Source organism: Blautia sp. OM07-19 (assembly GCF_003481595.1).
Taxonomy (GTDB): domain Bacteria; phylum Bacillota; class Clostridia; order Lachnospirales; family Lachnospiraceae; genus Blautia_A; species Blautia_A intestinihominis.
In genome coordinates this window covers 371-58041 of the sequence record NZ_QULA01000019.1, presented here as the reverse complement: position 1 = coordinate 58041, position 57671 = coordinate 371, and the positions used below count along the sequence as shown (strand labels likewise).

General features: G+C 43.4%; 50 protein-coding genes (1 of these 50 cut by a window edge). 39 read left to right on the top strand and 11 right to left on the bottom strand.

Going from position 1 to position 57671, the window contains the following annotated elements:
- Positions 1 to 522, top strand: partial view of an L-rhamnose mutarotase gene (locus DXC01_RS13000; RefSeq protein ID WP_118699063.1) — the 3' portion only. Its footprint begins 126 nt before the window's first position; the window shows 522 of its 648 coding nt (coding positions 127–648); its start codon lies off the left edge, out of view; its stop codon occupies positions 520 to 522.
- Positions 523 to 614: 92 nt separating this feature from the next.
- Here DXC01_RS13000 and DXC01_RS12995 read toward each other — a convergent pair whose 3' ends face one another.
- A complete protein-coding gene (locus tag DXC01_RS12995; RefSeq protein ID WP_022213755.1) occupies positions 615 to 1202 on the bottom strand; it encodes a TetR-like C-terminal domain-containing protein in 588 nt (195 codons plus the stop codon).
- A gap of 312 nt (positions 1203 to 1514) precedes the next feature.
- On the opposite strand from DXC01_RS12995, the gene DXC01_RS12990 reads away from it, so the two are divergent.
- The 4 genes from DXC01_RS12990 (at position 1515) to DXC01_RS12975 (ending at position 8108) form a co-directional block, all read left to right on the top strand.
- Positions 1515 to 4751 carry a YhgE/Pip domain-containing protein gene (locus tag DXC01_RS12990; RefSeq protein ID WP_118699062.1) on the top strand — a complete coding sequence of 1079 codons (3237 nt, stop codon included), beginning with the start codon at positions 1515 to 1517 and terminating at the stop codon, positions 4749 to 4751.
- A 45-nt stretch (positions 4752 to 4796) separates the two neighbouring features.
- Positions 4797 to 5282 (top strand): GGDEF domain-containing protein, encoded by a 486-nt coding sequence (locus DXC01_RS12985; protein WP_118699061.1) that lies wholly within the window; start codon positions 4797 to 4799, stop codon positions 5280 to 5282.
- Between the two features lie 192 nt (positions 5283 to 5474).
- Positions 5475 to 6980, top strand: a complete 1506-nt coding sequence (locus DXC01_RS12980) for a S1C family serine protease (RefSeq protein ID WP_118699060.1) — start codon at positions 5475 to 5477, stop codon at positions 6978 to 6980.
- A gap of 168 nt (positions 6981 to 7148) precedes the next feature.
- On the top strand, positions 7149 to 8108 hold the full coding sequence (locus tag DXC01_RS12975; protein WP_022213751.1) for a 3'-5' exonuclease: 960 nt from the start codon (positions 7149 to 7151) through the stop codon (positions 8106 to 8108).
- Here DXC01_RS12975 and DXC01_RS12970 read toward each other — a convergent pair.
- Positions 8091 to 9371 (bottom strand): D-alanyl-D-alanine carboxypeptidase family protein, encoded by a 1281-nt coding sequence (locus DXC01_RS12970; RefSeq protein WP_022213750.1) that lies wholly within the window; start codon positions 9369 to 9371, stop codon positions 8091 to 8093. The two genes, DXC01_RS12975 and DXC01_RS12970, sit on opposite strands and share 18 nt — an antisense overlap.
- Before the next feature lie 521 nt (positions 9372 to 9892).
- Here DXC01_RS12970 and ileS point away from each other — a divergent pair.
- Positions 9893 to 13045, top strand: coding sequence for an isoleucine--tRNA ligase (gene ileS / locus DXC01_RS12965; RefSeq protein WP_118699074.1), 3153 nt, complete (start codon positions 9893 to 9895; stop codon positions 13043 to 13045).
- Between the two features lie 96 nt (positions 13046 to 13141).
- Positions 13142 to 15598: a glycogen/starch/alpha-glucan phosphorylase gene (locus DXC01_RS12960; protein ID WP_118252583.1), complete on the top strand. Its 2457-nt coding sequence runs from the start codon at positions 13142 to 13144 to the stop codon at positions 15596 to 15598.
- A gap of 209 nt (positions 15599 to 15807) precedes the next feature.
- Here DXC01_RS12960 and DXC01_RS12955 read toward each other — a convergent pair whose 3' ends face one another.
- Both DXC01_RS12955 and DXC01_RS12950 read right to left on the bottom strand, forming a co-directional pair.
- Complete coding sequence (locus tag DXC01_RS12955; RefSeq protein ID WP_118252582.1) at positions 15808 to 16587, bottom strand: HD domain-containing protein; 780 nt, start codon at positions 16585 to 16587, stop codon at positions 15808 to 15810.
- Positions 16584 to 17483: a helix-turn-helix transcriptional regulator gene (locus tag DXC01_RS12950; protein WP_022215670.1), complete on the bottom strand. Its 900-nt coding sequence runs from the start codon at positions 17481 to 17483 to the stop codon at positions 16584 to 16586. Before DXC01_RS12950 ends, DXC01_RS12955 begins: the two co-directional genes overlap by 4 nt.
- Positions 17484 to 17747: 264 nt before the next feature.
- On the opposite strand from DXC01_RS12950, the gene DXC01_RS12945 reads away from it, so the two are divergent.
- Positions 17748 to 18983 carry a galactokinase gene (locus DXC01_RS12945; protein WP_022215671.1) on the top strand — a complete coding sequence of 412 codons (1236 nt, stop codon included), beginning with the start codon at positions 17748 to 17750 and terminating at the stop codon, positions 18981 to 18983.
- A 53-nt stretch (positions 18984 to 19036) separates the two neighbouring features.
- On the opposite strand, the gene DXC01_RS12940 is transcribed toward DXC01_RS12945, so the two are convergent.
- A complete protein-coding gene (locus DXC01_RS12940) occupies positions 19037 to 19777 on the bottom strand; it encodes a lysophospholipid acyltransferase family protein (RefSeq protein ID WP_022215672.1) in 741 nt (246 codons plus the stop codon).
- 150 nt (positions 19778 to 19927) lie between these two features.
- On the opposite strand from DXC01_RS12940, the gene DXC01_RS12935 reads away from it, so the two are divergent.
- The 9 genes from DXC01_RS12935 to DXC01_RS12895 all read left to right on the top strand — a co-directional run bounded on the left by DXC01_RS12935 (position 19928) and on the right by DXC01_RS12895 (position 28626).
- The gene (locus DXC01_RS12935) at positions 19928 to 20377 is read left to right on the top strand and encodes a protease complex subunit PrcB family protein (RefSeq protein ID WP_227222566.1); all 450 of its coding nucleotides are present in this window, start codon (positions 19928 to 19930) and stop codon (positions 20375 to 20377) included.
- A gap of 20 nt (positions 20378 to 20397) precedes the next feature.
- Complete coding sequence (locus DXC01_RS12930) at positions 20398 to 21954, top strand: DUF3794 and LysM peptidoglycan-binding domain-containing protein (protein ID WP_022215674.1); 1557 nt, start codon at positions 20398 to 20400, stop codon at positions 21952 to 21954.
- Between the two features lie 109 nt (positions 21955 to 22063).
- Positions 22064 to 22927: a 4-(cytidine 5'-diphospho)-2-C-methyl-D-erythritol kinase gene (gene ispE, locus DXC01_RS12925; RefSeq protein WP_118252581.1), complete on the top strand. Its 864-nt coding sequence runs from the start codon at positions 22064 to 22066 to the stop codon at positions 22925 to 22927.
- Between the two features lie 28 nt (positions 22928 to 22955).
- Positions 22956 to 23636, top strand: coding sequence for a GntR family transcriptional regulator (locus tag DXC01_RS12920; protein ID WP_118699059.1), 681 nt, complete (start codon positions 22956 to 22958; stop codon positions 23634 to 23636).
- Between the two features lie 97 nt (positions 23637 to 23733).
- Complete coding sequence (locus tag DXC01_RS12915) at positions 23734 to 25287, top strand: spore germination protein (protein ID WP_118252580.1); 1554 nt, start codon at positions 23734 to 23736, stop codon at positions 25285 to 25287.
- A complete protein-coding gene (locus DXC01_RS12910; protein WP_118699058.1) occupies positions 25284 to 26945 on the top strand; it encodes a GerAB/ArcD/ProY family transporter in 1662 nt (553 codons plus the stop codon). The genes DXC01_RS12915 and DXC01_RS12910 overlap by 4 nt, the downstream gene beginning before the upstream one ends.
- A 68-nt stretch (positions 26946 to 27013) precedes the next feature.
- Positions 27014 to 27259 (top strand): hypothetical protein, encoded by a 246-nt coding sequence (locus tag DXC01_RS12905; protein WP_118252578.1) that lies wholly within the window; start codon positions 27014 to 27016, stop codon positions 27257 to 27259.
- Positions 27260 to 27343: 84 nt separating this feature from the next.
- A complete protein-coding gene (murI, locus tag DXC01_RS12900; RefSeq protein WP_022215680.1) occupies positions 27344 to 28165 on the top strand; it encodes a glutamate racemase in 822 nt (273 codons plus the stop codon).
- Between the two features lie 14 nt (positions 28166 to 28179).
- Complete coding sequence (locus tag DXC01_RS12895; RefSeq protein ID WP_022215681.1) at positions 28180 to 28626, top strand: DUF1934 domain-containing protein; 447 nt, start codon at positions 28180 to 28182, stop codon at positions 28624 to 28626.
- A 56-nt stretch (positions 28627 to 28682) separates the two neighbouring features.
- Here the strand turns inward: DXC01_RS12895 and DXC01_RS12890 are convergent, their stop codons facing one another.
- Complete coding sequence (locus DXC01_RS12890) at positions 28683 to 29132, bottom strand: hypothetical protein (RefSeq protein WP_022215682.1); 450 nt, start codon at positions 29130 to 29132, stop codon at positions 28683 to 28685.
- Positions 29133 to 29361: 229 nt separating this feature from the next.
- On the opposite strand from DXC01_RS12890, the gene DXC01_RS12885 reads away from it, so the two are divergent.
- The 11 genes from DXC01_RS12885 to DXC01_RS12835 all read left to right on the top strand — a co-directional run bounded on the left by DXC01_RS12885 (position 29362) and on the right by DXC01_RS12835 (position 45668).
- The gene (locus DXC01_RS12885; RefSeq protein WP_199705005.1) at positions 29362 to 30882 is read left to right on the top strand and encodes a polysaccharide deacetylase family protein; all 1521 of its coding nucleotides are present in this window, start codon (positions 29362 to 29364) and stop codon (positions 30880 to 30882) included.
- 28 nt (positions 30883 to 30910) lie between these two features.
- On the top strand, positions 30911 to 32311 hold the full coding sequence (locus DXC01_RS12880) for a polysaccharide deacetylase family protein (protein WP_118699057.1): 1401 nt from the start codon (positions 30911 to 30913) through the stop codon (positions 32309 to 32311).
- Positions 32312 to 32341: 30 nt separating this feature from the next.
- Positions 32342 to 33655, top strand: coding sequence for a trigger factor (locus tag DXC01_RS12875; protein WP_243111623.1), 1314 nt, complete (start codon positions 32342 to 32344; stop codon positions 33653 to 33655).
- A gap of 122 nt (positions 33656 to 33777) precedes the next feature.
- Positions 33778 to 35277, top strand: a complete 1500-nt coding sequence (locus DXC01_RS12870) for a polysaccharide deacetylase family protein (RefSeq protein ID WP_118252575.1) — start codon at positions 33778 to 33780, stop codon at positions 35275 to 35277.
- A gap of 240 nt (positions 35278 to 35517) precedes the next feature.
- Positions 35518 to 37404, top strand: coding sequence for a 1,4-alpha-glucan branching protein GlgB (glgB, locus tag DXC01_RS12865; RefSeq protein WP_022215687.1), 1887 nt, complete (start codon positions 35518 to 35520; stop codon positions 37402 to 37404).
- Between the two features lie 105 nt (positions 37405 to 37509).
- The gene (locus tag DXC01_RS12860) at positions 37510 to 37743 is read left to right on the top strand and encodes a hypothetical protein (RefSeq protein WP_022215688.1); all 234 of its coding nucleotides are present in this window, start codon (positions 37510 to 37512) and stop codon (positions 37741 to 37743) included.
- Positions 37744 to 37898: 155 nt separating this feature from the next.
- Positions 37899 to 39113 carry a CobW family GTP-binding protein gene (locus tag DXC01_RS12855; RefSeq protein ID WP_022215689.1) on the top strand — a complete coding sequence of 405 codons (1215 nt, stop codon included), beginning with the start codon at positions 37899 to 37901 and terminating at the stop codon, positions 39111 to 39113.
- Positions 39114 to 39134: 21 nt separating this feature from the next.
- The gene (locus DXC01_RS12850; RefSeq protein ID WP_022215690.1) at positions 39135 to 40088 is read left to right on the top strand and encodes a TIGR03943 family putative permease subunit; all 954 of its coding nucleotides are present in this window, start codon (positions 39135 to 39137) and stop codon (positions 40086 to 40088) included.
- 14 nt (positions 40089 to 40102) lie between these two features.
- The gene (gene pth / locus DXC01_RS12845; protein ID WP_022215691.1) at positions 40103 to 40681 is read left to right on the top strand and encodes an aminoacyl-tRNA hydrolase; all 579 of its coding nucleotides are present in this window, start codon (positions 40103 to 40105) and stop codon (positions 40679 to 40681) included.
- Positions 40678 to 43998 carry a transcription-repair coupling factor gene (mfd, locus tag DXC01_RS12840; protein ID WP_118699056.1) on the top strand — a complete coding sequence of 1107 codons (3321 nt, stop codon included), beginning with the start codon at positions 40678 to 40680 and terminating at the stop codon, positions 43996 to 43998. The genes pth and mfd overlap by 4 nt, the downstream gene beginning before the upstream one ends.
- Before the next feature lie 125 nt (positions 43999 to 44123).
- Positions 44124 to 45668 carry an FKBP-type peptidyl-prolyl cis-trans isomerase gene (locus DXC01_RS12835; RefSeq protein WP_118699055.1) on the top strand — a complete coding sequence of 515 codons (1545 nt, stop codon included), beginning with the start codon at positions 44124 to 44126 and terminating at the stop codon, positions 45666 to 45668.
- A gap of 59 nt (positions 45669 to 45727) precedes the next feature.
- On the opposite strand, the gene DXC01_RS12830 is transcribed toward DXC01_RS12835, so the two are convergent.
- From DXC01_RS12830 to DXC01_RS12820, 3 genes are all read right to left on the bottom strand, one after another.
- Positions 45728 to 46879 (bottom strand): DUF4317 domain-containing protein, encoded by a 1152-nt coding sequence (locus tag DXC01_RS12830; RefSeq protein ID WP_118252571.1) that lies wholly within the window; start codon positions 46877 to 46879, stop codon positions 45728 to 45730.
- Between the two features lie 77 nt (positions 46880 to 46956).
- Positions 46957 to 47598 (bottom strand): phosphoribosyltransferase, encoded by a 642-nt coding sequence (locus DXC01_RS12825; RefSeq protein ID WP_118699054.1) that lies wholly within the window; start codon positions 47596 to 47598, stop codon positions 46957 to 46959.
- Between the two features lie 22 nt (positions 47599 to 47620).
- Entirely contained in the window at positions 47621 to 48007 is a 387-nt protein-coding gene (locus tag DXC01_RS12820) for a DUF6483 family protein (protein ID WP_022215696.1), read from the bottom strand.
- 373 nt (positions 48008 to 48380) lie between these two features.
- Here DXC01_RS12820 and DXC01_RS12815 point away from each other — a divergent pair, with 373 nt between their 5' ends.
- The 3 genes from DXC01_RS12815 (at position 48381) to DXC01_RS12805 (ending at position 52153) form a co-directional block, all read left to right on the top strand.
- A complete protein-coding gene (locus DXC01_RS12815; protein ID WP_118699053.1) occupies positions 48381 to 49475 on the top strand; it encodes a D-alanyl-D-alanine carboxypeptidase family protein in 1095 nt (364 codons plus the stop codon).
- A gap of 96 nt (positions 49476 to 49571) precedes the next feature.
- Complete coding sequence (locus DXC01_RS12810; RefSeq protein ID WP_199611815.1) at positions 49572 to 51758, top strand: diguanylate cyclase; 2187 nt, start codon at positions 49572 to 49574, stop codon at positions 51756 to 51758.
- 44 nt (positions 51759 to 51802) lie between these two features.
- On the top strand, positions 51803 to 52153 hold the full coding sequence (locus tag DXC01_RS12805) for an Hpt domain-containing protein (RefSeq protein WP_118252570.1): 351 nt from the start codon (positions 51803 to 51805) through the stop codon (positions 52151 to 52153).
- Positions 52154 to 52225: 72 nt separating this feature from the next.
- Here DXC01_RS12805 and DXC01_RS12800 read toward each other — a convergent pair whose 3' ends face one another.
- A complete protein-coding gene (locus DXC01_RS12800; RefSeq protein ID WP_118252596.1) occupies positions 52226 to 52552 on the bottom strand; it encodes a branched-chain amino acid transporter permease in 327 nt (108 codons plus the stop codon).
- Between the two features lie 2 nt (positions 52553 to 52554).
- Positions 52555 to 53253, bottom strand: coding sequence for an AzlC family ABC transporter permease (locus DXC01_RS12795; protein WP_022215701.1), 699 nt, complete (start codon positions 53251 to 53253; stop codon positions 52555 to 52557).
- Positions 53254 to 53354: 101 nt separating this feature from the next.
- Between DXC01_RS12795 and DXC01_RS12790 the strand changes: the two genes are divergently transcribed.
- The 8 genes from DXC01_RS12790 to DXC01_RS12760 all read left to right on the top strand — a co-directional run bounded on the left by DXC01_RS12790 (position 53355) and on the right by DXC01_RS12760 (position 57559).
- The gene (locus DXC01_RS12790) at positions 53355 to 53672 is read left to right on the top strand and encodes a PadR family transcriptional regulator (RefSeq protein ID WP_118699052.1); all 318 of its coding nucleotides are present in this window, start codon (positions 53355 to 53357) and stop codon (positions 53670 to 53672) included.
- On the top strand, positions 53669 to 54277 hold the full coding sequence (locus DXC01_RS12785) for a DUF1700 domain-containing protein (RefSeq protein WP_022215703.1): 609 nt from the start codon (positions 53669 to 53671) through the stop codon (positions 54275 to 54277). Before DXC01_RS12790 ends, DXC01_RS12785 begins: the two co-directional genes overlap by 4 nt.
- Positions 54261 to 55202 (top strand): DUF4097 family beta strand repeat-containing protein, encoded by a 942-nt coding sequence (locus tag DXC01_RS12780; RefSeq protein WP_118699051.1) that lies wholly within the window; start codon positions 54261 to 54263, stop codon positions 55200 to 55202. Before DXC01_RS12785 ends, DXC01_RS12780 begins: the two co-directional genes overlap by 17 nt.
- Before the next feature lie 72 nt (positions 55203 to 55274).
- A complete protein-coding gene (locus DXC01_RS12775; protein WP_022215705.1) occupies positions 55275 to 55562 on the top strand; it encodes a nucleotidyltransferase family protein in 288 nt (95 codons plus the stop codon).
- A 22-nt stretch (positions 55563 to 55584) separates the two neighbouring features.
- A complete protein-coding gene (locus tag DXC01_RS12770) occupies positions 55585 to 55953 on the top strand; it encodes an HI0074 family nucleotidyltransferase substrate-binding subunit (protein WP_243111622.1) in 369 nt (122 codons plus the stop codon).
- A 98-nt stretch (positions 55954 to 56051) separates the two neighbouring features.
- The gene (gene tnpA / locus DXC01_RS12765; RefSeq protein ID WP_118699070.1) at positions 56052 to 56459 is read left to right on the top strand and encodes an IS200/IS605 family transposase; all 408 of its coding nucleotides are present in this window, start codon (positions 56052 to 56054) and stop codon (positions 56457 to 56459) included.
- Positions 56456 to 56551, top strand: a complete 96-nt coding sequence (locus DXC01_RS20665) for a helix-turn-helix domain-containing protein (protein ID WP_173906997.1) — start codon at positions 56456 to 56458, stop codon at positions 56549 to 56551. Before tnpA ends, DXC01_RS20665 begins: the two co-directional genes overlap by 4 nt.
- Complete coding sequence (locus DXC01_RS12760) at positions 56552 to 57559, top strand: transposase (RefSeq protein ID WP_264466952.1); 1008 nt, start codon at positions 56552 to 56554, stop codon at positions 57557 to 57559.
- The last annotated feature ends 112 nt before the right edge of the window (positions 57560 to 57671 follow it).

Genomic DNA, 57671 nt, shown 5'->3' with positions numbered 1-57671 from the left:
ATCTGGAATGCAGAGGATCTGATCTTTGGTTATTATGAGAACGAGGATGGAGCAGCTTTAAGCGCAGAGGAGAATGCAGCGAAAGATGCCATTACCGCGAAAATCCAGGATACTTTTGACTGGATCTCCACACCGGGAAAAGATATGCGGCTGATGTATCATAACTTTGGTGTTGTAAGAGAAAACAAAGAACTGATCCGTCACAGAATGTTTATGACTAAACTCAAAGATGGCTGTGAAGAAGAATACAAGAGACGCCATGACGGTCTGATCGAACAGAGAGGTGATACTGTTGATCCGGGTCCGGACAGCAACTTCAGCATCTGGAGTGCCGGTGGTTATATTTTTGGTTATGATGAGATCGATACTACCATGGAAGTAGAAGAAACGGTTGAAGAGAGAGAGCAGACTGTTGAATGGGAAATGCGTCAGCTTGGAATCATGGACTGGATCACGAATGATGTAGACTGGATGACAGGTGATGTTCATGCAGATGTAAAACGTCTGGCATGGCATAACTGATCAGAACAGAGAATAAAATAAAGTATAAAAGGAAGCCCTGGTTACTGCATGGATGAATGCGGCAGCCGGGGCTTCTGACATTAGAATAAAAATTATTTTTTGAGCATTTCCAGATATCCCTGGGTAGTGCTTTCGATCATTTTGTAGGTAAGCTCTGCCATGTGCTCCGCAGATTTCTGCTCTGGTTCTGTGAGCCATGTGCGGATCAGGCCGACACATCCGTTCAGGATAAAGGCATAAGCGTATTTGAGATTTGGGTCATCCTCTGGAAATTTTTCAGGAAGCTGGCTTAAGAAAGTTCCTGCGATCAGCTTTTCAATCCGTTCTACGAATGCCATATCTCCATGCGGTCCAAGGAGAGCAAGACAGAGTTCCTTATTGCTGTCCAGAATATTGAAAAACTGCACGATGAAGTAAAAAGCACCTTCTGTATTATTGGAATCGATCGTGTAATTTTGCATTACCTGAGTGATTTCTTCCAGAGCATCTTCCTCGATCTGCTGCAGCATCTGATAAATATCAGTATAATGAAGATAAAAAGTGGAACGGTTGATGTCAACTTCGTCAACAAGTTCTTTTACTGTAATTTCCTTAATACTTTTCTGAAGCATCAGGCGTGCAAGCCCTTCTCTGAGCTGTGCTTTGGTTTTGCGTACTCTCCGGTCAACTTTTCCGGCCATGTTAAATCCCCCTAATCTTTTGGTAAAAAATCGTCATCTTTTAGATAAAATGTCAATTTTTGACATGTGATAGACATTAATTAAAAATATGTCTATTAATATACATGACGATATTTTTTTTGTTGGTTGTATCTGCTTTTCGTGTTTAGTATAATACACCTTGCCAAGAAAAGCAACATAATGTTGATTAATAGAAACTAAAACCATTAATAGAATATTGTCTATTGTTAAGATAATATTTATTTGATGGAGAGAGTTCGTTTAAATCAGCATGTTACAATTATATTTACATTACAGGAAAGGAACATATAAATGATCAAAAACGAGTGGAAAAGTTTATGGAACAACAAGATTTTGATCATCGTAGTCATGGCGATCATTATTATTCCAGTGATCTATGCCGGCTTGTTTCTGAAATCCATGTGGGATCCATATGGAAATCTGGATCAGCTTCCGGTGGCAGTGGTCAATAATGACAAATCCGTAGAATACGATGGCAAAACGCTGAGTGTAGGCTCAGATATGGTGGATGAGCTAAAGGACAATGATGCACTGGATTTTCATTTTGTAGACAGTGAGGAAGCAGAGCAGGGATTAAAGAATGGTACTTATTATATGGTAATCACCATTCCGGAGGATTTCTCCAAAGATGCTTCTACATTGATGGACGACAATCCGAAAAAAATGGAACTGAAGTATGAGACAAATCCGGGAACCAACTATATCGCGTCCAAGATGAGCGAGAGCGCTCTGTCCAAGATCCGTGAGGCAGTTGCTTCCAAGGTGACTGAAACTTATACACAGACGGTTTTTGACCAGATTGCAACGGTTGGAGATGGAATGCAGGAGGCAGCGGATGGTTCTGAGGAATTAAAAGACGGACTCAAAACTGCTTCTGATGGAAATAAGACGATCATCAAAAATCTTAAGAAACTTGCTGACAGCACACTGACGTTCAAGAGTGGTGCAGAAACTCTGACAGAAGGCCTGAAGGAATATATAGATGGCGTTTCTCAGGTTGACAGAGGTGCTTCCCAGCTTGATGAGGGTGTTGGAACTCTGACAGCAAAACTTCCTACACTGACAAGTGGTGTAAACAGTCTTGATGAAGGGGTTAAGAGTTATACAGATGGAGTTGCAAAACTGGATGCGAACTCTGCACAGCTTACTTCTGGAGCAAATAGTCTGAGCAAAGGGGCACAGAGCCTGAAAACAGGACTGAATACTCTGAAAAGTGGTACTACACAGTATGTAAGCGGTGCAAATACACTTGCTGATGGCGTGACACAGTATGTTGCCGGAGCAGAACAGCTTGCAGCCGGAGCGCAGCAGCTTTCTGCACTGGAAAATATCGGACAGGTATCCAGTGGGATTGCACAGCTGAATACAGCCGTTTCTGAGGGAAACAGTTCTCTCAAGAGTGGAACACAGCAGCTTGAAAGTGGGCTGGGACAGTTATCCGAACAGTTACATAGTCTTTCAGACAGTGCAACGGCAGACTCAATGAAAGAACTTGCCGCAGGTCTGAACAAAGCAAAGACAGGAATGGAAACCGCAAGTCAGGGAATGGATTCAGCGGCAGCAGGAATGAATCAGGCCGCAGCGGGCATGAACTCTGCAGCGGATACGATCCGTACTGCCAGCAGTGGAATCTCACAGGCTGCTTCTCAGCTCCAGGGTGTTTCCGCGCCGGTATCAAAGGCTGCAGACAGCATGGCAGGGGTGGTACAGCAGTGTGCCCAGGATGCAAATGCACAGATTGAAGCAGCGAATGGACAGATCAGTGCAGCCAACCAGCAGACAGAAGCAGCAAATGCAGTGATTACAAATGCTTCTGCAGTACTTCAGGCAATCCAGGGACAGGCAGATGAAAATGGAATGATCTCCGCCGAAAGTCTCAGTGCAGTGATCGGTTCCCTTGCCGGAGCAGATGCAGGAGTGAGCGGAGTATCTGGTATTGATGCAGATGCGTATACTGGTCAGGCACAGCAGATCGCAGCTTCTGCAGCAGAACAGATCGCAGGAGCACAGAGTACGTTAAACAGTACAGCATCGCAGCTGGAGCAGGCAGCTTCCGGTTTGAGCAGTGGAGCAGATACACTTGGAAGCAAAGCCGGTGAAATGAGCAGCGGAGCATCACAGATGCAGGCTGGCGCGAACGAAATGGAAGAAGGCATTTCTTCTATGCCGGAAGTTCCTTCTGATTCGATCAATGCAGTATCAGCTGCGGTGGATCAGCTTTGTGCCGGATCACAGAAAGTAAATGCAGGAACAACTTCTGTAGCTTCTGCACTTTCCACTCTGGAAAGCGGAACGAAGGATTTTCCAAAAGCAGCAGCGGGAGTTAAAGCATTAAATGCAGGGTTTGAGACACTGACAGTAAACGACGAGACACTGACATCCGGTGTGGCAAGTCTCAAAGCGGCTGGAAGCAGCGTTACAGGTGGTATCAATCAACTTACAAATGGTGGAAAAACACTTGCAGATGGTGTGAATACGCTGAGTGCGGGACTGAAAACATACACTTCCGGAGTTTCTACTCTGGCAGAAAACAACAGTGCTCTTACAGGTGGAACTTCACAGCTTGCAGAAGGTGCAAAAACTCTTGCAAGTGGAGCCGAACAGCTTGCGAGCGGAACCAAAACACTTCATGATGGAACAAGCAAACTGGTTTCCAATAATAATAAACTGAACAGCGGAGCCGAACAGCTCTCTGATGGCGCAGGCCAGATCCAGGACGGATCCTCACAGCTTTATGATGGTTCCAAAGAACTTGGTGATGGAATGACCAAACTGGAAGATGGTTCTGATACACTGGCAACAAGCCTTGGCGACGGGGCAGCGCAGGTGAAAGAAACAAAGGCAAGTGATGATACGATCAGTATGTTTGCAACACCGATCACAGACGAAGAGACAAAGATCACAACGGTAGAAAACAATGGACATGCAATGGCACCGTATATGATGTCAGTTGGTCTTTGGGTAGGTTGCCTGGCATTCTGTCTGATGTATCCTCTGACAGAATACAAAGGTAAACTGAAATCCGGATTCGCATGGTGGGCAAGCAAGGCCTCTGTCCTTTATCCGGTGGCAATCCTTCAGGGCGTTCTTCTGATCCTTCTGCTTCATGTATTTGATGGATTTACACCAGTGGAAATGACAAAGACGATCCTGTTTGCGGCACTGACGGGAGCATGCTTTACATCGATCATGTATTTCTTCAATATTACATTTGGTAAAGTTGGAAGTTTCCTGATGCTGATCTTCATGGTAGTACAGCTTGCCGGTTCAGCGGGAACGTATCCGGTGGAGATTTCTCCAGATTTTGTGGCAAAGATTCATTATTATCTGCCGTTTACATACACAGTAAATGCTTTCCGAAGCACGATCTGCGGCGGTGAGAGCATCCATCAGTCTGTTGTGGTACTGATCGGACTTACGATTATCTTCTCAATATTGACAATCCTTCAGTTCAATCACATGGCGAGAAGGAAGAAACAGGGCAAAATGCTTCTTCTTGACTGGCTGGAAGAAAAAGGAGTCGCATAAAATAGAAAGTCACATCATTATCAGGAGAATCAGGAAACACAGAAACTGATCCGTCATCAGGCAGAGCATGATGCACTGACAGAACTTCTGAACCGTGGTTCTTATGAAAGAATCCTCAATATCTATGAGACAGGAGAGCGGCCGTTCGCATTGATTCTTATAGATGTTGATACCTTTAAATCTGTAAATGATACCTATGGTCATGCAATGGGAGATACTATTCTTCAGAAAGTAGCTACCCTCCTCAAGAGAACCTTCCGTAGCATCGACTATGTATGCAGAATCGGTGGAGATGAGTTTGCAATCATCATGGTTGAGATGACCAGCGATCTCAAATATACGATCGAGGAAAAGATCGAAGCTGTGAATGAAACACTTTCCAAGGAAGTGGATGGAGTTCCGGCGGTATCCTTAAGTGTCGGTGTTGCATTTTCTGACCGGGATAATGCAGAGGATGATATCTTTAAAGATGCGGATAAAGCTCTTTACTATATTAAAGAACATGGAAGACATGGATGCAAGATCTTCTGATGTAATAGGATTTTTGACAGGAATTCCCTGTACTGCCCTGTAGCGGCAGCAGGGAATTTTTGTTATTCATGGAGAACATTGGGGGAATTAACAGATTCGTCACATTTTTCCCACAAAGTCAACACAAATACCCCCTATACTTCTAACCATAAAAGAAAAGAAGTAAACAGAGATTCCAAGGAGGGGATTTTGATGACAGATATGAATAATAGATCAATGAATGATAACAATGAAAATAGAAATAACGATCCGAAAGAAAGAATGAGAAAGAAAGTAAAGAAAGCAGCAGGTATTGCATTATGCGCAGTTCTGGCAGGCGGACTTGCAGCAGGTTCTTTTGAGGGTGTGAATGCACTGACTGGATGGAACAGCAGCAGTGTAGAAGCTGCTTCTTCTAACAAAGAAAATACAACTCTTCTTCAGACAAAATCAGACAAGAAGGATAAATCCGACAGCAGTGATGAAAGCGATTCCAGCAAGACAAAAGGAAGCCTGGATGTATCTGATATCGCAGCAGAAGGAATGAAATCCGTAGTAGCGATCACAACGAAATCTGTTCAGGATGTTCAGAATTATCTTGGATATTATGGATTCGGTGGAAGCCAGGGATATACAACACAGCAGGAAGTTGAAGGAAGCGGTTCAGGTATCATCATCGGAAAGAATGATGACAGCCTTCTGATCGCAACAAACTATCATGTAGTAGACGGAGCAGATACCGTATCTGTTACCTGCATTGATGGCGAGACTTATGAGGCAACCGTCAATGGTTATGATGAGGACAAAGACCTTGCAGTTGTTTCTGTAGCACTGTCTGATATTTCTGATGATACAATGGATCAGATCCAGGTAGCAACCATGGGAAGTTCTGATGACCTTAAAGTAGGTGAGCAGGTAGTTGCCATTGGTAACGCTCTTGGATATGGACAGTCTGTAACAACAGGTATTGTAAGTGCAAAGAACCGTAAACTGAACTCTGATGGTTCTGAAGAATCAGAAGATTCAGATGCAGTAAACCTGATTCAGACTGATGCAGCAATTAACCCTGGTAACAGTGGTGGTGCACTTCTGAATATGGATGGTGAAGTAGTCGGAATCAACTCTGCGAAACTTGCATCTACAGAGGTTGAAGGTATGGGATATGCAATTTCTATCTCGGATGTTACGGATACTCTGGAGCAGCTGATGAACGAAACACCAAGAGATAAAGTTGATAATCACGGTGTACTTGGAATCACAGGTATGTCTGTAAGCGAGGAAGCTTCACAGTATTATGGAGTTCCGGAAGGTGTTCTTGTTTCTGAAGTTACAGAAGGCGGAGCAGCAGACAAAGCTGGAATCAAGACAAAATCTATCATCACAGAATTCGATGGTAAGAGAGTACGCAGCATTGATGAACTGGTAAGCCGTCTGGAGTACTATGAGCCAGGTGAAAAAGTAGACGTTACCATCGAAGTTGCAAATGGTGATTCCTATAAAGAAAAAACAGTTACCGTAACTCTTGGAGAAAATCCGGATGCTGATAGCCAGGATTCCAAGGATGAGTCCAAAGACGATCAGGATCAGGGAAAACCGGATGATCAGGGTGATGGAAACCAGGATCAGGATGAAGAACAGTTTGGTGACAGTACAGACAGTCTGCTTCAGGATTTCCTCGAAAATGGAACTTCCTATGAACGTTACTACAACGTATGGTAAACCGTAAGTTGACATAAAACAGGCAGTAATAGATTAATTATTATAAATATTATAAGCCACGAAAGGAATCGGTGCAGTTGCATCGGTTCCTTTCTTTTGCTATACTAAATGACAGAGTGCAGAAATACATCAGGTATTTTACGGAAAAGAAAGAAAAGGAAACACGGTATGAACTATATTGTTTTTGATCTGGAATGGAATCAGAGTCCAGGCGGAAAGAAATATTCAAACAGTCGCCTGCCTTTTGAAATCATAGAGATCGGTGCTGTGAAGATGAATGAAAAAAGAGAACCTGTAGATGTTTTTCAGAGGCTGATAAAGCCGCAGGTATATAACTGGATCCATGACAGTATCCATGAGGTGATCCATGTGGATTATAAGGATCTTGCAGACGGACTTCCTTTTCCGGAGGCGGTGAGGGAATTTCTGGACTGGTGTGGAGATGACTTTGCATTTTTTACCTGGGGAAATCAGGATGTCATGGAATTGCAGAGAAATATGAAATATTATGATCTGCTGTTTCTTCTTCCGGGACCGGTGAAGTATTACGATGTGCAAAAAGTTTTTGGTATGTGCTGTAAGGAAGCCGGTGGACGCAGAAGTCTGGAATTCGCGATCGATCAGCTTGATATTCCGAAGGAGCAGACATTCCACAGGGCACTGACAGATGCGCGTTATACGGCGATGGTTCTGAAATGGGTAGATGAGAAGACTCTTTTTACAAACTATTCCATGGACGTATATCAGAACCCGAAAAAAAAGAAAGATGAGCTTTTTTTATCCTATCCGGATCATGACCAATATGTTTCAAGGGAATTCACAGACCGGGACAAGATTATGAGGGACAGGGAAGTGACCAGCACGAAATGCCCGATCTGTCATTTGCCGGCGAAACGTAAGATTCGATGGTTTATGAATAATTCGAAGGCATATGAGAGCATATCACTCTGTCAGAAGCATGGATACGTGAAAGGTAAGATAAGGATCCGTCATACAGAAGAAGACCGTTATTATGTAATTAAGACGCTTAAAAATGTAGGTAATGAAAAAGCGGAAGAAATCCGTGAAAAAAGGGATTTCCTCCGCAAGAAGAGACAGATCAAAAGAAAATCAGAGAAGCAGATCTGAGATTGAATTTTTTGGATAATATCTGGCAGTTCCAACCTGATGACCGTTGAAAGAATAATTGATGGTCAGAAGGGGACGACCTGCCGGATTTTTTTTAATGGTGTAATTCTTTTTGAGGGAATCCGTATCTGTTCCATTTGGAAGTGCTACGGAAGGTGTCCGCATCGAATAAAAAAGAACACAGTGCTGGTAGTCTTTGATCAGATATTTTTCTGCTGGAAGACAGGAAAAAGAGATTTCTTTTTTTTCTTTTACAGCAGCTCTGGAAAAATTGTCAAATCCGTAATCCAGGAGGGATTTGGTATCGGAGTATGCACCATTGATGGACTGCATGACGACGGAGACAAGGTACATATTTCCGCGATGAGCAAAAGTAACGAGTGTATTTCCGGCTGCCTCTGTATAACCTGTTTTGCCGCCAAGAACACCGTCATAAGCATAGGTCTGTCCGGACATCATCTTGTGGTGATTCAGAAGGTAACGGGTTTCACTGAACTTGTTGGTTGCCGGGATTTCGTAATAAACAGTTGTACAGTATTTACGGAACATCGGATTGAACCAGGCTGCACGGGCGATTTTTGCCATATCATTGGCTGTAGTGTAATGTTTCTCATCCGGAAGCCCGTTAGGATTGTTGAAATGCGTATTGGTGCATCCTATCTGACGGGCTTTCTGGTTCATCAGTTCGACAAATTTCTTGACGGAACCGGAAGTCTGTTCAGCTATGGCAAGAGTCATTTCATTGGCTGACTGGAGCATAACTGCCATCAGTGCCTGTTCTACGGTAAATTCTTCCCCGGTATCTGCGTAGATACTGGAACTCTGAGTATCTGTGATTCCATGAGCAGCGGTTTCAGACATGGTAAATTTGTCTGTGGCTTTCAGATTTTCACTGCCGAGAAGGGCAGTCATGATCTTGGTGATGCTGGCTGGATACTGAGCTTTGTCTGCGTTTTTTGAATAAAGGATGCTTCCTGTTATCATATCCATGAGTACAGCGGATTCTCCCTCTATCTGAGGTCCCTGAACCCATCCCTCAATGGAATCTGTATCTGCAGGCTGTGTATAATAGTCTGTATGATAGATTTCTTCAGGAACAGGCGTTGCTGTTACGATCGGATCACCATATTCATCGGTTGCAAGGACAGGAACTGTCTGGCAGACAATGAGAGCTGCACAGAGTACGCTGCCAAGAACGCGCTTTATTGCATTGCATGTCGAGCAGGTGGCAGTAGCACGTCTGCTGATTTTTTTATTTTTCATGTAATTACCTTTCTTTATTGAATATAATTTCTATATTATACCATTCTCAACAATTATACTGTAATCATTTTTTGTATACAAGGGTGTATTTCAGCGGGAGAAAACGTAAAACCTTAAAGCGGTTTGGGTAAAATAGCCGTAAATCCCTGAAAATATCGCAAAAAGACCTTGACATAAACAAAAACAGAACCGTATAATGAAACAGCACATATAATGAAATAAAAACTGTGATGGAGACAGTAGATCGATATGAAAACCGCAGAGAGCCGGGATGAGGTGGGAGCCTGGTGTCAGTAATTTCGATGGAAGATCACTCCGGAGTTTCTTTCCTGAAATCTTAAGTAAGGAGGGACGGTGTTTCCGCCGTTAAAGGGAACATGTATCGGCGTTTGATTACTACCAGCCCGTACAATGTAACAGGTGGTGCGAATGTGGAAATTGCTTTCGTCCTTTTACAGGACGGAAGTTTTTTTATTTTTATGGAAAAATTTTCCCGAGAGAATTTAAAGGAGGAATCTGTTGTGTATCAGAAAGTAGATACGAACCTGAATTTTGTAGACCGTGAAAAACAAGTAGAAAAATTCTGGAAAGAAAACCATATCTTCGAAAAAAGTATGGAGGACCGCAAAGACGATCCTACTTACATGTTCTATGATGGACCGCCGACAGCAAACGGCAAACCGCACATCGGTCATGTACTGACACGTGTTATCAAAGATATGATCCCGAGATACCGTACTATGAAAGGTTACATGGTACCTCGTAAAGCTGGATGGGATACCCACGGACTTCCGGTAGAGCTGGAAGTAGAGAAGAAACTTGGTCTGGACGGCAAAGAACAGATCGAGGAATATGGTATGGAACCATTTATCCAGCAGTGTAAAGAAAGTGTCTGGAAATACAAAGGAATGTGGGAAGACTTTTCCTCAACCGTTGGTTTCTGGGCTGATATGGAGAATCCATATGTTACTTACCATGATGACTATATTGAGTCTGAATGGTGGGCACTGAAAGAAATCTGGAACAAGAAACTCCTGTACAAAGGATTCAAGATCGTTCCTTACTGTCCGCGTTGTGGTACACCACTTTCCGCACAGGAAGTTTCACAGGGTTATAAAACAGTCAAAGAACGTTCTGCGATCGTTCGCTTCAAGGTTGTCGGAGAAGATGCATACTTCCTGGCATGGACCACAACACCGTGGACACTGCCATCCAACGTTGCACTCTGCGTAAACCCGACAGAGACTTACTGCAAAGTAAAAGCAGCAGATGGCTATACTTATTATATGGCAGAAGCACTGCTTGACAAAGTTCTCGGCAAACTTGGTTCCGAAGAGACACCGGCGTACGAAGTTCTTGAGAAATATGTCGGAAAAGATCTGGAATACAAAGAATATGAGCCGCTCTTCGCATGCGCAGGAGAGGCAGCAGCAAAACAGAAAAAGAAAGCTCATTTTGTTACGGCAGATAACTATGTAACGATGAGTGATGGTACCGGTATCGTTCATATCGCACCGGCATTCGGTGAAGACGACAGCCGTGTAGGACGCGACTATGACCTTCCGTTCGTACAGTTTGTAGACGGCAAAGGTGATATGACAGCAGAAACTCCATATGCCGGCGTTTTTGTTAAGAAAGCTGATCCGCTTGTACTTCAGGATCTGGATAAAGAGGGCAAACTCTTTGATGCTCCGAAATTCGAGCATGATTATCCGCACTGCTGGAGATGCGATACACCACTGATCTACTATGCACGTGAGTCCTGGTTCATCAAGATGACAGCAGTTAAGGATGATCTGATCCGTAACAACAATACTATCAACTGGATTCCGGAGAGCATCGGTAAGGGACGTTTCGGCGACTGGCTGGAAAACGTTCAGGACTGGGGTATTTCCAGAAACCGTTATTGGGGAACACCACTGAACATCTGGCAGTGTGAATGCGGACATATGCATTCTATCGGAAGCCGTCAGGAACTGTTTGAGATGAGCGGTGATGAAAGAGCCAAGACAGTAGAACTCCATCGTCCATACATCGATGAGATCACACTGAAATGCCCGGAATGTGGTGGAACCATGCATCGTGTACCGGAGGTTATTGACTGCTGGTTCGATTCAGGAGCAATGCCTTTTGCACAGCATCATTATCCATTTGAAAATAAAGAACTTTTTGAAAAACAGTTCCCGGCAGACTTTATCTCTGAGGCTGTTGACCAGACAAGAGGATGGTTCTATTCTCTGCTTGCTGAGTCCACGATCCTGTTCAACCAGGCTCCATATAAGAATGTTATCGTTCTTGGACACGTACAGGATGAAAATGGCCAGAAAATGAGTAAATCCAAAGGAAATGCAGTTGATCCGTTCGATGCACTTGAGAAATACGGTGCAGATGCGATCCGCTGGTACTTCTATATCAACAGTGCTCCGTGGCTGCCGAACCGCTTCCATGGCAAGGCTGTTCAGGAAGGTCAGCGTAAGTTCATGGGTACTCTGTGGAATACTTATGCATTCTTTGTTCTTTATGCAAATATTGACAATTTCGACCCAACAAAATATACTTTAGATTATGACAATCTTCCTGTTATGGATAAATGGCTGTTAAGCAAGCTGAATTCTGTAGTGAAGACTGTCGATGACTGCCTTGCAAACTACAAGATCCCGGAAAGCGCAAGAGCTCTTCAGGAGTTTGTAGATGAGATGAGTAACTGGTATGTAAGAAGAAGCCGTGAGCGTTTCTGGGCTAAGGGCATGGAGCAGGATAAGATCAATGCTTACATGACTCTGTACACTGCTCTGGTAACAATTTCCAAAGCAGCAGCTCCGATGATCCCGTTCATGACAGAAGAAATCTACCAGAACCTTGTAAGAAGCGTTGACAAAGACGCAATTGAGAGTATTCATCTCTGTGATTTCCCGAAAGTCGAAGAAGCATGGATCAACAAAGAGCTGGAAGACGATATGGAAGAACTTCTCAAGATCGTTGTTCTTGGACGTGCAGCAAGAAATACTGCAAACATCAAGAACCGTCAGCCGATCGGAACAATGTATATCAAAGCTGACAAAGAAATGGGTCAGTTCTACACAGATATCATTGCAGACGAGCTGAATGTCAAAGAAGTGAAGTTCGCAAATGATGTAGAGTCCTTCATCTCCTACAGTTTCAAACCGCAGCTCCGTACAGTAGGACCGAAATACGGTAAACTTCTGAACGGCATCCGTACAGCACTTGCTGAGATCAACGGAACAGAAGCGATGAACGAGCTGAGATCCACAGGTCTTCTGACACTGGATATCAATGGAAACAAGGTAGAACTTTCTGAGGAAGACTTATTGATCGAGACCGCACAGACAGAAGGTTATGTAACAGAAGCAGACGGTGATATTTCTGTAGTTCTTGATACAAATCTGACACCAGAGCTGATCGAAGAAGGATTCATCCGTGAGATTGTCAGCAAAGTACAGACAATGAGAAAAGAAGCCGGATTTGAAGTTATGGACAAGATCCATATCTATGCAAAAGATAATGACAGAATTCTTGAACTCATGAAGAACCACAAAGAAGAAATCATGTCTGAAGTACTGGCAGAGGATATGACTCTGGGCACAACCGACGGCTATGTAAAAGAATGGAATATTAACAAAGAGCCAGTTGTCCTTGGTGTTGCAAAGATGTAATTAACTCATGCCCGGTAAATATACCGGGCATGATTCGTAAAAATTGGGGTAATCAAAGCTGCACAGCTGTTGCTGTGCGATTAAGGAGGAAACGCGATGATCGACAAGCAGTTCAAAAAAGAAGCTTTCAAAGAGAGCGTAAAGGAAAACGTTAAATTCCTTTATCGTAAAAAACTCGAAGAAGCTACACAGGAGCAGATTTTCCAGGCTGTATGCTACACTGTAAAAGACGTTATCATTGATAACTGGCTTGAGACACAGAACGCATACAAAGAGCAGGATCCGAAAACTGTTTACTATATGTCAATGGAATTCCTGATGGGTCGTGCACTTGGAAATAACCTGATCAACCTGACTGCATACAAAGAAGTCAAAGAAGCTCTGGATGAGCTCGGACTTGATATCAACGCAATTGAGGATCAGGAGCCGGACCCGGCCCTTGGAAACGGTGGTCTGGGACGTCTGGCAGCATGCTTCCTGGATTCTCTTGCAACTCTTAACTACAGCGCATATGGATGTGGTATCCGCTATCGTTATGGTATGTTCAAACAGCAGATCAAAGACGGATATCAGGTAGAAGTACCGGATAACTGGCTCAAAGACGGATATCCGTTCGAACTTCGCCGTCCGGAATATGCAAAAGAAGTTCACTTCGGTGGATATGTTGATGTTGAATATGATCCGGCAACAGGATCCAACAAATTCGTACACAAGGGATATCAGGCAGTAAAAGCTGTTCCGTTTGATATGCCGATCGTAGGATATAACAACAAGATCGTAAACACTTTAAGAATCTGGGATGCAGAGCCAATCGTAGACTTTGAGCTTGATTCCTTTGACAAAGGTGATTACAAAAAAGCAGTTGAGCAGGAAAACCTTGCCCGCAATATCGTAGAAGTTCTTTATCCGAATGATAACCATATGGCAGGTAAAGAGCTGCGTCTGAAACAGCAGTACTTCTTCGTATCTGCAAGTCTCCAGGCTGCTATCGACAAATATAAGAAGAACCACAAAGATATCATGAAACTGCACGAAAAAGTTACTTTCCAGATGAACGATACTCATCCGACAGTAGCAGTAGCAGAACTTATGCGTATCCTTATGGATGAAGAAGGTCTTGGATGGGATGATGCATGGTCTGTAACAACCAAAGCTGTTGCTTATACAAACCATACAATCATGGCAGAGGCTCTTGAGAAATGGCCGGTTGAACTGTTCTCCAGACTGCTTCCACGTGTATACCAGATCATCGAAGAGATCAACCGTCGTTTTGTTCTTGAGATTCAGGAAAAATATCCTGGAAACTATGACAAGATCAAGAAGATGGCAATCCTCTATGATGGACAGGTAAAAATGGCTCATCTTGCAATCGTTGCAGGCTACTCTGTAAACGGTGTTGCAAAACTTCATACAGAGATCCTTAAGAAACAGGAACTGAAAGATTTCTACGAAATGATGCCGGAGAAATTCAACAACAAGACAAACGGTATTACTCAGAGACGTTTCCTGCTTCACGGAAACCAGCTTCTTGCAGACTGGGTAACAGATCATATCGGACCGGAATGGATCACAGACCTGTCTCAGATCAGCAAACTGAAAGTTTATGTTGATGATGAAAAAGCACAGCAGGAATTCATGAACATCAAATACCAGAACAAAGTTCGTCTGGCAAAATACATCCTGGAGCACAACGGAGTAGAGGTAAATCCACGTTCTATCTTCGATGTACAGGTTAAGAGACTTCATGAGTACAAACGTCAGCTTCTGAACATTCTGCATGTAATCTATCTGTATGATCAGATCAAGAAACATCCGGAAATGGATTTCTATCCAAGAACATTCATCTTCGGTGCAAAAGCATCTGCAGGTTATGCACGTGCCAAGAAGATCATCAAACTGATCAACTCTGTAGCAGATGTTGTAAACAATGATGCCTCTATCGAAGGCAAACTGAAAGTTGTATTCATCGAGAACTATCGTGTATCCAACGCTGAGATGATCTTTGCAGCAGCAGATGTTTCTGAGCAGATTTCTACTGCAAGTAAAGAGGCTTCCGGTACAGGTAACATGAAGTTCATGCTGAACGGTGCACCGACTCTGGGAACCATGGATGGTGCTAACGTTGAGATCGTTGATGAAGTTGGCAAAGAAAACGCATTTATCTTCGGTCTGAGTGCAGATGAAGTTATTAATTACGAAAACAATGGCGGATATGATCCGAGAGTCATCTACAACACAGATGATGAGATCCGTCAGGTACTGACAGAGCTTGTAAATGGAACATTCTCCGCTGATACAGAACTGTTCCGTGATCTGTACAACTCACTCCTCAACCAGAATGGTGGAGAGAGAGCAGACCAGTACTTCATCCTTGCTGACTTCCGCTCCTATGCAGCAGCACAGAAGAAAGTAGAAGAAGCATACAAAGATGAAAAAGGCTGGGCTCGTATGGCTATGCTGAACACAGCATGCGCAGGTAAATTTACATCTGACAGAACAATTGAAGAGTATGTAGATGATATCTGGCATCTGGACAAAGTATTTATTAAATAAATTCCGCAAAGTGGACTTAGCAGTCCCCACTGCACACCCCTGGCTTAGTCGAAGCATGGCTATAGGTTATGATGAGATGAAGTGAGTTAGTGGGGGAATGTATTCCTGGTTTTTGTGTGGGGTAGATTTCCTGTGTGGAGAATGATTGTGGGTAAATAAAAAGGATCTGGCTTAGGTAAGTCAGGTCCTTTTTTTGTAGGAAATGTGGATTAGTTCCAGGTATATCCTGGGCTGGTGTGGATAAATTCAGCCAGATGTGTGCGGATGTCTTCCATTTTCTGGCGGGTGTCCGGGTTGGAGTAAGGAATGCGGTCGATGATCTTGTTGAGGTAGTCGTGTTCTTCGATGATATCGAGGGTTGCACGATAATTGATGTCAAGGAAGTAAGCGACGTAGGAGACCCAGTAATCCATTCTGGTGACGCGGTCAGGGGAGTAGACACACTGGTTTTTGAAAACAGTATCGTAAATGACAGGAGTAATTGCCTGTGCACCGATTTCTTCTCCAGATGCCCCCATGAAGACCAGAAGATCATCCTCTAATTTTACGCGACAGTTGTCCAGTTTGTCTGCATCGCGGATCAAGCGGGCGTGAAGGAGGGTGAGTGGATCTGTGATCCCCTCAAGTTTGAAATCACTGTGTCTGGCGATAGCAGTGTGGATGATATCGTCCCAGGTGGATTCCGGGACAAACTGGCGGATCATGCCTTCTTCAAATAAAACCTGCACACCATAAGCTGCGTGATCCATGGTGGTCGGTTCGAAGCTGTCAAAACGTTTCAACTGTTCAAAACGACCAATGTCGTGCAGCAGGGCAATGATTCTGGCGAGTTCAGTGTCTTCATCAGATAACTGCATACGTTTACAGATTTCTGTCATATCATGCACTACGCCGTAGGTATGAATGATCTTGAGACGGACTTTACCATTATCACGGTCATAGCTGTTCAGATATTTCTCAAATTGTTCTTTTGCATTGTTGTAGTTCATGCGTGATCCTCCTGTGATATAAGATTTTTGCGGTATTCTCTCGGACTACAGCCTTTGATCTTGCTGAAGACTTTGGAGTAGTAGTTGGAGTCGGAGAAGCCGGTCTTTCCGGCGATGTTGCTGATGGATTCGTGGGTGCTCAGGTATTCCAGGCTTCGTTCGATCCGGTACTCCTGCAGGAAAGAGAAGAGTGTAGTATTCATATGGCGTTTAAACAGGCGCGTACATTCACTTTCACAGAGATGAATGTGTTCAGCGACTTCTGCCAGTGTGATCGGGTTCATGTAATTCTGTTCTATGTAAGAGAGGATTTTGCGGATCCGTTCATATTCTGTGAGATCAGATGCGGCAGGAAGCGGCTGATGTGGGAGATGTTCTACGAGCAGCCGCCACATGATCTGCATCCGGATCGATATGTCCAGTTCGTAGAAATCAGGCTTTTCTTTATCAAGGGCGATGACTTCCAACATTTTTTTGCGGAAAGTTTCATGCCAGCTTTCTGTATAGTCGATGTGCATCGCACAGACAGCAAGATTCTGGATCACAGGTTCTACATATTTCGTACAGATGGTGCTCTGGAAAAATCCATAGATCAGCTTTGGGTCAAAAGTGATCGGTATATAGGAACAATCCTCCTGGTGCTCCATTTCGCCGCTGTGGAGGGCGTTGGAATTGCAGAAAATAATGTCCCCTTCTTTCAGGTGGAAGGACTGATTATTTACACGATAGTGCATGGAGCCTTTTTTTATATAAGTGATCTCGATTTCCGGATGGTAGTGCCACATAAAGGAATTGGAATCATATTCTGACAGCCGCTGATAACTGACCAGAAACGGGAAATGGTCGCTGCCATGTTTCTTTAATTCTTTTTGAAACTGGTTTGTGATGATCTGCATGAGAGACTGTCTCTCCTCCTTTTTTCGAAGATTTGCTGAACGCAGGAAATTACCTTTATTATAAACAAAAAAATATGAATAACGCAAGATTTTACTTTTTTTTCGCAGATTAATTAAGGTATTTTACAGAAAAAGATATATAATGGATTTATCAGATGTGCACAGGAGAATAATGTGCATGATGAAAGAGCGTAACGAAACAACATAATGAAACAAAAACTACATGGGATGCATCAAAATAAAATGTAAAAGGAGAACAGGAACATGAATTTACCAGAAACAGCAAAACTTCAGGAAATCTATGGAGAAACAGAGAAGAGCAGCGCACGTTTCCAGAAACTTGCAGATAATTTTGCAAAAACATACAAACATGACAAAGCAGAATACTTCACATCAGCAGGAAGAACTGAGATCATTGGAAACCATACAGACCACAATGGCGGCAAGGTGATTGCAGGAAGCATCAACCTGGATACCATCGGAGCGGCTTATCCGAACGGAACACAGACTATCCATATCACCAGTGAAGGATACAGAGATGAGATCGTTGTAGACCTTACCAAACTGAGCAAGGCAAACTACAAGAAGGGAACACCGGCACTCGTTGCAGGTATGATGGAAGGTGCACAGAAGAACGGCTTTAAGACAGCAGGATTCGATGCATATGTAAGCACAAACGTTATCGCAGCAGCAGGTGTAAGTTCTTCTGCTTCTTTCGAGATGCTGATCTGCACTATCATTGATTACTTCTTTAACGAAAGCAAAATGACATATAATGATTATGCAAAAGTTGGCCAGTATGCAGAGAATGTTTACTGGGACAAAGCTTCCGGAATGATGGACCAGATGGCATGTGCAGTAGGCGGACCGGTTCTTTTTGATTTCGCTGACAGCAATAACCTCAAATACAGCAAACTGGATTTCTCCTTCGGAAAATTCGGATACAAGCTTGTTATCGTAAATACAGGAAAAGGTCATGCAGATCTGAGCCAGGAATACTCTGAGATCCCGGGTGAAATGAAAGCTGTTGCCAAAGTACTTGGCGTGAACCTTCTTCATGAGACAAACGTAGATGCACTTCTTGAGCATTGCAATGAGATTGAGGATGACAGAGCAATTCTCCGTGCACTTCATTTCTTTGGAGAGACTACCCGTGTAGAGGAAGCAGCAGATGCGATCCACCATGATGATTATGATAAATTCCTTGAACTGATCGACGAGTCCGGAAAATCTTCCTGGGAACTCCTTCAGAACTGCTACACTATGAAAGATTTCCACGAGCAGAAGATCACAAGAACTCTTGCACTGACACAGCTTTTCCTCAAGAAGATTGGCGCAGGCGTATGCCGTGTTCACGGTGGTGGATTTGCAGGCGTTATCGCAGCGATCATTCCGGAAAAAGAGCAGGAGAACTATGTAGAATATATTTCTAAATTTGTTGGAAAAGAAAATGTATATCCAATGGACATCCGTGCAGTCGGAGCAGCACATATCGGATAAGCAACTACTGTCTATTAAAAAAGAATATAAAATCACAAAAATAAACCCCTGGATCATACCAGAGGTTTATTTTTTTCGAGCATATCGTGAATGATGTTCTGAGTGTATGCACCGAGATGTTTCTGATCTTCTTTCGGAAGGTCCTTGACATAGATTGGTTTACCGTATTCCAAAACGACATGAGTTGATTTGATCTTTGGCATATGTGCCTCAAAGATTTCTACGGTGTTGTTAAGTGCCATTGGAATGATCGCACAGCCTGTCTTGGAAGCAATCTTGAAGCTTCCGTCGTGGAAAGGAAGAAGCTCCAGGTCATCTGCATTCTTGTTACGTGTACCTTCAGGGAAGATACAGATGGAAATGCCGGATTTGATCTTGTCGATGGCTGCGAGGATGGTCTTGAGTCCCTGTTTGATATCCTTACGGTCAAGAAACAGACAGTGAAGATATTTCATCCAGTTGGAAAGAAGCGGATAACGCTCCATTTCTTTCTTGGCAATGTAGCCGGTACGGATCGGACAGCGGCTGTAAGTAAGCACGATGTCAAAATAACTTCTGTGATTGCCAATGTAGAGAACCGGAGTATCCTTGGGAACATTTTCTTCGCCGATGATCGTAACTTTGGTTCCGGCTTCCCAGAGAATGAATTTAAATACTCCCTGGACAATTCGAAGAGAACTGATTTCCTTGGTCCTTGGTGAAAATTTTCCGATGATCCATTCGATCAGAAGAATCGGAATGGAAAGGATCAGAAACCCGATGACCGTAATGGCAACAATGATAAAACGAATCATAACGAATTCCTCTTTCTGTTAAATTTGCATGGGTTTCGCGTGTTCGAAACTCTGCTATCAGTATAAGGGATATTTGAAATAGTTGCAATAAATCTTTTGGTTTTGGCATAGAATACATATTGAAAAAGAGCGGACAGGAGAATTGTGCCTATGCAGATACCACTGTCTGCAGGAATCAGACAAAATCGGTCAAAACGATATATGACGGTTGTCTGGTGCATATTACTGGCTTTTTTGCTGAGTGCAGGAGGATGCAGCCTGGTAAAGATAGAGGAAGGGGAGAGGACACCTCTTGAATATACGGTGGTGGATACAGCAGAACTTCCGCAGAGTGCACAGGAACTGATTCAGGAAAAGAAAGCGGACGATTTTCAGATGACTTATCAGAAGGGAGATACCCTGTATCTGATCCGGGGATATGGAAAGCAGATGAGCGGAGGATACAGTATTCAGGTGGCTGAACTTTCGGCTTCGTCTACGACGATTTTTTTCAAAACGAGACTGATCGGACCGGAGAAAGAAAATCAGAGCGGAGCGCCATCTTATCCGTATATTGCAGTAAAGACCGATTACAGAGAAGAACCTGTTGTGTTTGAATAGTATGAGAGGAGCGGTCAGCGATGGAATTAAGAAAAGAAGATATTCAGGTGCTGCGGACAAAGAGCAGAGCGACCAGCCAGGTGACTTTTGATGTGGATTATAATGTGCCGGATGTAAAACCGGATATCGGACGGATGGTCCAGAACAAGGGCGATGTTTCGGTAGAAGAAGTCCGATTAAGCGACGGTCATGCTTTTCTGAAAGGAAGCCTGCAGGTGGATCTTCTCTATGTAGGAGAAGAAGAGGGCAAAGTTTACAGTCTCTCAGCCAAACTGCCGGTGGAAGAGACGATGAACCTTGAGGGGATCGTAAGTGGCGATAAGATGTGTCTTCGGTGGGAAATAGAGGATCTGAGCCTGCACCTGATCCATTCAAGAAAACTGAACATCAAAGCAGTAGTGACTTTTTATGCAGTTGTAGATGAACTCTCAGGAATCCGTCTGCCGGTTTCACTGGATGATGAAACAGTTTCTGTGCAGAAAAAACAGATGCGTCTTCTCAGTCTTGCCATACATAAAAAAGACACCCTGCGGCTCAAAGAAGAAGTAGAACTGGTATCCAATAAACCGAATATCGCAGAGCTTCTCTGGTATACGCTTGAAGTCAGAGGACTGGACTTAAGACCGGAAGAAAATGTAGTAAAAGCCAAAGGAGAACTTTTTTTGTTTGCTTTGTATAAAGGGGATGATGAGGACGGTACCCTGCAGTGGCTGGAGCATTCTATACCATTTACCGGAGAAGTGGAATGCAGCGGATGTACTTTTGACATGGTTCCAAATCTGGAAGCTTCGGTCATCAATCAGAGCGTGGAGGTGAAACCGGATTCCGACGGAGAGGAACGCATCTTTGTAACAGATATCGTACTGGAGTTGGATATCCGTCTTTACAGGGAAGAAGACCATGAAATACTTATGGATGTCTATACTCCGTTTCGTCAGTGCATCCCAAAATGCAAAAATGAAGTTCTGGAAAGTCTTCTGGTGAGGAATTTTTCCAAATGCCGCGTGTCTGATCGGATTGAGATCAAGGAGACACAGGGGAAAATCCTCCAGATTTGCCACAGCCAGGGAAAAGTAAAAATAGATAAAACAAAAATTGTCAAAGATGGGATCCAGGTAGACGGGATCGTTCAGATGAAAGTTCTCTATATCGTGGGGAATGACGACATGCCGTTCTATTCCATGGAAGTGATGATGCCGTTCAGTCATGTGGTGGAGGCAAGGGGGATCACAGAGGACAGCGTCTACTATTTCCATACGGATCTGGAACAGCTTTCGACAAGCATGGTCGACAGTAACGAGATTGAAGTCAGAGCGGCGGTGAGCCTGAATGTTCTTGTGATCCAGTGCATAGAGGAAAAGATCATTGAAAGTGTGGAAGAACAGCCACTCGATACAGAAAAGATCCGAAGTATGCCGGGAATTACGGTATATATGGTGAAGCAGGGAGATACACTCTGGGACATCGCAAAAAAATTCTATACGACTATGGAGGAGATCATTTCCATGAACAGTCTCGAAAATGATCAGCTGACCCTGGGACAGCCGCTTTTATTGGTAAAAAAAGTTGAAAGCTGATACTTGAAATCCTGAAAAAAATCATTTAAAATAGATACAATCATATTGTATACAAAGTACAAAAGAAATGAAAAAAGAAACAAAATCACAAAGGACAGAGGGGATATTTATGCGTTTGCGAGCAATGGCGAAAATTAATCTGGGACTGGATATCCTGGGTAAAAGAGACGATGGTTACCATGAAGTTCGTATGCTGATGCAGACGATCCAGATGTATGATCTTCTGGATATCCGGCGGAAATCTTCACCGGGGATCACATTGACTACGAATCTTCTTTATGTTCCGTCAGATGAGAGAAATCTGGTATATAAGGCAGCGAAACTTCTCATGGATGAATTTGATATCCAGGAGGGAATTTCCATGAAGCTTACCAAGTCCATTCCGGTGGCAGCAGGTATGGCAGGCGGAAGTTCCGATGCAGCGGCAGCGTTTGTCGGTGTAAACAAGATGTTTCATCTTGGCTTAAGTGAGCAGGAACTCATGGAGCGTGCTGTGCAGATCGGGGCAGATGTGCCGTACTGCATTATGCGTGGAACAGCACTGGCTGAGGGAATCGGTGAGAAACTGACCAGACTTCCGCAGCTTCCGAAATGTTATATTCTGGTTGGCAAACCGGCGGTCAATGTTTCTACGAAACTGGCTTATGAAAATCTGGATCTTCAGAATATGGGAGCACATCCTGATATTGATGGTATGATCTCTGATATTGAGAATGGAGATCTTTATACTATGGTTTCCCGAATGGGAAATGTATTTGAACCGGGGATCATCGGCAAATATCCGGTGATCCAGGAGATCAAGGATCTCATGGAAGCACATGGTGCACTCAAGGCAATGATGAGCGGAAGCGGTCCGACTGTCTTTGGTATTTTTGATGATAAGAACAAGATGAAAGCAGCAGCCAGGGTTCTGCGAAGCAGTCATCTGGCCAAGACTGTATTTGCTACAGAAGTTTTTAACCGCAAAGACTGAGGGGGATTTTTTACAGGAGGTACTTAAGATGAATGATTTTTCTGTTGATATGAATGAATATCTGCCGTTAAGAGATGTGGTATTTAACACACTGCGTAAAGCGATTCTGAAGGGTGAGCTGAAACCCGGAGAACGACTGATGGAGATCGCGCTGGCGGAGAAACTTGGAGTCAGCAGGACTCCTGTTCGTGAGGCGATGCGTAAGCTGGAACTGGAAGGTCTGGTCGTGATGATCCCGCGCCGCGGTGCACAGGTGGCGAACATTACAGAGAAGGATCTGAATGATGTACTGGAAGTCCGTATGGCACTTGAAAATCTGTCGATCGAGAATGCATGCGCGCGCATGACCGAGGAGCAGCTTGATGATCTCTGGAAAGCAGCCAAGAACTTTGAGGATACGATGGCAGAGGGAAATCTTGTTAAGCTGGCAGAAGCCGATGTAGCTTTTCATGAAGTGATCTACAAATCTTCCGACAACCGCAGACTGAATCAGGTACTGAATAATCTTCGTGAGCAGATCTACAGATATCGTGTGGAATATCTCAAGGATGAAGAAACAAGAAACCTTCTTGTTAAGGAACATGAGGAGATCTACGAGGCGATCAAGAATCGTGACCTCAAGAAAGCCAAGGAGATTTCTTATCAGCATATCGAGAACCAGAGAGAGGCGATCATCCGCTCTATCAGGGAAGAAACAAAAAATCGCTGAACTGTAAATAAAATTGTATAATCCGGTTATTCTAAAAGAGATACATATTGTGTGTATCTCTTTTTTTTATGGATTACGATTACAACAGGAGGATGCAATGGATCAAAAGACCAAAATCCACAGTGAACTGAGAAAAAATGAATCCTACATCAGAGAAAAATTCGAGAACTGTGCAGATATCCTGATCCGCCCCATGCGTCTGGGAAGCGAAAGCAAAATAGACTGTCTGATGGTCTATATCGAAGTGGCAGTTTCAAATATGATGCTGGATGATTCTGCACTGGGCAAGATGATCAATCATTTCTGGGAGATCTCACCGGGGCAGATACAGGAATTTATGCGGAACAACAGTCTGGGGATCGCAGATGTGCAGAAACTGGCGGATATGGAAGAAGTCCTGTCAGCAGTTCTTGCAGGAAATGCAGTTTTTTTTATAGACGGATATGACAAGGCGATGAAAATATCCAGCAAGGGATACCCGGACATGGGAGTTTCCGAAGCGAAATCAGAAAAAGTCCTGCGCGGTTCCAAAGAAGGATTTTCGGATTCTGTAAAAACAAACTCCGCACTGGTCAGAAAGCGGATCCGGAACAGCAGAATGAAGGTCGAGGAAAAAACGACAGGTGTCCGATCAAAGACAGTCCTGCAGCTTCTCTACATGGAAGATCTCGTTCAGGAAGATCTTCTGGAGAATATCAAAACCAGTCTGGATGAATACAGGATAGATGGAATCTTTGACAGTGGAATGCTGGAACAGCTTACAGACAGAACATGGTATTCACCGTTTCCACAGTATCAGACAACGGAACGTCCCGACCGGGCGGCGATGGAGATCCTGAATGGAAAGATCGTGGTGCTCTGTGACAATTCTCCGTCCGCACTGATCCTTCCAAGTTCCTTTAATGGCTTTATGGAGAGCAGCGAGGACTGGTTTCATCATTTTGAAATGGCATCGTTTCTGCGGGCACTTCGTTATCTTGCACTGCTTGTGGCGACACTGCTCCCGGGGCTTTACCTTGCAGTGATCCGCTTTCACACACAGATACTTCCGGCAAATCTGATCCTGTCTTTTGCAAAAGCACGGGAGGGAGTACCTTTTTCCAGCGTGGTCGAACTGATCTTTCTGGAACTCTCGTTTGAACTGATCCGGGAGGCAGGAGTGCGGGTCCCCGGGGCATTGGGGAATGCGATCGGAATCGTGGGAGGCCTGATCATTGGTCAGGCGGCAGTCAGTGCAAATCTGGTCAGTCCTATCGTTGTTATGATCGTTGCATTGACCGCACTGGGATCGATGGTGATCCCGGAGGAAGAGTTTGCCGCAGCATTCCGACTTTTGAAATATGTATTTCTGTTTCTGGGTGGATATCTTGGAATCTTTGGAATCGTTCTGGGGATCTATCTGACAGTGGCACATCTCTCCGGGCTTCTGAGTTGCGGCATGCCGTACCTTCTTCCGTTTATAAAAAAAGAACCCTGCCGCGATGCTGGCGAAGGAATCCTGCGGATCCCGTTCAGGAAGAGATGGCAGAGGCCGCTCTATGCAAGATGGGAACAGAAAATCCGTCTGCGGAAAAATGATTCCGATGATTCCGGAGAAAGCCGCCGGGAAGATTCCCGGAAAGTTCAGGAACAGGAGGAGAAAGACTCATGAAATTTGCGGAGAATAACAGGATTTCGCACAGACAGCTTTATCGCCAGATGATCCTGACGTTTCTGGCTCCTTTCCTGATCTGTCTTCCTGGGAAAAACGGGATTCAGGGAATGACGGGAATGGCAGGTGTTCTGGCGGCAGTGATCCTGCTGGTCATTTATGTTTTTGTGCTTTTGAGAGTGACCAGCGGATATTCGGATATGGTACGTTTTTTTGGAAGGTTCTGGGGACGGATAGCAGGACTCTTTTTTCTGGCGTATATTATCCTGACGGCAGTTTATATCTTGAAGATACTGGAGCAGATCGTGCCAAGGTGGCTGATCCTGGGAGTGCCGGCGGGCTGGATCTCTTTTCTGGTAGTCGTTATATGCAGTGTGGGAACAGAACGAGGAATCCAGAGACGGGGACGGATGGCAGAAGTTTCCGGAGGTTTGCTTTTGGTTGGAATCCTTCTGATGATGGTACTGTGCCTTGGACAGACACGTGTTGATTATCTTCAGGAGATGTTTGAAACAGAGCGAGTGAGCGGGAGTGGAGTCATTCAGAGCAGTTATCTTTTTCTGTGTGGATTTTCCGGGATCGGACTTCTGCCGTTTATCATGCGTGATGTAGAGAAGCGGGGAAGTGCAGGCAAGACGATCATAGCGTCTGTCCTCACTGTAGGCGGAATCTTTGCAGGAGTTCTTATTTTATTGCCGGCAGTATTTGGGTGGAGACGGCTTCTTACAGAAACATATCCAATCCTGCCTCTTCTTGCAGGGGCAGATCTTCCGGGAAATGTCCTTGCGAGATTTGATGTTCTCTGGATGGGATTTCTTCTGTATGGATTGTTGTTTGCAATGGGAAGTCTTTTTTACTATGGTTATCAGATCACGGAGAAATGCCATCTGGGAACGGCGAAATACTGGCTGGCAATTCTGATCTTCGGATTGTCATTGGTGGAAGTACCAGGTATGGATGTGGTGATATTCTACAGAAACTATCTGAGAAGTATTTTTGTCCCGGGACTTCTGCTCATACAGATGGCGATCCTTTTTCATGGACAGAAAAAGAAAATAAGAAAAACGACTACAGTTGTTTTACTGATCTGCGCGTTGACACTGAGCGGATGTGCGGGAATTGAACCGGAAAAGAGAATGTATCCACTTGCACTCGGCGTAGAGAAGTCGGAAAATGGGTGGAAATTTATTTATGGACTGCCGGAACTTCCAAGTGCAGAAGGACAGGAAAAAGAAGAGACAGGAAATTCTGCACTGGCGATAACAGGTGTGGATTTTGAAACGATAGAAAAAATATATGACCGTTCACAGGAAAAATATCTGGACATGGGACATCTGCAGGTGCTGATCCTTAAGAATGATCTGACACAGTCAGACAGATGGAGTGAACTGTTATCTTATCTGGAAAAAGAACCGCTGATCGGTGAAAATGTATATGTATTCCGGACAGAAAATCTGACAGAGCTTATGGACTGGAACAAGGAAGGAACCTCGATAGGGGAATACCTGCCGGGACTTCTTGAAAACAGGATTCCGGATCAGGAGAAAAACGGTACTACGCTGCGCCAGGTATATCATCAGTGGTATGAGAATGGCACGTTACCAGGAATTCCTGAGATCATCCTGCAGAATGGAGAAATTCAGGTATATCTGGAATAAATTTGCAGAAAAACGTCCATACTCCAGACAGAAGACGATTTTATTTTCATAGATTCGGAGGTACCCAAATGGACTGGTTAAGGAACTGGAAAAAAAGACTTCTGTTGTCTGTGATGACAGGCATGCTGGCAGTAACACTTTTGTTCGGAGGCACGAAAAATGTCGAGGATTGCAGTATTATGGCGTGGTGGGGAACCCTGTATCCACAGTTTTGCTTTGAGAGAGGATCACAGAACAGCGCTAATTATGAAAATACTGTAAAACAGCCGCCAAAGCTTTCCTTCTGGCTTGCGAAAGCCCTGGAGAGGTGGTAAGATTAAAGAACGATTCAGAGAGGCTGTGGCTTTTTCTGAGTCTTACATAGCAAACAGAACATAAAGGACTGGAGAAATAGATTTATGAAAATAGACAGAGATGCACCGATCGGTGTATTTGATTCCGGAGTAGGCGGTCTTACCGTAGCCAGGGAGATCATGAGAAATCTTCCATCGGAGAAGATCGTTTATTTTGGCGATACGGCGAGAGTTCCTTATGGAAGTAAATCCAAGGATACAGTCATCCGCTATTCCAGACAGATCATTCATTTTCTGGAGGAGCAGCAGGTCAAGGCAATCGTGATCGCCTGCAACACGGCAAGTGCATTTGCCCTGGATGCAGTGAAGGATGAACTGGATATCCCTGTACTTGGAGTGATCGAAGCAGGAGCCAAGGTTGCTGCAAAGGAGACACGCAATAAGCGAGTCGGCGTGATCGGAACGCTTGGAACTGTCGGAAGCGGTATTCATGAGGCGTATCTTAAACAGCTTGATCCGGAGATCACAGTGATAGGCAAGGCATGTCCGTTGTTTGTTCCACTGGTCGAGGAAGGATGGCTTCATGATCCTGTAACTACGGAGATCGTGTCCAGATACCTTCAGGAACTGAAGGATAAAGAAATTGACACACTGATCCTCGGCTGTACACATTATCCGCTGATCCGTTCTACGATCAGAGAAGTCATGGGTGAGGGCGTGCGACTGGTTAATCCGGCATACGAGACAGCCTTACAGCTGAAGGCACTTCTTGCAGAGATGGATATTTCCAGCAGTGGAACAGGTGAAGAGGATTTTCCGTATCGTTTTTATGTCAGTGACCTGGCAGATGAGTTTAAGGATTTTGCAAATTCTATCTTGCCATATGATGTTTCAATGGCAAAGAAGATCGACATAGAGAAGTATTAAAGAGGAGTAAACATATGAATAAAGATGTACTGATACATGTACGCGGGCTCCAGATGATGGAAACAGATGATGCACAGGAGCCGATCGAGATCGTAGTTCCGGGACAGTATTATTTCCGAAACGGAAGTCATTATCTCCGTTACGAAGAAATGCTGGATGATACCGCAGAGACTACAGTAAATTATATCAAGATGTCACCGAACGGAGTAGAAGTCCGCAAGCAGGGACAGGTAAATGTACATATGGTTTTTGAGGAAGGCAAGAAAAACAAGACTTTTTACAATACGCCATATGGTACGCTGCAGATGGGAATCTCAGCGACAGGACTGGAACTCAAGGAGAGTGAAGACGGCATTCAGATGAAGGTGGATTATGCTCTGGATATGAACGAAGAGCATGTCGCTGACTGTTATCTGACCGTACAGGCACAGTCCAAGGATTCCGCGGATTTTGTTTTATAAAATCAAATTAAAATGCCCGTAAAGCTGAAATACTTTACGGGCATTGTCTTTCGATCTTATTTGTCTTTGCTGAACATTCTTTTGAAAAATCCCTTTTTCTTAGGTGCCGGTGCTTCAAGAGAACCACGGATTCCTTTAACTCCAACGATGTATAAACCGCTTACTTCGGCTTTTACTTCTTTTTTGACAGGGATCAGGTCAAAAACCTTCTCATCTGCGATCAGTATGGAGATCTTCGGACCAACCTTAGCCTTAACGATCGGCAGTTTGGAACGGCGCATCAGCTTAGGAGCCTGGTCAATGACCATCTGCGGCAGACCGGATTCTTTGAGTGGAAGTCGTTTCTTATCGATGATCAGCATGGAAACAGTCTGTTTTGCAGCTTCAATCTGTGCCTGCTGTTCTTCTTGCTTCTTCTGAGCTTTCTTTCCGAAGAAATAAAGTGCAACCAGGGCAATGATCAGAATGACCAAGATAACAAGAAGGACGATGCTAAGTGTACTCATAGATACCCTCCTCAGTGTGTATATTACAAATATTTATGCGAAATATATTCTATCATTATTTATTACAAAAGGCAAATAAATTCACGAAAATTCCGTGAAGAAAAAGGAAAACGGTGGAAATTATATAGTTAAACAGGTATAATGAAAAGAGCGAAATCTAAAGACAGGGATAAATACAGAAATCCCGGGTATACTGGGGATTACAGAAAAAAAAGACTAAGGAGTTAGTATGGAGAAGGATAATGGTAAAAGTCGGAACAGGTGCCAATACAGGGAAAGAACGACTGCTTCTGTAAGAAAAGAAGATCTGACCGAGGAAGAGCGGATTCGGGAACGCCGGCGCAGGAGACGGGCGCTGCAGAGGAAACGGCAGCGTCAGAGAAGGATGATCCTGATAGTTATGGCGTTGGCAGCAGTAGTTATTATAACTGCGGCAGTCCGTGGAATTGCAGGACATTTTTCTTCGTCGAAGCCGTCAGCCAGCGGCACAGATAAAGAAACGACGGCAGATGCTTCCGGGGGAGACAAGACAGAGCAGGAAACCGCCAGCAGCAAAAGTTCACCGAAAGATACACTCAAAGCTGCTGAACTTAAAGCGACACAGTATGATTATGACGGTGCGATAGAGCTTCTTAAGGCAGATACATCATATAGTAGCGATTCAGATATGCAGAGTGCCGTTAAGAAATACGAAGAGGCCAAAGCTTCCTGTAAATCATGGCCACTGGAAGAAGTGACACATGTTTTTTATCACATTCTTATCAAAGATCCGAGCAAAGCTTTTGATGGTGATTACAAGGAAGCAGATTATAATCAGGTCATGACCACGATCGATGAATTCAACAAGATCACACAGACCATGTATGATAAGGGGTATGTGATGGTAAGCATCAAGGACATGGCTACTGTAAATGAGGATGGAACCATGTCACCGGGAGAGATCCTTCTTCCGGAAGGTAAGATCCCGTTTGTACTTTCTCAGGATGATGTCTGTTATTACCATTATATGGATGGTGATGGATTTGCCTCCAAACTGGTTGTAGATGATGAAGGCAAGATTCGAAATGAATATATTGAGGATGATGGAAGTGTATCAGTAGGTGACTATGATATGGTTCCATTGATCGATCGTTTCGTAGAAGAACATCCTGATTTTTCTTACAGAGGAGCCAAGGGAATCGTTGCATTGACCGGATATAATGGAATTCTGGGATATCGAACAGATATCAGCTATGAAACACGTCCGGCAGATCTGGATGATAACAAAGTTGAATGGCTGGATGCACACCCGGATTTCAGTCTGGACAAAGAACGGGAAGAAGCAAAGAAAGTTGCTGATGCTATGAAAGAGGATGGATGGTTGTTTGCCAGTCATACCTGGGGTCATCAAAACATCGGACAGATTTCTCTGGAACAGCTTCAGGCAGATACACAGAAGTTCAAGGATAATGTGGATCCCCTGATCGGAGGAACGGATATTATTATTTTTGCATTTGGTACGGATCTGACCACTCAGGAGGACTATTCCGGTGATAAATTTGAATATCTCAAGAGTGTCGGATATAATTATTATTGTAATGTAGATTCCAGCAAATATTTTGTGCAGATCCGGGATCGCTATTTCCGTCAGGGAAGACGAAATCTGGACGGATATCGTATGTACTATAATCCGGATCTTCTGGAAGACCTGTTCAATGCAAAAGATGTTTTTGATCCAAGCAGACCGATTCCGGTTCCACCGATGGGTTAAACAAATAAGAAAGAAGGAGTTACTAACTATGAAGAAAAGAGCTGTGATACTTACATGTATTTTGTCAGCTTCGATACTTCTGAGCGGCAGTTATATTCTGCCGCTTTTGAATCATATAGCAGAAAAAGAAACCAAAACAGTAAAAACTTACCAGACTGCTTCTCAGGATGAAGCAGAGACAGACAGCAGTGAGGCAGATGCCGGAGACACAGAGGACACTGATTCTGAGAAATCCAGTAAGGATCAGACAGTTCTCGATCAGGCAACGATCATGTACGAACAGTATAATTACGATGAGGCGATCAAACTTCTGAAGGGTCAGAAAGATTTTACGAAAAACAAGGACTATATGGACCTGGCAGCCAAGTGCCAGATTGCAAAGTCTTCACTTGTAGAGTATCCACTGGAACAGATCACACATGTGTTTTTTCACACACTGATCGAGGACACTTCCAGGGCTTTTGACGGAGATTCCAAATCCGGAAACTACAATCAGGTTATGACGACTGTCAGTGAGTTCAATAAGATCATTCAGATCATGTATGATAAGGGCTATGTTCTGGTAAGCCCGCATGACATGGCAACAGTGAACAAGGATGGTACGATGAGCCGCGGCAAGATCATGGTGCCGGAGGGCAAGATCCCGTTTGTGCTTTCTCAGGACGATGTCAGCTATTATCATTATATGGATGGTGATGGATGTGCATCCAAACTTGTACTCGATGAAAATGGAGATGTAAAAACAGAATACATTGATGCAGATGGAAATGTTCTGGTAGGAGATTATGATCTTGTTCCGCTGTTGGATTCTTTTATCAAAGAACATCCGGATTTTTCCTATCATGGACGCAAGGGAATCCTTGCGATGACAGGTTATAACGGAGTACTGGGATACAGAACTGATATAGCCTACAAGACCAAAGAAAATCTTCAGGATGACCAGAAGAAATTCCTGGATGATAATCCTGATTTTGATTACGACCAGGATGTTAAGGAGGCAACGAAGGTAGCAGATGCCATGAAAGCAGAGGGATGGGAATTTGCGAGCCATACCTGGGGACACATGAATGCAACAGAGCGTTCCGCAGAGGATCTTGAGACTGATGATAAGAAATGGAAAGCTTATGTGGCTCCGATCCTTGGTGATACAGATATGGTCATCTTTGCGTTTGGCGCGGATATTGGTGACTGGGAGGGATATTCTTCTGATAATCCGAAGTTCCAGTATTACAAGAGCGCGGGATACAATTATTTCTGCAACGTAGATTCCAGTCAGTATTTTGTTCAGATCACAGATCAGTATTTCCGCCAGGGAAGAAGAAACCTGGATGGATATAGAATGTACTATAACCCGGATATGCTCAGTGACCTTTTTGATGTTTCTGATGTATGGGATTCTTCCCGGCCGACTCCGGTTCCGGAAATGTAAATAATAACCAGATTTGAAAGGAGATTTTTCATGAAGAAAAAAGTAGTAGCAGCAATGTTAGTAACTTGTATGGCGGTATCTCTTACTGCGTGTGGAAGCAAGGACAGTTCTGATAAGACTGATAAGACTACCGCCAAAACAGAAACGGCTTCTGACAATTCTGATACGGACAAGACAGATTCCAAGACTTCTGATTCCAAGAAGGAAGAGACAAGAATTATTTCGGTAAAAGATGTTTCTGATTATGTTACAATTGGAGATTACAAAGGACTTACACTGGATCGTTATACACAGGCAGTAACAGATGATGATGTGGATGCAGAAATCAACTATGAATTACAGGACAAGGGAACAGAGGTTACAGATGGAACTGTTGAATATGGAGATATTGTGACCATTAATTTTACAGGTACTGTAGACGGTAAAGAGTTTGACGGAAGTTCTGCCGATGACTATGAACTTGTTGTCGGTGAAGGAGATATGGGAATCGATGGTTTTGAAGATGGTCTGGTTGGAATGAAAAAGGGAGAAACCAAAGAACTGACTCTTACTTTACCGGAAGGTTACAGCGAGGATGATTCTCTTTCCGGTAAGGAAGCTGTTTTTAAGGTGACTCTTCAGAAATTTACAAGAGCATCTGAACTGACAGATGAATGGGTTGCTTCCAATACAGATTACAAAACTGTAGATGACTATAAGAAATCTGTAAGAGAGGAACTGGAAAAACAGGCATCCACGACAGCAGATAATGAATTGTATGCAACAGCATGGTCTGAGGTACTTGATACATCTGAGATTAAGAAATACCCGGAAGAAGATGTCAAAAAAGCAGAAGAAAGCTATAAAGCACTCAATGAACAGACTGCAAAAGACAATGGAATGGAACTGAGTGATCTGCTGGAAGCATGGGATCTGACAGAAGATGAATTTAATGAAGAATGCAAAAATTATGCAGAATCCAAAGTTGAACAGAATCTGATCGTTCAGGGAATCATTGATGCTGAGGGACTGAGTCTGAGTGATGCAGAGACAGAAGAATTAAAGAATAACCTGATTCTGGACTATGGAGTGGCAAGCATTGATGAGCTGATTGAAACATATGGAGAGGATGAAGTAAATGAATCACTGGCACTTCTTCGTGTGGAGAAATTTATTGTAGACCAGTCTACTGTCAACGAAAAGACAGGAAGTGCAGAGGATTCTATTGAAAACGAAGATGCATATACTGAAGCAGAAGATACCGGTTCAGACCTCACTGAAGATGATGGAAGTGAGGAAACACAGGATGAAACGGAAGAGAATATGTCAGAAGAGTCAATTGAGGACAATACAGTAGAAGAGTAATGAATAAATAAGAAAAGACAATTGTATTTCCATAATAAATGCGTTATGATAATAAGATGAATGCGTTTCTGAAGTACAGGCAACAGTAACGCCAGAGATATAAAATACAGCAGGTGGAAATCATGGATAAGAAAGTATTGCGTGAACGAATACGCAAAAAGCAGCAACAGATGAGAAGACGTAAGATGATGCGCCTGGGCGCATATGTCATTGCAGTCATTCTCGTAGTTATATTTGTTATAAGGGGAATTCTGATCCCCGTTGTCAACAGAATCGGTGGAAAGAGTGTTGATAAACCGGCACAGGTTCAGGCAGAAACTGATCAGACGAATGTGAATTCCGATACAGTTTCAGACGGAACAGACAGCACGGCGGATACAACGACGACATCAGCAGTCAATTCAGCGGCAAGATATCCACTCAAGAATGATCTGGCAAAGGCATCGCAGATGTCTATTGGATGGAATGAAAATGAAAATGGTAAATGGTATCAGAATGCAGATGGCACTTATTTTGCCGGAGGTATGCAGGAAATAGATGGTTCCACCTATTATTTTGATGAGAATGGTTACATTCAGACAGGATGGATAAGCGTTGGATTTGATGATTATTACTTCAATGATGACGGTACATATGATCCAAATACACATAAACCACGAATTGCACTTACCTTTGATGATGGTCCTGGAGAATATACAGATGAACTTTTGGATTGTCTGGAAGCGAATAATGCACATGCGACATTCTTCATGGTAGGACAGAATGTAGGTTCCTGGGAATCAACCGTACAGAGGATGGTCGATCTTGGATGTGAGATCGGTAACCATACCTGGGATCATCCAAGTCAGACTTTAACAAATATGTCGATTGATGATGTTGTCACAGAATTCCAGAAGACAGACGATGCACTTGTACAGGCCTGCGGACAGGCAGCAACGGTAGCCAGGGCACCTTATGGAGCAGCCAATCAGGATATCTATGATGCAGTACAGAAGCCGTTCTTCATGTGGTCTCTTGATACAGAAGACTGGAAGCTGATGGATGCAACAGCAGATTATGATGCCGTTATGAATGGCGATCTGACAGATGGTACAATCGTACTGATGCATGATATTCATGAACCTTCCGTTCAGGCAGCATTGAAACTGATACCGGATCTGGTTTCACAGGGCTATAAACTGATGACAGTCAGTGAACTGGCAGCAGCCAAGAATGTAACATTACAGAATACGACATACTCACAGTTCTGGGACAGCCAGCTTCAGGCAGGAACGGTTCCGGGATATAACGGTAATACGGATTCTACAGATGGAAGCGATGCATCAGATGGATCTGAGAGTTCTGCGGACACTGAATCTACAGACGACAGTTCTACAGACAGTACTGATGTCAGTGACGGAAGTTCTTCCGATGGAGATTCTTCTGATGGCAGCAGTGACAGCAGTTCTGGGGATTCCGGCGGAGACGGCTCTTCAGGAGATGGAAGTGATTCAGAAGATTATGACTCTGGCGATGACAGCTCCAGTTATGATGACTCGGGAGACAGTGGAGACTCTGGATACGATGATTCTGGAGACTACTATGATGAGGATTCCGGCGACGATTCGTACGATACATATTAAATAAGAAATACAAATGAGGACAGAACAGAAATAACAGTTCTGCCCTCATTTTTTGTAGGGAGATTGTAGTAACAGGACATACTTTTAATTGACGTAAACAGTCTGGATTGGTATAATATGTCTATAAATTGGCTTGAATAAGAGGAGTAAAATGTGCAGATTACCGATAATCATATACTGCACAGATAGGACCCTATATTTTCAGCCTGCTCAATTTTGAATTAAGGGAGGAATTTCTGGATGGGAGAGAAAATGCAGTTTACAGAACTGGATCAGTATCTGTTCGGGCAGGGAACTCATTACGACATCTATAAGAAATTAGGAGCTCATCCTACCACACAGCATCGCAAGAAGGGTGTCTATTTTGCAGTCTGGGCACCGAATGCAAGATATGTTTCTGTAATCGGTGATTTTAATAACTGGGATAATCAGGCAAATCCAATGAACAGAGTCGGTGAGATCGGAGTATATGAGATCTTTGTTCCGGGTGCCAAAGTTGGAGATCTGTACAAATTCTTTATTGTCGGATATCATGGAGAAGAACTTTATAAGGCAGATCCATACGCAAATGAAGCAGAACTCAGACCGGGAACGGCATCAAGAATTACAGACATTACGGATTACAAATGGAAAGATACCACCTGGATGAAGAAGCGTCCGGAATTTGACGAGAAACGTGAACCGATGGCAATCTATGAAGTACATCCGGGTTCCTGGAAGAAACATCCGGCAGAGAATGAGGATGATCCGGGATTTTATAATTACCGTGAATTTGCACATGAACTGGCGGCCTATGTCAAAGAGATGGGATATACTCATGTAGAACTTATGGGAATTGCAGAGCATCCATTTGACGGATCCTGGGGATATCAGGTAACAGGATATTATGCACCGACTTCCAGGTATGGTACTGCACAGGATTTCAAATATATGGTGGATTACCTGCACAGAAACAAGATCGGTGTTATACTCGACTGGGTTCCGGCTCATTTCCCGAAGGATGCACATGGACTTGCCAATTTCGATGGAACTGCTGTCTATGAGCATGAAGACCCGAGACAGGGTGAGCATCCTGACTGGGGAACCAAGATCTACAATTACGGACGTCCGGAAGTCAAGAACTTCCTGATCGCCAACGCACTGTACTGGATCGAGGAATGCCATGTAGACGGCCTCCGTGTAGATGCAGTTGCATCTATGCTCTATCTGGATTATGGCAAGAAAGATGGCGAGTGGGTTGCCAATAAGTACGGTGATAACAAGAACCTTGAAGCAATAGAATTCTTCAAACATCTGAATACCGTTGTACTTGGAAGAAACCACGGTACGGTTATGATCGCAGAGGAGTCTACCGCATGGCCGCAGGTTACAGGTAAAGCAGAGGACAATGGTCTTGGATTCTCACTGAAATGGAACATGGGCTGGATGAATGATTTCCTGGAATACATGAAACTGGATCCATATTTCCGTAAGGGCGATCACAATAAGATGACTTTCTCAATGACATATGCATACAGTGAGAGATATGTACTTGTCATTTCACATGATGAGGTCGTACATCTTAAGTGTTCCATGCTGAACAAGATGCCGGGATATCCGGATGACAAATTCAAGAACCTTAAGGCAGCATATGCGTTTATGATCTTCCATCCGGGCAAGAAACTTCTGTTTATGGGTCAGGACTTCGGACAGCTTCGTGAGTGGAGTGAGGAGAGAGAACTTGACTGGTATCTTCTTAAAGAGGACAACCACAAGGATCTCCAGAATTTTGTCAAGACATTGTTTCATATGTATAAGAAATATCCTGCACTGTATGCAGGTGACAATGATCCAGAAGGATTTGAATGGATCAATGCAGACGATGCAGACAGAAGCATTTTCAGCCTGGTTCGTAAATCACCGACCAAGAGAAATAACCTCCTGTTTGTAGTAAACTATACACCGGTAGAACGTCCGGATTATCGTGTTGGCGTTCCGAAGAAAAAACAGTACAAACTTATCATGGATGAGCATGGACTTCTGGACAAACCGAAGGTATTCAAGGCAGAAGCACAGGAGTGCGACCACAGAGAATTCTCTTTTGCATATCCGCTTCCTGCATATGGAATTGCTGTTTTTACATACTAAATTTTGTTGTAAAAGGTCTTGCAATTTCAGGAAATATGGTTTATACTGAGCGCGAATTACAAAGTAAATAGGAATTGATAATAAGATCTCGAAAGGAGAACTAAGATGAAAGTATCCAATATTAAAGACGTTGAGAAATTTTTCGAAGTAGTAGATAGCTGCACAGGTAGAGTAGAACTTGTAACAGGTGAGGGAGACAGACTGAACCTCAAATCCAAATTATCCCAGTATGTATCTCTGGCAAACATCTTCTCAGGCGGAGAGATCCCGGAACTTGAGATCGTTGCTTACGAGAAAGAAGACATTGATAAACTTCTGAACTTCATGATCAACGGCTGATCAGACAATAAATGCAGTGGGGGCGTGACTGGTTCATGTCCCCATTACCATATTAAAAGGTAAATTTAACCAGGGGGTGCATGCACTTCCTGGTCAAGCTACGTTATGAGTTAGCTTAATGAAACAATCGAAATAAGAAAGGACATGCATATATCATGGAAAGAACAAAAATTGATATTATCTCCGGTTTCCTTGGAGCCGGTAAAACAACACTGATCAAAAAACTTCTCAAAGATGCTTTCAAAGGTGAGCAGGTTGTACTGATCGAGAACGAATTTGGTGAAATCGGTATTGACGGTGGATTCCTTAAAGAAGCAGGAATTGAGATCCGTGAGATGAACTCCGGCTGTATCTGCTGCTCACTGGTTGGCGATTTTGGTGCATCCCTTAAGGAAGTTATCAGCAAATATCATCCGGATAGAATCCTGATCGAGCCATCAGGTGTCGGCAAACTGTCAGATGTTATCAAAGCAGTTCAGGGTGTTGCAGAAGAGACAGGACTGGTTCTTAACAGCTACACAACTGTTGTAGATGCAAAGAAATGCAAAATGTATATGAGAAACTTTGGTGAATTTTTCAATAACCAGGTTGAATATGCAGGTGCGATCATCATGAGCCGTACCGATATCGTAGATGAAGCAAAAGCACAGGCTGCAATGGAGCTTCTTCGTGAGATCAACCCGAAGGCAGCAATCATCACCACACCGATCGAGAAACTGGAAGGTGCAAAGATCCTGGAAGTTATGGAACATCCGGTATCTCTGGAGCAGGAAATGATGGAAGAAGAAGTTTGCCCGGAATGCGGACATGTTCACGAGCATGGACATCACCATCATGACCATGATCACGAGGAGCATGAACATCATCATGACCACGATCATGAGGAACATGAGCACCATCATCACGACCATGACCATGAAGAATGTGGCTGCGGACATGACCATGACCACGATCACGAGGAACATGAGCACCATCATCACGACCATGACCATGAAGAGTGTGGCTGCGGACATGATCATGACCACGATCATCATCACGATCACGACCATGAAGAATGCGGCTGCGGACATGACCATCATCACCATCATCATGCAGACGAAGTTTTCACAAGCTGGGGCCGTGAGACAATTAAGAAATACACAAGAGAAAATCTTGAAAAGATCCTTGAGACACTGTCTGAGACAGAAGAATATGGAATCATCCTTCGTGCGAAAGGAATGCTTCCGGCAGAAGACGGAACATGGATCTACTTTGATATGGTTCCGGAAGAAACAGAGATCCGCAGCGGGGCACCGGAATATACAGGACGTCTCTGCGTAATCGGTTCCAAACTCAACGAGGACAAACTGGCTGAGCTTTTTGGCCTGTAATAACGGAGGATCATACAGACTATGGAAGAAATCAAAGTGCCGATTTATTTAATGACAGGTTTCCTTGAAAGTGGAAAGACTTCTTTCCTGAATTTTACTCTTCAGCAGGATTATTTCCACATTGATGGAAAGACCCTTCTGATCCTCTGCGAAGAAGGAGAAGAAGAATACGATGAGGCTGCACTCAAAAAAAATAATACAGTTGTAGAGATCATCGAAAGTGAAGAAGAATTCACTACTGAGAGACTGGTAGCAATGAGTATCCTTCATCAGCCTGAACGTGTTATCATCGAATATAATGGAATGTGGCTGGTAAGCAATTTCGAAAAAATGCAGCTTCCGGAAGGATGGGGCGTAGAACAGCAGATCACCTGCGTAGATGCCAGCACTTTCCAGATGTATATGGCAAACATGAAATCCATTTTTATGGACATGATAAAAAATACTGACATGGTTATTTTCAACCGCTGCAAAGAAGACGATCCGCTGCCGACTTACCGTCGTGGGATCAAGGTTGCGAACCAGAGAGCAGAAGTCATCTTTGAGGATGAAGAAGGCGAGATGGGAGATATTTTCCAGGATGAGATGCCATTCGATATGGATGCACCGGTCATTGACATCCTGCCGGAAGATTATGGTATCTGGTTTGTAGATGCAATGGACCATCCGGAAAATTACGAAGGAAAAACCGTCAAATTCAAAGCAAGAGTCATGAAACCGCGCGGAATGGGAAGCAAATTCTTTGTTCCGGGACGTACTGCAATGACCTGCTGTGCAGATGACACAACATTCCTTGGCTATGTATGCAAGAGTGCTTATGCGCCGAAACTGGCCCCGGGATCATGGGTAGAAGTCACTGCAAAAGTTGCTATAGAGAAGAGAAACGAGTACCAGGGAGAAGAAGGTGTCGTTCTCTACGCAGATCATGTAGAAATCTGCGAGCCACTGGCAGATGAAATGGTTTACTTTAATTAAGCGAGGAAATTTGAATGTACTTGATCGTAGGTTTGGGAAATCCCGGAAGGCAGTATGAAGCGACACGCCACAACATGGGATTTGATGTGATTGACAAACTGGTAGAAGAATACCAGATCCCACAGGGCGGTGTGAAGTTTAATGCCATGTACGGCAAGGGGATCATCGGAGGGCAGCCTGCTCTCCTGATGAAACCTCTGTCCTATATGAATCTCAGCGGAGGTCCGGTCCGGGAGATGGCAAACTACTTCAAAATTGACCCGGAAACAGAGATGATCGTGATCTATGATGACATCGATCTGGATCCGGGCCAGCTTCGTATCCGCAAGAAGGGAAGTGCCGGAGGGCATAATGGAATCAAAAATATCATTCAGGAGCTCGGTACACAGAAATTTGTGCGTATCAAAGTCGGTGTAGGTGCCAAGCCGCAGGGCTGGGATCTTGCGGATTATGTTCTTGGAAGATTTGGAAGTGAAGACCGCAAACTCGTTGATGAGGCGCAGGACCGTGCATGCAAGGCAGTGGAACTGATCCTGTCCGATGGCCCGGATGCCGCCATGAATGAATTCAACAAGAAACCGGGGGTTGTATGAAAACATTTTTGCATCCTCTGCAAAATCTTGCAGAGATGGAAGCAATTTATACAAAAGCAAAAAGTAATCGTGGAATACTGGAGATAAGTGGTTGTATGGAGTCCCAGAAAGCTCATTTAATATATGGGCTTTCCGGGCTTTTTACATCTCACCTGATTTTGGCAGAAGATGAGAAAGCTGCGAAGGAACTGTACGAGGATTATCGTTTTTATGATAAGAATGTATATTACTATCCGGCGAAAGATCTGCTCTTTTTTCAGGCAGATATTCATGGAAACCTTCTGATCCGCCAGAGAATGCGTGTGATCAAAGCTCTGCTGGAACAGAAAGAAAATATCACTGTTGTCACGAGTATAGACGGATGTATGGATTATCTTCAGCCGCTTGACAAAATAGAAAAACAGCTGATCCATTTTCGAAATGACAGTACGTTGGATATGGATAAACTCAAAGATGCGCTTGTGCATATGGGTTATGAGCGTGTAGGTCAGGTGGAAATGCCGGGACAGTTTTCTGTCCGGGGCGGCATTGTGGATATTTATTCCCTTACCGAAGAAAATCCGTGGAGGATCGAACTCTGGGGAGATGAGATCGACTCGATCCGTACGTTTGACTCACAGAGCCAGCGTTCCCTGGAAAATCTTGACGAGATCACGATCTATCCGGCGACAGAACAGCCGGCAGAAAAGGGCGGCGTTTCTTTTCTTGATTATTTTGCAGAAAAAAACAGTCTTGTTTTTCTTGATGAGCCGAACCGCCTGGAGGAAAATGCCAGAGCAGTAGAAGAGGAATTTCGTCAGAGCTGTGAAAACCGTCAGCAGAAAGGTGAAGAAAATATTTCCCAGAACTGGATGTGCAGATGGGAAGATCTGAATCACAAGCTGAATAATCGAAACTGCATTTCTGTATCACTGATGGAACCAAAGAGGGCAGACTGGAAGATTACAGAGCAGTTTAACCTGACAGTCAAATCCATGAGTTCTTATCAGAGTAGTTTTGAACTTCTCGTCAAAGATCTCCGACAGTACAAGAAACAGGGATATCAGATCGTGCTTCTTTCCGGTTCAAGGACAAGAGCGGAGCGTCTTGCGAAGGATCTGCAGGATGAGGGATTAAGTGCTTTTTACGGGCAGGATTTTGACCGTGTGCTGGAACCGGGCGAGATCATGGTCGCTTATGGTCATGCACGTAAGGGATTTGAATATCCGTTTATCAAATTTGCGATTATCACAGAAACTGACATTTTTGGAAAAGAGCAGAAGAAGCGTAAGAAAAAGAAAGAATACAATGGAAAACGTATTCAGGATTTCTCGGAACTTTCGATTGGAGATTTTGTAGTTCATGAAAAACATGGGCTGGGAATCTACCGTGGTATTGAGAAGGTTGCGGTGGATAAAGTTGCAAAAGATTATATCAAGATCGAATACCGCAACGGCAGTAATCTGTATATCCTTGCAACACAGCTTGATGCGCTTCAGAAATATGCGGGATCGGAGACTGCAAAACCGCCGAAGCTGAACCGTCTTGGCGGTCAGGAATGGAAAAAGACAAAATCCAGAGTGAAAGGTGCAGTCCAGAATATCGCGAAAGAACTGGTGGAACTTTATGCGGTCCGCCAGGAAAAAGAAGGGTATGTATGCGGTCCGGATACTGTATGGCAGAGAGAGTTTGAAGAAATGTTCCCGTATGAGGAAACTGAAGATCAGCTTGCTGCGATTGAGGACACCAAGAAAGATATGGAAAGTACCAAGATCATGGATCGTCTTGTGTGCGGAGACGTTGGATATGGCAAGACAGAGGTTGCGCTTCGTGCGGCGTTTAAAGCCGTGCAGGAGAGCCGGCAGGTCGTTTACCTGGTACCTACTACCATTCTTGCACAGCAGGTCTATAACACCTTTGTACAGCGTATGAATGAGTTTCCGGTACGTGTGGATCTTCTGTGCCGTTTCCGTACACCTTCTCAGCAGCAGAAGACGATCAGTGATCTCAAAAAAGGACAGGTTGACATAATTGTAGGAACACACAGAGTCCTGTCAAAAGATGTCACTTTCAAAAACCTTGGTCTGCTGATCATTGACGAGGAACAGCGTTTTGGCGTTGTCCATAAGGAAAAGATCAAGCAGCTCAAGAAAGACGTTGATGTACTGACACTGACGGCAACGCCGATTCCACGAACACTTCATATGAGTATGATAGGGATCCGTGACATGAGTGTTCTGGAGGAGCCGCCGATGGACCGCGTTCCGATCCAGACTTATGTTATGGAGTACGATGAAGAGACTGTCCGTGAGGCAATCAACCGAGAGCTCCGAAGGGGCGGTCAGGTTTATTATGTATACAACAGAGTCAATGATATTGCGGATGTGGCGGCGCGTCTTTCCAAACTGATCCCGGATGCGCGGATTGATTTTGCGCATGGACAGATGAGTGAGAGAGAACTGGAAGCGGTTATGTATGCGTTTATCAATGGTGAGATCGATGTGCTTGTTTCCACAACGATCATAGAGACGGGGCTTGATATTTCAAATGTAAATACCATGATCATCCATGACTCAGACCGTTATGGATTGTCACAGCTGTATCAGCTTCGAGGAAGGATCGGACGTTCCAACCGTACCGCATATGCATTTCTGATGTACCGAAGGAATACGATGCTCAAAGAGACAGCAGAGAAACGACTGTCTGCGATTCGTGAGTATACAGACCTCGGAAGTGGATTCAAGATTGCGATGAGGGATCTGGAACTTCGTGGTGCAGGTAATCTTCTTGGTGCGGAGCAGCACGGACATATGAATGCTGTCGGATATGATCTCTACTGCAAGATGCTCAGTGAGGCGGTCAAGGAGGCAAAGGGAATCCACACGATGGAGGACTTTGAAACAACGATCGATCTGAATATGGATGCCTTTATTCCGGATACCTATATCAGCAATGAGTACCAGAAACTGGACATCTACAAGAGGACAGCAGGGATTGAGACAACGCAGGATTATGATGATATGCTGGAGGAACTTCTGGATCGATTTGGAGAGCCGCCGAAGGCAGTGCTGAACCTTCTGACGATTGCCCGGATCAAAGCTCTTGCACACAGAAGCTATGTGACGGAGATTAAGCAGATGGGCAAAGATCTGAAGATCACTTTGTATGAGCGTGCGAAACTGAATCCGGCAGGTTTCCCGGAACTGATGCAGAAATACAGACGCGGACTTCAGTTCAAGAATGAGCAGGAACCGAAATTTATCCTGACATCGGTCGGAAATCTTCTGACAGCACTTACGGATTTTCTGAATGAACTGGAGAAACTGGTGGAGGAGTAAAGTCAGTCAGGAACGAAACGTGTCTATTTTGTGAAAAAACAGCGTTTCTTATGGATAATCCTTGCCCTGAAGGGGAAAAAAGTTTATACTCATACTATTGAATTCAGGTAATCATGGAGGAAAATATGAAGGAAATGACAAAAAAAACAGCCGTTGTTGCTATGGCAGGCATTATGGCTGCAGGAATGCTTACCGGATGCGGTGAGAAGAAATTAGACGGAAGCAAGACGGTTGCTACAGTAGATGGAACAGAGATCCCGCTGGGCGTTGTAAGCCTTTCTGTCAGAGACGGTCAGATGCAGACAGAAGCTATGTACAGAAGTTATATGGGCGGCTCTGATTTTGATATCTGGGATACAGAAGCAGAGAAAGGCAAGACCTATGGTGAACAGCTTGTAGAACAGGCCCTCGAAGACGTAGAACTTATGTACATCATGAAAGAAAAAGCAGCTGATTATGATGTAGAACTGACAGATGATGATGAGAAAGCAATCGAAGAAGCAGCCGCTTCCTTTATGGAAGCAAACTCTGATGAGGCAATTGCAGACCTGGCAGTTACAGAAGATCAGGTCAAAACCTTCCTGGAACTTGAGACATACAAACAGAGAATTCATGATCCGATCATTGCAGATGTAGACAAGGATGTTTCTGATGAGGAAGCACAGCAGTCTTCTTTTGAGTATGTCAGCGTCAGCACAGCGGATTTAAGTGATGATGAGATTAAGCAGAAGAAAGAAGATGCACAGAAGATCCAGGATGAACTGACCAAGGATCCAGAGGGAGATTTCGATGAGATCGCTAAATCTGTAGATGATTCTTATTCTTCACTGGAAGGTACTTTTGATGCAAATGATACCAGTGATGATGAAGATTCCGAGGATGAGGATTCTGAGGAAGACAGCAGTACATCCAGCAGTACTTATCCGGATGAAGTGATCAAAGTCCTCAGAACACTCGATGATGGAGAAGTTGCTCCGGACGTGATCGAAACAGATACAGCATACTATGTTGTAAAACTGAATCAGAAAAACGATGAAGAAGCAACAGAGACCAAGAAAGAGTCTATCATTTCTACAAGAGAGCAGGATCTGTATACAGAGACTACTGACAAGTGGATGGAAGATGCAGATATCAAAGAAGAGAAGAAAGTTCTCAAGACTCTCAAAGTAACAGATAACCATAAATATAATCAGCCAACCGCAACACCGGAGCCGACCGAGGAAGCTGCTGATACAACAGAAGATACTGAGGTAACAGAGACACCGGAGGCAGACGCTACTGAGACTCCAGAAGTTACAGAGGCAGCAAGTGCTACAACAACACCGGAAGCTACTGAGGCAGCAAGTGCAACAACAACACCAGAAGCTACGGAAGCACCTTCCTACAGCACAGACACATCTCTGACAGTCAAAGACGGAGATACTGTAAACATTGATTATGTTGGTAAGATCGATGGTACAGCATTCGATCGTGGAAGCACTGATGGAAAGGGAACAGACCTTGTGATCGGTTCTGGAAGCTATATTGATAACTTTGAAGATCAGCTCGTAGGTGCTCACCCAGGAGATGAAGTAGAAGTAACCGTAACCTTCCCGGATGATTATGGTGTGGATGAGCTTAATGGAAAAGAAGCAGTATTTGATGTTACTGTGAATGGAATTTACGAATAAAAAATCGTAAAAATCGGAGCCCCGCAGCATTCGCTGCGGGGCTCTATTATGTAAGGATATTAAATTTCCTCCGCATTATCCTCAGAAAAACTTCCCGTCACATGGATACCATTGATCTCAACATCACCCTCCATCGGAATCACGATACATTTACGTCCATCAATAATCTGGGTTTCAATTAACGCCGCGCGGTCCGGGTCTACGTGGATGACGACATCCGGGGTTTTGATCTCGGTCCGGCGGGTGTTGGTAATGTTGGATACCATCAGGGATGCATTCTCACCGGCGGTGGCTTCGTAGCACTGGTCGAAAGTTTCCATTTTTTCTTCTTCGACACCGCATTCCTCGAAGAGACGTTTCACTTCTGGTTTGGTGAGAACAGCGGGTTCAGGAGAATCCTTCTGTGCTTCAACCCATTCGTTCAGTTTTTCGTGGATATTCATGACGGTATCGTAAGCACAGTCCTCGCCCAGAGTTTCTTCTACAAGGGCATTAAAAGAATCCCTTTGGCCTCCGGCAGACAGCGGTGTATCGCAGCCAAACAGTTCATCTACGAAAGTACTGCGGAGCTGTTCTGCGTTCTTGGAGTAGTAGAGAAGTCCGTGGATATCTGTACTGCGGTCATTAAATACCGGGAACAGGAATCCAAGATCCGGCATTTCTACGATCCAGTCACGGATGCGGTCCTCGATATTGTTGGTTTCTGCATTGTAGCAGAGACCTGCTTTGGAAAGGTTTACAGGGCAGATGCTGCACAGAATATGATCATAGATCTCATCGGAAGCATCAAACATTTCCTGACCATCAGAAGATTTACCAGGGATATCGTATACAGCGTGGATCAGGATGATATAATAATTCTCACCGTAATCGTAAGATTCGATCACTTTGTCATAGAATTCATCCAGGATAGCATCATCCTGTAACTTACTGCCGCGCAGACGAAGAAGGAATTCCTGTGTGCCGCCTTCTTTTTCCTGCTCGAGAGGAAATTCCATATTGATCAGGTTCTTGCCGACAGTACCGGAAAGAGTTTTCTTGAAGATTTCAAAGTATTTGAACATTTCTTCTTCGGAGAGAGAAAGAAATGCTTCTTTCAGCTTGGTCTTTTTGTTTTTTTCTCCGTCAACGTAGCAGCCGCAGATTCGTGTGATGGCGCAGTTGTTGGGGGTAAACTGTTTCTTGATTTCTGATATTTCTTTTTTATTCATAATAAAACTCCTCGTGTTTGAAAGTATAGAAGGTATTTTTGCCAGAAAAAAAGGGCCTTACGGCCCTTTTTAACAGCTTAGATCTTGGAATAACCGAAGCCATTTACCAATGCATCCAGTTTCTGTTTCTGGGCACATAAAGGACAGGTGGAAGCAGGATACGAACCATAATTTGGAAGATCCCTGTGCTCAAAAATACTATAAACAGGCAGTCCGGCAATATTGGTAGCTGCACTGAAAATTGCAGCGATACCACGGATCGTGCCGCCGTAGTACAAGATACTCTCGATCGCACGGGACAGAGTTTCGCCTGTTGTGATAGAACCATCCAGGATCAGGATGTTCTTGTTCTTGATCATTGGCTGGATATTGTCACGGAAAATGATCTGACCAGAGTTATTGTATTCCGGAGCAGTGATATAAATAGTCTGGTGTGAGTTCATAGAATATACACCAGCTCTGGTAAGTGTCTCTGCCAGGTATGCACCGACAACCTCCAGTCCGCTCATACAGATGATCGTATCAACAGGAATACTTGCTTCATAGTTGGCAGCCAGTGCCTCTGCGACACGAAGTGCCTCTGAACTTCTGGAACGCATAGTGGTAAGGTCCAGATAATGGGTGATGTGAGACTGCGGTGTTGCAAAATGTCCAGGAATTACCTTAAGCTGAATTTTCTTGTCGCCGCGTGCACTGATTTTGGTCATTCTTGATTCCATAAAAATCCCTCCCTTATAAGCATTATAAGATTTCTGTGCGGAATGCTTCCGCAATTCCACTGAGCTGATAACGGTCAGCAAGATCCTGAATTCCGGTCATGATCTCTTCACGGCTGAAATTGTGGACTTCCAGGAAGTCATCGTCCTTTCCATTAAGATTATAATAAAAAAGAAGACCGATCTCCAGATTCTGGCGGTCACCATCACAGGTCATTTCGTATAACTGGTTCTCTGCCTCGTCAATCTTACCCTCATCGGTCAGAGCGATCAGATTCTCAAGAGTCGTTCTGGCAGTACTGTCTTCGATCACTTCCGGGGTAAGCTCGGATGCGCTTACCTGAAACAGCATTTTCATAACAGCATGAACCATTTCACGGATCTGGCGCAGTATAAAATCATCCTGAAGCATTTGGATTCTCCCTTCTGAATCAAAATTTATTGCAACCATTATCACGTGAACAGTTACAATTTTTTATAAAATATCTATTCTTAGATTACCACAAACGACACCATTCTACCAGTGAAAATTTATTCACAATATTGTGAATTGAACGACAAATGTAACTGTTCACAGGTAGTATCCCGCGAGGTGTTTTGCAATGAATAATGGCAAAATCCCGAGACATACGGGGCAAAATGCTGTTTCCACGGGTCTGATGTATTTTTGGGCAGTTATTACAGAATACTATATTATATACATGTTACAATTGTTAAAAAAATATTTCGTAATAATTAAGAAAATATGATATAATCAGATAAAAAAATAATTGCAGGATGGAAACATGAGAAAAGGAATTCATTTGACAATAGGCATTTTATCAGGGATTCTGTTTACACAGAATATCTGGGCACAGACATTGAAAGAACCGGTGATCGAATCACAGGCTGTAGTTGTAATGGATATGGACAGTGGAGATATTTTGTATGAAAAGAATGGAAAAGAAAAATTATATCCCGCAAGTATTGTAAAACTTCTGACAGCACTGGTGACAGCGGAGGAAGGAAAGCTGGATGATATCGTTATTTTTTCGTACGATGCTGTCTATGGAGTGGAAGAAGGGAGTGGAAATGCACTTCAGTTAGAAACGGGCGATAAACTGACAGTAGAAGACTGTATGTATGCAATGCTGTTGAAATCTTCCAATCAGGCGGCTAATGCGCTTGCGGAATATGTTGCCGGAAGTAATGAGAAATTTGCAGAACATATGAATGAAAAGGCACAGGAACTGGGATGCACAGACAGTAATTTTGTGAACCCTTCCGGACTAAATGCAGAAGAGCAGAAGGTTACAGCGGAAGATATGGCCAAGATCGCAGTAGCCGCTTTTTCTAATGACACTGTAAGGAAAATTGCATCGGCAAAGACATACCTGCTTCCGGTAACTTTGAATAATCCGAACGGCTGTATCGTTGAAATGGAACATCAGCTTTTGAATGGGACAGACTATTCTTATAAGTATGCCTATGCAGGAAAAACCGGTTACACGTATGCAGCAGGAAATACCTTAGTAACAGCAGCCAGGAAAGACGACAAAAATCTGATCTCAGTAGTATTAAAAAGTGAGATGACACATTATACAGATACGATCAAGCTTTTTAATTATGGATTTGCATATCTGGAACAGCAGACACAGGAGATAGAGGCAGAGGAAGAATCTGTCGACACGGAAAAAGTGCAGACAGTTCCGGAAGAGCAGAAAGAAACGACACCAGATCATACCGTTATAAATGTAGTGAAGGGGATATTTTTCCTGATAATACTCTATGGCGCAAGTCTGATATTCAGACGTAAAAAAAGCAGACTTCAAAAAAAGAGAAAAAATATCAAAAAAGCTGGAAATGGCAGTAAAAAAAGCAAAAAGAAAAGCAGAAAATAATAAGAAGATTCCTTAAATTTCTTTACGGGCAAAATTGAGAATGGTATAATATAATCTTATAGGAGACGCAAAGAAGTATGCAAAAGAAAGGATGCCATGGAAGCACAAAATGAAAATGATATGACCAGGCATGAATGGGAAGTCATGCTCAAAGAACTGAAGAAGGTATTTTCAATTGTACGCCTTCTCAACGAGGAGGAACTGCGAACCGGAAGGCTTCAGGGAAGTACAGATATGTCAGAGGGATGTGAATGCTATGCACTCTGGAATAAGAATTCCCGTTGTGATAACTGCATTTCCAGGGCGGCCTTTGCAGAAAAAGGTAAGAGAACAAAACTTGAATTTATAGATGATGGCATTTTCCAGGTAGTGTCCAAATATATCAAGATCGATGGCGTTCCATACGTGGCAGAACTGGTAAACAAACTGGACGGAGATGCGCTGGTAAGCAAGAAAGAGCGCGATGAGATGCTCAAGAAACTGATCCGGTACGACAGAGAACTGTATATGGATGCATTGACAGGTGCATATAACAGGCGTTACTATGAGGATCAGCTCAAATCTGTTGATATGGTTGCCGGGGTTGCAATGATCGACCTGGATGACTTTAAGTTTTATAATGATACTTATGGACATAATGCAGGAGATCTTGTCCTGGAGACGGTTGTCAAGATTATACGAAACAATATCCGTAAGACAGATATGCTGGTTCGATTTGGCGGTGATGAATTTCTTCTGGTAATGCCGGATATTCTGGAATCCTCTTTCCGCAAGAAACTGAAACAGATACAGGAAGCGATACATATCGCAGAAGTACCCGGGTATTTACAGCTTCGTATGTCTGTCAGCATAGGCGGGGTATTGTCTACACGCGGGACAATAGAGTCAGCAATACGCAGGGCAGATCAGTATATGTATCAGGCAAAGACAACCAAGAACATGGTAGTGACCGAGGGAGACCTGCTGAACGAAACACCGGCACTGACAAATACATCATCTATTCATAAATATAAGATTCTGATCGTCGATGATTCAGAGATGAACAGAGAGATCCTGTCAGCAATTCTGGGAGATGAATTTGAGATCCTGGAGGCAGAGAATGGTGAGGAATGTATTTCTGTCATCAGGAAATATGGAACCAGTATCTCGCTGGTGCTTCTCGATATTGTGATGCCTGTCATGGATGGATTTGAGGTTCTGGAGTTTCTGAATAAATATCAGTGGATTGATGATATTCCGGTAATCATGATCTCCAGTGAGGATTCTGCGACCAGTGTCAAGAAAGCCTACGAGATGGGTGTATCTGATTACATCAACAGACCATTTGATGCAGAAGTTGTTCATCGGAGAGTATTTAATACGATCAAACTTTATGCGAAGCAGCGCAAGCTGATCGCCCTGATCACCAATCAGGTATATGAGAAAGAGAAGAATAACCGTATCCTGATCGAGATTTTAAGCCAGATCGTAGAATTCCGAAATGGCGAAAGTGGACGACATGTCCTGAATGTAAATATCCTGACAGGAATCCTTCTGGAACAGCTGGTTCAGGTTACGGATAAGTACAATGTTTCATGGTCAGACAGACTGATGATCACGACAGCGGCTTCTCTTCACGATATCGGAAAAATCGGCATTGATGGCAAGATACTGAACAAGGCAGGCAAGCTGACACCGGAGGAGACAGAGATCGTCAAGGAACATACAGTGATCGGTGCCTCCATGCTGGAAAACATGGAAATCTTCAAGGATGAAGAATTTGTCAAGATTGCTTATCAGATATGCAGATGGCATCATGAGAGATATGACGGTAAAGGCTATCCAGACGGATTGAAGGGAGATGATATTCCTCTTTCCGCACAGGTCGTTGCACTGGCAGATGTTTATGATGCGCTTGTCAGCAGGCGGGTTTATAAGAAGAAGTATACGCACAGAGAAGCAATGCGAATGATTCTTAACGGCGAATGTGGAGCCTTCAATCCGATCCTTCTGAAGTGTCTTGTAGAAGCACAGGAGAAGGTAAGGGACAGCATCGTAGTAAGTGAAGATTACAATGCTTCTTATAAACGCAATATAATGAGAGAATTGGAAGAATATGAAAGTACCAAAGAACATCTGATGGAATCTATCACACAGGATATCCAGAAAGAATGTTCAGAAATTGAAAATGATACAGACCTTGATTTTATTGGGGGGGGGCAAAACGGAAATATGATTGACAAACACGTAAACTCTTACCTCAGAAAATGTCTGACTGATAAAGATCACAGGGGTATTAATTAATCATAATGCATTTTACCAATAAGAATTAAAGGAGAATATACAGAATGACAGTTAGAGAAAGTTATGAAAAAATGGGCGCAAATTATGACGGAGTTTTATCCAGACTTGGAAATGAAATGCTGATCAAGAAATTTGCTGTAAAATTCCTCAAAGACCCAAGCTTCCAGGATCTTACAGATGCAATCGAGCAGGGGGACGCAGAACGCGCATTCCGTGCTGCACATACACTGAAAGGCATATGTTTGAACCTTGGCTTTGACAATCTTTACAAACCAGGTGAAGCGCTGACAGAGAAACTTCGCGGAAGAGAACTGAATGGATATGAGGCATTATACGCAGAAGTAAAAAATCAGTACAACAAAACAGTAGAAGCGATCAATGAGATTGCTGAGTAAATACAAAACTCGGTATCGACCGGACACAGAATGTTCGATCGATACCGAGTTTTTTTGTTTGGGCAAAGAAATTCAGCGAAAAACGGTCTGGACCAGTACCATATACAGGACAGTGCCGCCGCCGATACTCAGAAGAGTGCTCTTTTTCCATTTGTGGAGCAGTACGATAAAAACAATTGCAATTGCTTCAGGAAGTCCATGTGTACTGCTTGCAGGGACGTCTTTCAGACAATAGATAACGAGAAGCCCGATTGCTGCATATGGGAGTACCGTTCCAAGGTACTTGATGAATTCCGGTGGATTTTTGCCCTCCGGGAAAATAATGAATGGGATAAAACGTGTTGCCATTGTTCCAAGGACAACTGCCGCAATGGTGCTGATCGCCTGTGTTGTTGTCATTGTCATTTCGCAGCCACCTCCGGTTTCTTTGAGAGTTTACGTTCTGCTGTAAAGCATACGATGATGAAGATCATGGACGGAACGATGAAATTGCTGCTTCCGAAGATCAGAAGGCAGACAGCGGAGCAGATCAGCCCTACCAGAGCAGGACGATGATCTTTGGCTTCTTCCCACTGGTTCAGGAACATTACAACAAACAGGGCGGTCATGACAAAATCAATTCCTGTTGTATCGAAGTGGACCACATATCCGAGAAGTGCTCCCGCTGTAGCAGCAGATACCCAGTAGATCTGATTTAACAGATTGACAAAGAACATGAACCATCCCCTGTCTACATCATCCGGCGGCGTTACTGTACAGTTGACGGTGAAAGATTCATCACACATGCCGAAGATCAGGTAGAACTTTTTCCAGCCGGTATTTTTGTACTTATCCAGCATGGAAAGTCCGTAAAATAAATGTCTGGCATTGACCATCAGTGCCAGAAAGAAAGCTGCGATCGGACTGAATGCCGATAGCAGAAGATTGGCTGTCACGAATTCCATGGAGCCCGCAAAGATAAACATACTCATAAAGAATGGATACCATACGGAAAATCCCTTGCTCTGCATCATAAATCCGTAGGACATTCCCAGAAAAAGGAAACCTATACCGATAGGAATCGTGTATGGAAACGCGGCTTTAAATGCTTTTTTCTTCATTGGTTAAAAAACTCCTTGACTTTTAGTATGAATATGTATATATTTTATATATAAAATTTTTATATATAATTATTTTACATATTATTTATGGAGGTGATCGGATGTATTATCCCGTATCAGCATTACTTATAGAGTTTCTGATTCTGTCTGTTGTAGAATCACAGGATTCCTACGGATATGAGATCAGCCAGACCGTCAAGATCGTGGCTGATATCAAAGAATCCACTCTATATCCCATCCTGAAGAAACTTGAAAAAAACGGTTATCTCACAACCTATTCTCAGGAATTTCAGGGACGTAAACGCAAGTATTATTCTATCACCGGTTCCGGCAAAGAACAACTGGTGTATCTTCACAAAGAATGGGTTTCTTACAGAGATACGATTGACGGAATCATTGAAGGGAGGATCAGAAATTGACCAGAGAAGAATATATGGCGAAATTGCAGAAATATCTTCGTAAACTTCCGAAGCAGGATTATGAAGATGCAATTGAATATTTTAATGAATATTTCAGTGATACGGACGAAGAAGGTCAGCAGAAACTGATGGAGGAACTGGGAACTCCGAAGGAAGCGGCTGCGGATCTGATGTGTAATCTTCTGGATAGAAAGTTACAGGAACAGGACACAGATATTGAGGAGAAAAAGAGTAAAAAAGGAATTATCACGCTCTCGGTCCTTGCAATCCTGTCAACGCCTGTGACAGTGCCGCTTTTTATCGCATTGCTTGCAGTACTTTTTGCAGTTGCGATTTGTGTTGTCTGTGTGATCTTCAGTGATTTTATTGCTGCATTCGGCGTGTTACTGATTGGTGGTAAACTGTTGCTGAGAGGACTTGTTTCCTTCCCGTATTCGTTATCAGGCGCACTGACAGTGACTGGCTGCGGACTCTTTGGAATCGGATGTGCGATCCTTCTGTATATCCTCGGAATCTATCTTTGTAAATGGACAGGCATGCTTCTTGTCAAGCTGGCCCAGGTATTAGCTGGAAAGAGGGGTAAAAATCATGAAAAAAACAAATAAGCGTTTACTGGCAGTCGGTGGTATCTTTTGTGCAGTGGGTATTCTGTTCTTTGGTGTTGGCGTTGCATCAGGCGGTAGAAATTATATAAAATCAGCAGACCTGAACAGAATCAGCGGAACTGCAACGATGGATTCAAGCGACAGTCATGCGATCTTGAGCAAGACAAAGCTCGATGCGTTTTCTGCCGTGAATATCGATCTTCGGAATCTGGATCTGGATGTAAAGGAATCCGATGATAAAAATTTTTATATTTCTTATAATATTGAAACGAATGACGGAATGCTTCCGCTTTCCTATCAGGTACAGGATGATACATTGAATATTGTGGAGAAGCAGGGGCATGAGTCGTATTCATATATCCACATTGATATTAACTTTCTTCAGGAGATGCTTGGCCAGAGCCATGTGATCGAGAACTCTAATAAGGTGACAATCTATATTCCGAAAAAAAACGACTTGAGTAGTTTTTTCTGCAAGATGGGATATGGCGATCTTGACATTGAATCTCTGGGAGTAAAAAAGGCAGTGATCTCCTGTTCTGATGGTGATGTGAAAATTAAAGACAGTGCATTGAATTCCCTTGAAATGGAGACGGAACTTGGCGATCTGCATCTCAAAAACACTTCTGTAAAAAACAGCCAGATCAGAATGGATGATGGAGATGTAAAAGCTGAAAACACTGTATTCCAGGGCAAAAACAAGATTACAAGTACCCTGGGAAACATCAAACTTGGCATTCCAAAAGAAGTGGCTGAAGATCTTTCCATAGAGGCAGAGGCAAGCGATATTGATATACCGGAAAAGCTGGGAAAAGTAATGACAGATGAGGACGGTGAGCAAGTACTCATCACAGAAAATAAACCACAGGATTCCCTGGAACTTAAGAGTGAAGATGGGGATATTAAGATTACTGCTGAGAAATAATACCTGTGAGATAATTCTATTTCAGAAATAACTGGAAATCTGTTATAATTGAGAAAAGATAAGGAGAAGATTATGCAAATCGATGAAGTTATAGCAGAAATTACACAAAGATGCAGAAACTATGGCGCACAGAAAATAATCCTGTTTGGATCCAGAGCAAAAGGCACCGCAACAGAACGCAGTGATATTGATATTGCAGTGTCAGGCGTGGCATCAAGTGATATTTTTGAACTGGAGGAAGCTCTGGAAGATATTCCAACATTGTATACAATTGATCTTGTTGATCTTGATACCTGTAAAAATCAGTTATTGCTGGAGGACATTAAACAATACGGACGAGAAATTTATAAGAAGATTTGAGTCATTTCAAAACTCCCTGGATTTGCTGGCAGAAGCCAGAGAGCGTGATTTATCAGATTCGTTTGTACTCAGTGGAACCAGTGCAAAATTCAGTATTACGTTTGATCTGGCATGGAAGGTTATGAAAGACATTCTGGTACAATATTATGCAATTACCGGATTTGTTACAGGCTCTCCCAGAGAAGTACTGAAACAGTCTTTTCAGGCGAAGCTGATCACAGGTGATGAGTGGATTGATATGCTGAAAATACGAAATCAGCTTGCACATGACTATGATGGTGTGATTGTGAAAGAGCATTGCCAGACAATCATTCATCTGTATATTGATAAATTATATGATTTTAACATAATATATAGCAAGAATTCTCCTTCCTCTACAGGTGGGAGATGAATTGCAAAAAAGCAAAAAAAGAACACTTGTTCTACAATACAATTCATGGTATAATAAAATCAGTCGATAAGATGATTATTCAAAAAAGGACTGGTTTTATGGAAAATATAGATCACAATGCACATTCAGTGTACTTGATGTATTATCATTTGATCATGGTGGTAAAATATCGAAGAAAAGTTATCAGTGATCCGATTTCAGAAAGAGCAAAGGAAATATGGGGATATATTGCCCCACGGTATGGAATTGTTTTGGAGGAATGGAATCATGATATTGACCATGTTCATGTAATGTTTCGTGCACAGCCTAAAACGGAACTCAGTAAATTTATCAATGCTTATAAAAGTGCCAGCAGCAGACTGCTGAAAAAAGAGTATCCGGAAATCCGGGAAAAACTTTGGAAAGAAGCATTTTGGAGCCAGAGTTTCTGCCTTTTGACGGCAGGAGGGGCACCAGTAGAAGTGATCCGTCAATACATCGAAACCCAGGGAGAGAAAAAGAATTGAACATTGCATATCGTTTCCGGATCTATCCAACAGAAGAACAGAAGATACTCCTTGGAAAAACATTTGGCTGCTGTCGTTTTCTGTACAACTAGATGCTTAATGACAAGATCCAGGAGTATAAAAAGACAAAGAAGATGTTAAAGAATACACCAGCTATGTATAAAAAGGCGTATCCATTTCTGAAAGAAGTTGATTCGCTGGCACTGGCAAATGTTCAGCTCCATCTGGAAAAAGCATATAAGAATTTTTTTCGTGATCCTAAGGTTGGATTTCCACGTTTCAAGTCAAAACATCACTCCAAAAACAGCTATACGACAAATGTGGTCAACGGAAATATTCTGATTGAAGGTAACCGGATCCGGCTTCCAAAATTAAAATGGATCTCCATGAAAAAACACAGGGAGCCTGTAGAAAACTGCCGTCTGAAATCAGTGACAGTCAGTATGGAACCATCCGGAAAGTATTTTGCAAGTCTGCTGTATGAAGGATACAGCTGCGAAAACCAAGCAGCAGATAAGGATTACAGTAATGCTAAAATACTGGGGATTGATTATGCGATGCAGGGAATGGCAGTGTTTTCAGAAGAGATTGAGATGGAAGAAGCAGGATTCTTCAGAAAAAATGAAAAAAGGCTGGCAAGGGAACAGCGAAAACTGTCGAGATGTGTAAAAGGGAGCCACAATTATGTGCGGCAGAAAAAGAAAGTTGCCAGATGCCATGAAAAAATACGCAGCCAGAGAAGAGATTATCTGCATAAACTGAGCCGCAGGATCACAGACCAGTACGATATAGTTGCGGTGGAAGATATTGATATGAAAGCGATGAGCCAGTGCCTGCATTTTGGGAAAAGTATACAGGATAATGGATACGGGATGTTCCGGAATATGCTGGAATATAAGCTTGACTGGAAGGGAAAAGAATTAGTAAAGGTAGACCGGTTTTTCCCTTCAAGCAAAAAATGCAGTAAATGCGGAAAGATAAAAAAAGAGCTGAAATTATCCGAAAGAGTTTACCGCTGCACGTGCGGAAATGAGATGGACAGAGATCGAAATGCAGCAATCAACATCCGTGAAGAGGCAAGAAGGATGCTGGCAGCATAAACTGTCCGTATCCGGACAAGACAATAAGTAAGAAATATGCCCGTGTCCGGGCAAAAAATCGCGGGGCACGCGAGGATAGCTTGTAGATACTTGGCTCAGTAGAGCCATTGAG

Coding starts and splice junctions, on each gene's coding strand:
- DXC01_RS12885 (WP_199705005.1), top strand. CDS start 29,362: ATGGAGAAGGATAATGGTAAAAGTCGGAACAGGTGCCAATACAGGGAA.
- DXC01_RS12775 (WP_022215705.1), top strand. CDS start 55,275: ATGCAAATCGATGAAGTTATAGCAGAAATTACACAAAGATGCAGAAAC.
- DXC01_RS12980 (WP_118699060.1), top strand. CDS start 5,475: ATGACAGATATGAATAATAGATCAATGAATGATAACAATGAAAATAGA.
- DXC01_RS12760 (WP_264466952.1), top strand. CDS start 56,552: ATGCTTAATGACAAGATCCAGGAGTATAAAAAGACAAAGAAGATGTTA.
- DXC01_RS12940 (WP_022215672.1), bottom strand. CDS start 19,777: ATGATTCGTTTTATCATTGTTGCCATTACGGTCATCGGGTTTCTGATC.
- DXC01_RS12855 (WP_022215689.1), top strand. CDS start 37,899: ATGGAAAGAACAAAAATTGATATTATCTCCGGTTTCCTTGGAGCCGGT.
- DXC01_RS12930 (WP_022215674.1), top strand. CDS start 20,398: ATGGAATTAAGAAAAGAAGATATTCAGGTGCTGCGGACAAAGAGCAGA.
- DXC01_RS12890 (WP_022215682.1), bottom strand. CDS start 29,132: ATGAGTACACTTAGCATCGTCCTTCTTGTTATCTTGGTCATTCTGATC.
- DXC01_RS12895 (WP_022215681.1), top strand. CDS start 28,180: ATGAATAAAGATGTACTGATACATGTACGCGGGCTCCAGATGATGGAA.
- DXC01_RS12880 (WP_118699057.1), top strand. CDS start 30,911: ATGAAGAAAAGAGCTGTGATACTTACATGTATTTTGTCAGCTTCGATA.
- DXC01_RS12800 (WP_118252596.1), bottom strand. CDS start 52,552: ATGACAACAACACAGGCGATCAGCACCATTGCGGCAGTTGTCCTTGGA.
- DXC01_RS12825 (WP_118699054.1), bottom strand. CDS start 47,598: ATGGAATCAAGAATGACCAAAATCAGTGCACGCGGCGACAAGAAAATT.
- DXC01_RS12970 (WP_022213750.1), bottom strand. CDS start 9,371: ATGAAAAATAAAAAAATCAGCAGACGTGCTACTGCCACCTGCTCGACA.
- DXC01_RS12955 (WP_118252582.1), bottom strand. CDS start 16,587: ATGAACTACAACAATGCAAAAGAACAATTTGAGAAATATCTGAACAGC.
- DXC01_RS12960 (WP_118252583.1), top strand. CDS start 13,142: ATGATCGACAAGCAGTTCAAAAAAGAAGCTTTCAAAGAGAGCGTAAAG.
- DXC01_RS12850 (WP_022215690.1), top strand. CDS start 39,135: ATGGAAGAAATCAAAGTGCCGATTTATTTAATGACAGGTTTCCTTGAA.
- glgB (WP_022215687.1), top strand. CDS start 35,518: ATGGGAGAGAAAATGCAGTTTACAGAACTGGATCAGTATCTGTTCGGG.
- pth (WP_022215691.1), top strand. CDS start 40,103: ATGTACTTGATCGTAGGTTTGGGAAATCCCGGAAGGCAGTATGAAGCG.
- DXC01_RS12875 (WP_243111623.1), top strand. CDS start 32,342: ATGAAGAAAAAAGTAGTAGCAGCAATGTTAGTAACTTGTATGGCGGTA.
- ispE (WP_118252581.1), top strand. CDS start 22,064: ATGCGTTTGCGAGCAATGGCGAAAATTAATCTGGGACTGGATATCCTG.
- DXC01_RS12920 (WP_118699059.1), top strand. CDS start 22,956: ATGAATGATTTTTCTGTTGATATGAATGAATATCTGCCGTTAAGAGAT.
- mfd (WP_118699056.1), top strand. CDS start 40,678: ATGAAAACATTTTTGCATCCTCTGCAAAATCTTGCAGAGATGGAAGCA.
- DXC01_RS12905 (WP_118252578.1), top strand. CDS start 27,014: ATGGACTGGTTAAGGAACTGGAAAAAAAGACTTCTGTTGTCTGTGATG.
- DXC01_RS12815 (WP_118699053.1), top strand. CDS start 48,381: ATGAGAAAAGGAATTCATTTGACAATAGGCATTTTATCAGGGATTCTG.
- DXC01_RS12990 (WP_118699062.1), top strand. CDS start 1,515: ATGATCAAAAACGAGTGGAAAAGTTTATGGAACAACAAGATTTTGATC.
- DXC01_RS12835 (WP_118699055.1), top strand. CDS start 44,124: ATGAAGGAAATGACAAAAAAAACAGCCGTTGTTGCTATGGCAGGCATT.
- DXC01_RS12995 (WP_022213755.1), bottom strand. CDS start 1,202: ATGGCCGGAAAAGTTGACCGGAGAGTACGCAAAACCAAAGCACAGCTC.
- murI (WP_022215680.1), top strand. CDS start 27,344: ATGAAAATAGACAGAGATGCACCGATCGGTGTATTTGATTCCGGAGTA.
- DXC01_RS12805 (WP_118252570.1), top strand. CDS start 51,803: ATGACAGTTAGAGAAAGTTATGAAAAAATGGGCGCAAATTATGACGGA.
- DXC01_RS12915 (WP_118252580.1), top strand. CDS start 23,734: ATGGATCAAAAGACCAAAATCCACAGTGAACTGAGAAAAAATGAATCC.
- DXC01_RS12795 (WP_022215701.1), bottom strand. CDS start 53,253: ATGAAGAAAAAAGCATTTAAAGCCGCGTTTCCATACACGATTCCTATC.
- tnpA (WP_118699070.1), top strand. CDS start 56,052: ATGGAAAATATAGATCACAATGCACATTCAGTGTACTTGATGTATTAT.
- DXC01_RS12860 (WP_022215688.1), top strand. CDS start 37,510: ATGAAAGTATCCAATATTAAAGACGTTGAGAAATTTTTCGAAGTAGTA.
- DXC01_RS12935 (WP_227222566.1), top strand. CDS start 19,928: ATGCAGATACCACTGTCTGCAGGAATCAGACAAAATCGGTCAAAACGA.
- DXC01_RS12910 (WP_118699058.1), top strand. CDS start 25,284: ATGAAATTTGCGGAGAATAACAGGATTTCGCACAGACAGCTTTATCGC.
- DXC01_RS12975 (WP_022213751.1), top strand. CDS start 7,149: ATGAACTATATTGTTTTTGATCTGGAATGGAATCAGAGTCCAGGCGGA.
- DXC01_RS12790 (WP_118699052.1), top strand. CDS start 53,355: ATGTATTATCCCGTATCAGCATTACTTATAGAGTTTCTGATTCTGTCT.
- DXC01_RS12945 (WP_022215671.1), top strand. CDS start 17,748: ATGAATTTACCAGAAACAGCAAAACTTCAGGAAATCTATGGAGAAACA.
- DXC01_RS12870 (WP_118252575.1), top strand. CDS start 33,778: ATGGATAAGAAAGTATTGCGTGAACGAATACGCAAAAAGCAGCAACAG.
- DXC01_RS12820 (WP_022215696.1), bottom strand. CDS start 48,007: ATGCTTCAGGATGATTTTATACTGCGCCAGATCCGTGAAATGGTTCAT.
- DXC01_RS12950 (WP_022215670.1), bottom strand. CDS start 17,483: ATGCAGATCATCACAAACCAGTTTCAAAAAGAATTAAAGAAACATGGC.
- DXC01_RS12780 (WP_118699051.1), top strand. CDS start 54,261: ATGAAAAAAACAAATAAGCGTTTACTGGCAGTCGGTGGTATCTTTTGT.
- DXC01_RS12810 (WP_199611815.1), top strand. CDS start 49,572: ATGGAAGCACAAAATGAAAATGATATGACCAGGCATGAATGGGAAGTC.
- DXC01_RS12830 (WP_118252571.1), bottom strand. CDS start 46,879: ATGAATAAAAAAGAAATATCAGAAATCAAGAAACAGTTTACCCCCAAC.